Source organism: Paraburkholderia sp. GAS448, from assembly GCF_050435685.1.
GTDB lineage: Bacteria > Pseudomonadota > Gammaproteobacteria > Burkholderiales > Burkholderiaceae > Paraburkholderia.
In genome coordinates, this window is record NZ_JBNDKT010000017.1 from 57,672 (window position 1) to 114,008 (window position 56,337).

A 56,337-nucleotide genomic window follows, 5' to 3' on the forward strand; every position below is an offset into this window, starting at 1 on the left:
GACCTCGAAGAAGTCAGGTGCGAGCGAGACGCGCAAGGGTCCAACAGGTTCAGGATGGGTGTCGGCGGCCTGCTGACCCGCTAGCACCAGTCCTTCGATGTTCTGGGCACATTGTTCATAGAACGCTTGCCCGACAGCAGTGAGAGTCAACTTTCTGGTTGTACGAAGGATCAACCGGCTCTTCAATTCACCTTCCAGTTGCTGAACGCGACGGCTGATCGTAGTCGCAGGCATGCCAAGGCGACGTGCGGCCTCGGCGAAACTTCCGGCCCGGACCACTTCGACGAAAAAGTAGATTTCGTTCAGGTCGAGCATTCATTCCTCACGATTTTGAATGGGATCCCGCCATCCTGGCCGTCTAGTGGCGCAGTGGAAGGCGGTCTAAGCTACCTTCGAAACAGGTTGATTAGACCACTTTTTACGGACATTCGTGATTCCCTGTTATGTCAGTCACTCAAGCCTGCTCTGCAGTACCGCTCGCATCGTTATGTCGAGATGCGCCGCAAGAAACCTCGTTGGGCGTGTGTCGGCGTTTTACAGCGCCAATGTCACGGCCCGCGTCTGAGGTACCCAACCCGCAGCATCAGTTGCTGCCGGGCATGTACGTGTCGCTCGATGTCGATCGTTGCGGCGCGTGCTGGGCGACAAGCTCGATGAAGTCGCGCGCAAACTACCTGATGAGGGAGGCGCCGACACCAGGACCAACGCCTGAAGACGTGATGAAACAAACTGCGGGCCGAGGAAGGTTGTGACGATCGATGCCAGAATTTCGAAGAAAGTACCACCGTGTTGTCCGCCAGGAATCTGCAGAAGCGCGTCGCGCTGCTCCGGGGTGGCGCGCTCATCGATCAGCGGCTGTATCGTCGGCAGCGAGCCGCGGAATCCACTGCCTGCGGTCTGTGACGTATCGGTAACGAACGTTTGCAACGCCGCATGCGACTTCTGCGGGTTCTCGCGCGACAAGAAACTGGCAGGCCCGCGTCGCTATCTCGAGCCTGATGAGTTCGCGCGTGCGCTGCCGATCCTGCGCAGACGCCGGATTCGCTACATGACGCTGCAGGGGGGCGAGCCACTGGTTCACCCAGAGATCGAATCGTTCGTTGCCTCGGCCACGAAAGCCGGCATCCAGTGCGGCCTGATCACGAACGGCTGGTTCCTCCCACGCCACATCAAGCAACTGGCGGCGGCTGGCCTGAAGCGTCTCCTGATATCAATCGATAGCGCGGACGCTTCCGGGTGATGGACCCGAGCGCCGCGCTGGCCGAGGTCGCGCGGTTCGTACGCGGCGAACGGCAACTGATTCCATGTGTCGGCGGCAGCAAGTATTTTACAGGGGCTCAAAGAGCGTTCCCGCACTCACGCCGACCCGGAACGCGCCACGCCGACGGCCTCAAGCTAAAAGACCGCCAGCGCTTTCGCTGCCGTCACTCCGAACGGGCACGAGGATCGTCGTCCCCAGTGGTCTCGAGGCCCGGAAGGACCTGGGTGCCTTCCCGCTTAACGGCCACCAGCTTGTGCGGGTCGAGGCCGAGCGCCTTCAGGATGGTCGGCGCCACTTGCATGTTCGTCACCGGCGTATCGACGACCTTTCTATCCAGCTTCGGATTGGAGACCACCAACAGAGTGTTCGTATCGTCAGCAGCGAGGCCGCCGTGCTCGGCCAGCTTTGCCGCGCTCTTGCTGTAAATCGTCCCCGGTATCGGCTGGATGATGAGATCAGGGACACGGCCCTCCGTGGGATCGCCCCAGATCGACTTCAAGGTTGTGCCGTCATAGAGAGTCTGAATGTGGGTGGAATTGACGCTCGTCTGGTCAGCGCCGAGGATCGAAACTGCCTTCGCCATATCGCCGTGGCTTTTGAGCCATATGAGCGACACGTCGTCGTCGGTCTTCTGTGCGACCGGTACGCCGCCATTGGTGAGCAGGGCGGCGGGGTCGCTCACGTCGTCGGTGGCATAGGCGTTCGTCGAGCCGCTCAGCATGTGAAGCTTCTTGACGTCGATCGGCGATTGGCCATGCTTGGCACCGACGATGAACAGCGTCGAATGCAGGAGATTGCCGGCTTTGAGTGCATCGTACATCTGGCCCAGAGAGGCATCGACGAAGTCTAGCGATTGCTCCAACGGCAGTGTCGGGGTCGCGGCTGCGTCCAGATAGCCGCCACGGGTCGTGGAGGCGCCTTCCATGGCCACCGTGACCTTCTGTCCGACACTGACAGCCTGAAAGTTCATGCCGAAGATCGCTGGTACACCGACGTGCTTCGTCCCGGTCTGATCCAGCCCATGGATCCAGTTCAGGACGACCTTGACCTTGAAGCCGTCGTAGGTCCGGGTATATGTCGGGTCGGTGGTCCAATCGGCGCTCGCGGGCGCGGTCGGATAGCCATTGGCTTGCAGGGAGTTCGAGTTGATCTCGGGTGCGTAGAGTTCGTCCAGCCCCTGCCCGGACGGCCCATTGACGATCTCGTAGGCCGGGTGCTTATCCGACCATGCGGTGCGTAGGCCAGCCTCATGGATGATCTCAAAGATCGTGTTCGTCCCGTTCTTGAGATATAGATGCGGCCAGACCTTCTCGCAGCCGCTGGCGGTCTTGCGCAGCGGGAGCTTCGCGGGATCGATGTGCGGATTTCGTGGATCGAACGCCGCGCCGGCTGGTGGCGATCCGCCGTCCAACTTGCTGAGATCCCAGTCGAGTGCTTCGAAGTTGGTCACTTCCGTGCCGGGCGTGCCGGTGCAATGACTGCCCGGTGGGAACAGGGTAGCGTCGTAAGTATCGTCATAGAAGACGCCGTGGCTAAGGGGGCTACCGCCGGTTGCAAAGGCCAGAAGCCCAGGATACGAGTCCGAGGGCCTGGAGGTTGAAGCATCGGTGTACTCGACGCCATGTTTGACCAGTTTCGCGAAGGTGGATCCCGGATGTGTCTTGACGTAATTGACCAGGTCGGCCTCATGCATCCCGTCGACACTGATCAGCAAGACGTGCCTGTACTGCTGGTGGTGATCGCCATCCTGCGCTGTCGCGGCCATGCTCGCGAACGCCAGCACGCTCGCGCTGAATATTGCGCCGACTCCAACCCACTTCCTGATCTCGTCCATTCTTCACCTCGTAAGTTGATAGGGAGGGACCGTTCCCTAGGAGAGGTAAGTATTAGAATGAGAAAGTACTGTGAAGGGTTGCTTTCGGTTGTCTTCCGGCAGGGACCAGGAGGCCCACGGGGCGTGCGTTTGAGAGAATGCAACAATTTGTATCAGCGGAATGCTTTAAATACATGGCGAAAGACAGAAGTACTTCGCGTCCAAACGGACTGACCTCTCCCCATATCTCCGTAGGATCCTGATCGTGATTTGTCGGAGGTATAGCGTCAATTGTCTCGTTTAAAGTGACGCTCTCTCGCAAGAAGGCACTCCGTTAAAAAGTACTATCGGGCAGGGCCGAACACAGACCCTGGAACAGGATCGTAACGAGAAAAAGTTCGGAATCCGAATATTAGCCATTGGCAGTCAATGGCATCCGCCTCCAGATGCCAGAGAATGTCCGGATTGAGCATAATAGGCCGACTGGTCCGCGGTGATTGGTGACTCGGACTTTCAGTGCTGCTGCGTGAATGTGAGAGAGGGGGCGTAATTCGGATCGCCGCCTTGCGAGGCTCAGGCCGCGTATGCTCATAGCACGAGGCTGCACTCCGGCCATGAACGGCTTCTTGGCCTCATCGCTAAAATCGTCGACACCCTGCAGGAGCGAACGAAATGCTTGTCTATATTTTTAGGGGACCCGGTCGGGTGTTCGGCTTTACGGCAGACGCCACGGGGGCGAATCTGCCCGCAAGGTTCGCTCCTTGGATTTCATTTAAGTCAGTGGACCTGAGCCGTGACAAACCGACTCAGGGCGTTGACTCGGGAGAGTGTCTGGACGACATCGAGAAGCGTGGATTCCACATCACGGATGCTCACGTTCGCATTACGGACCAGATAGTTTGATGCCGTCTTGTGCATACAGAATTTTCTTGTTTCGATCGGAATCAGTACATTTAGCAAATCGCAAGCGTGTCCGCTCCGGCCGGCTAATGGGAGTCCCTTATGGGTCCTACAACAGACCTTCGGGTTCGCGAGGTATCAAGGGCGGCTTACGGGGCGCTTCGGTCATCCGTCTTCGCAGCAAGGATGCTTCATTTCGGCTGATCGACTGACACAAATGCCGATTCATGATGAGTGGCATCACCTCCAGTGAAGTCTGCAGCAGAACTTCACCGAGTACGTCGCGCGGGGATCACCGCTCTACTCTGAGTGATCGATTACGTCGTCACCCGCGTTCGCCTTTCCCGTCGGTGTTTGAGCGCAAATCGCAATCAAACATGTTGTGCGCCCCCTGAGGAGCAGCCCGTCCTACTCCACTTCATGGCTGACAAATGACCGCGCGAGTCTGCGTTGCACAAGCAGCAGTAAAGGCGTTGAGACCATCGAAAGCGCCACGACGAGTGTAACAAGGGACGATTGGCGCTGGTCGATGACGTGTGCCGCCATTGATGCCGCCATCACCACAAAGGCGAATTCGCCGCCTTGTGACAGCAGAATGGCGAAATAGCCACGTTGCGAATCAGGTACGTCGAACCTGTCTGCCAGGAACCACTGCGCGATCGTCTTGATGCCGACTAGCGCCACGACGAGTACTGCGACACGAAGGGGCTCGCGCATCAACACGCCGAAATCGATCGACATGCCCACTGCAATGAAAAATAAGCCGAGCAACAAGCCCTTGAAGGGAGCCATGTCGGCTTCGACCTGGTGGCGATAGTCCGAATCTGCGAGAAGTAGACCCGCGACAAAGGCGCCCAACGACATTGACAGATGGACGCTCTGCATGAGCAACGAGATACCGGTGATCCAGAGCAATGCGAAAGCGGTGAAAATCTCCGGTACTCCAATGCTTGTGATCACACGCAGCACAACGTGCAACAGATAGCGGCCAGCAAGTCCGACCACACCAAGCATGGCAAGCGCTTTCAAGGCTACAAGCCATCCCGGTTCCGCTGCGGGTGTGATCACCGACGGTCCGAGCAACGGCAGCAGCGCAATCAGGGGGATAGCTGCCATGTCCTGAAACAGGAGAATGCCGAACCCGGCGCGGCCGGTCGGCATGTCCATCAACTTGCGCTCCTGAAGTTCGGACATAACCATTGCCGTTGACGACAATGAAAGCGCGAGCCCGCCCGTCAACGCAATGCGCCAAGGCAACCCTAGCATAAGGAAAACCACCGACAAGACCGCGGCGCAGACGGTCATCTGCATCGTGCCGTAGCCGAAGATGGTGCGACGCATCGCCCACAGCTCGTCGATCCGCATTTCCAATCCGATCACGAACATCATCAGCACGATGCCCAACTCGGAAAAATGGAGGATCGCGTCGACGTCGGTCACCAGCTTCATTACCCATGGCCCAATAAAAATGCCTGCCACCAGATAGCCGAGCACGGCGCCGAAGCCAAGGCGTACTGATAGCGGCACGGCAATCAGCGCCGAAGCAAGAAAGATCACCACGTCTATCAGCAACTTCGTCATCCTGCCTCCCTGAAGTGACCTACGACATATCTGCAAGCCGTGCGAAGTAGCTGATCACGAGCCCTGGGCCTCAGGAGAAACGACGGTTTGCCCGATTGATCAAGACTGCCGTTGCGAGCGCTCCGGCCATGAGGTGCCTCCTATAGATGACGTGACCCAAAATCCGCGCCTTTGCCTTCGCACCGAGCCGAAAACGCTGATGGCCAGGAGGCTCATGAATGAGTACGCACGCGCCCGGTCCGGCTTTGCTTTTCACGATCTTCTGTCCGGCCGGATGAGACCGGTGTATTCGCCGCAGCATCGCGTTGTCACTTCATGGCACCAGGCGTCACGCTGATCGCGACGGCCTCAGTGTAGACAACCTCGACCTGATCACCTTTGCGGACACTCTTCATCTGCTCGGGATTCTCCACATACACATCGACGATGTTGCCCTGCGGCCCCTTCAACGTGACAGTCTTCTCCTTTGAATTCACCGAGATAACGTCGGCCATCACAGTGATCTCGCGGCCGATCGTGCCGCCCGGCCTGGCGCCAGGCGCCGCGCGTTTTTCAATGAGGCGTTGCGTCGCCGAACGTGGGCCGCTCGTCTTCGAAAGGCTCAGCGATATCGCTTCCCTGTATTCAGTCGCGACGATATCTCCGACCTTTAGCTGATCGAAATTGCGCGCCTCTTCTCCCACCTCCACTTGCACCACCCTGCCTTTCCCGTCTTTAAGCGTCACGGTACGGCTGTCCGGTTCGATCGCGACGATGGTGGCCGTGACCTTCGCGGTTCCCACAACCGTGGCGCTGCCTGGCGCTCTGGTGACATCGACTGAGGTTTGAGGCTGCGCAAGTGCGGGGCAGCCTGCCATCAGCACAACCATCGCAACAATGACGTGATTTGCTTTCATTTCTGCCCTCCTGGCTATCGGACAGCCGATCTCCGCGCTGAGTCAGTTCTGCCCGAAAAGTACTGGGAACACGGCAATGTCGCCGGCTCGGTGAACTGGGCACGGGGCATCTCGCACACCGGCTCAACGCCTCTGGAAGTGGATCAAAACCAGTCTACGCACAGCCTGCCAGGGAAGGTATTGGACCTTGGTCCCATACGTCGTGCCCGCCTGGCTGGGCTATCCTTTATTTGGAACGGCAGTGCCGCACACTCCAGATTGCGACTCTTTCGATTGCAATCATCCGACAAATGCAATCCGATCGTCCTATTCATGAAGGTGGACAGGCTGCCGTCAGGGCGCCGCGATGGTTGCGTTGGCTGCCGGGCCTGACGATGCTCAAAACGTATCGGGGTAGCTGGCTACCCAACGATCTGGCCGCCGGGCTGGTGCTCACTACGATGCTGGTACCCGTCGGTATCGCTTATGCCGCGGCGTCAGGCGTTTCAGGCGTCTATGGCCTCTACGCGACGATCGTTCCGTTGCTGGCGTATGCCGTTTTCGGTCCCAGCCGGATTCTGGTGCTCGGTCCCGACTCTGCACTTGCCGCGCCGATTCTTGCCGTCGTCATTGCAACCGCGGGCAGCGACCCGTCGCGCGCGATAGCGACGGCCAGCATGATGGCGATCGTTTCCGGGATGTTCTGCATCGTGATGGGGCTTCTGCGGTTCGGCTTCATCACGGAACTGCTCTCCAAGCCCATCCGGTACGGCTATATGAACGGCATTGTGCTGACCGTCCCGATCAGCCAGTTGCCGAAACTCTTTGCCATTTCTGTTGATGATCGGGGACCGCTGCGCGATCTGCTTGCGCCTGGAGCGGCCATCGTTGCGGGCAAAGGCAACTGGTACAGCTTCGCCGTGGGTGCGGGAAGCCTCGTGCTGATTTTGTTGCTCAAGCGCTTCGAGAAAGTACCGGGCATCCTGATCGCCGTGGTTCAGGAGATGGTCGGTTTGGGGGCGGCCAATCTTGCAGCCGGCTTTTTCCACGGTTTTCCGATCAGCAGCAGTTCTTCGCGAACACCCGTGGCGGAAGCAGCGGGTGCCAGAACCCAGGTGACGGGCGTTGTCGGCGATGAGCGATTCCATCCCACCGTGGGCAGTGCAGTCGACGACTACGTGGACCAGCACTGAGCGCGATCGATCGTCCGCTAGCGCACGATCGCAGGGAGACAGCGAACATGGACCGGAATCGCTGGTATAGCTTGAAGAGCCACCTGAGATCGTCGCTTTGGACGGTGCCGCTCATTGCAGTTGCGGTCTATGCCGTGGTCAAACCACTGACTGAAATGATGGGCAGATGGATGATCAGAGAAGGGATGCTTGATCCGAAAACCGGCTTCCTCGGGCTGTCCATGACTGGGGCGAGGTCGCTGGTAGGTGACATCGTTTCCGCAAGCCTGTCGTTCCTCGTGTTCACGTTCGGTTCACTGCTCGTCGCCATCCAGGTCGCTGGCGGGCAGTACACGCCGAGGATCATCGCGACGACACCCGGTTTATGCCTTTTGCATCAGGCTCTGCCCGGCCAGGAAGCGACGTTCGATGCAAGTTTGCTCACCGGCCCCCCCGCTCCAGTGGCTGTTCGCTATCCACGCAGCCCAATCAGTTTCCTCGCGGGCCACGTAGTCTGCACCGCGCAATGCCGAACCACGCCGGCCTCAGATTGGGGACCGGGACCCATTAGGGGTAACCTCAAAAATCGAAATTCACTCTTGCGAACAACGCGCTTAATTATCAGCGACCGCTTTCCTAAACTTGGTATTAGCTGCTACGGACTCGATCCCGCGCTGTCGGCGCACTGTATGTCGTCAATACTGTGCATTACCGGCCTGGGACGTCTTATCGCGCGTCGCTTGAGCTGATTGAGACATAGAGGGCATCGTGGGCCTAACGAGGTGCCGGTCACCTAGGAAGGCCTTAGGCGGGCTCAGATTCTTTCCAGGAATGAAGTACGTGTCTCGTTGCCAGCGCTGAGCTGCGATCTGTGGTTTGCTTCATGTGCACCACTGCGAACGGTCGCGCGAGTTTGATCGCCACGAACCAAGCGCACAACGACCGCTATGGAGAAATACGAATGGATCGTTTGCGTCGAAATTCCAGTCCAATCAAGGAGGAACGGGTCATGAACAAGGCAACCACCACATTAATCGGGGCCGTCGCCGCACTCACGCTGGCGGGCGGCGCTTATGCACAGGGCAACAATACGCTGGCGACCCCGACCACCGTGTCTCCGGCCAATGCGACGAGCGGCTACGGCACGCCTGGCGTCACCAACTCGGACAGCGGCAAGGGCGCCGGGTCGGCGAACTCGGGCCTGCCGAATAGCACGAACAATAGCTCGTCGTCCCTCACCAACGCTCCTGGGAGTCACAACACGCTGGCGACTCCGACTACAGTGTCGCCGGCTGCCCAATAACAGCAATTAAGGATGACAAGCAGGCGCAAACAAGCGCAAAGCGACTAAGCGCTTTAATCGCGTAGGGCGCAGATGTAATTGTGACAGCTGGTACAGTTTCGCGACTAGCAGGAGCTAGTTAATACGATCTATCTACACGGTTCCATGCTGTCGAGCGTCACGGATAGTAACAACTTCGCGACGAAGCGCCGTCATGGACGCGCAAATGCTGACGGGCGCGTGAGCAGTTCAAGCCCCGGCAGCGCGAAACATCGAGACGCTTAGCGTGTGTCGTAACGGACTATCCTCACGAAATCCGCAAATCTGGAGTTCGAGTCCCGCATTCGCCACCCATCGTAAGAAAGACCGCTGCCCTCACGGACAGCGGTCTTTTGTTTCTCCCTGACCTCTTCCTGGCAGCGGCTTGCGGCGCACCGACTGGTTGCATGCCCGTAGGGTGACCGAATAACAGCGACTGGCGACACACCGGATTTCGATTGGCCGTTGTCATGTCCGCTTTCATGCGCGCTCTTATGCTTTCTCCGCAAGGGTGATTTTCGCTGCGACGATCCTCACGCTCCCCCGCCGGCAGCGGAAATATCCTGTGTGCTGAAACGGACGAATAGAGCCGCCGTCTCTCCGCTAGTGAACCTGATGAAGAGGGCGCCGTCGCCGTTTACGCGATCGTCACCGGCGAACGTTCCGCTGTCGCCCTGCATCATGTGAATGTCGTGCACACCTCGCTCGGGCGAAAAGCCGAAGGTCTGATCGGGCGTCGGATCCTGGAACGACTCACCGAAGGCAATTGCGACGGCGCCGGTATCCGCCTTGGCGCGCTCGATCTGGCCATCGAGCAGGTTCTTGAGCGTGACGCCGGCGCCCTCCGGTGGAATGACCGACATCTTGTCGAGCGGAAACAGCTTGTCCCGCAGATAATCCAGGCCAGTTCCGGTGGGCCCCGTAGTCAGTTGGGCAAAGCCTGCTGCGCCACTGGCGAGAGCCGCCGGATCGAGCTTATGCGGATCAGGCGACGTGTAGTCGGGATCGAAATAGGCCATCACCTCACTCCCGTCCTGGGAGATCACGTTGACCGCGACGCGATAGTTCATGCCATTGCCCTGCACCCAGATTTCGTAGTGCGGCGTTCGTCCGCTTGGATCGATCTGGCCGTCCTTCACGCTGCCGACGAGCACACCATAGACGCGTTGTTGTTCAGCATGTCGCATGTCATCGTCTCCTTTACCGGCCTCGGTCTAAAAGTCCCGCACTGTGAGTACATAGACAACGGCGCGCGCAGCACGTTCGGGTCAGGCGGCGCACGCAGGTCAGGAAGTAGTCTGTCTGCACCGTGTGCAGGTGCCGCACAAGTTTGCGCGCCACGTATACGTACCCTCCAGGCGCTTGCCTTTTACCGGGTAACCATTTCCTGTTGCTGCGGAGAAAGCGGATTGCGTGTGGCGTCTTCCAGGCTGACAATCGATTGAGCAATGGCTTCCGTCGTCGCGAGCGTGGTGATTGCACCTGTACGCAACGCTCCCAGAACGGCGGTTGTCTTGGTATTTTCGCTGGCTATCGCAATGACGTTCGGAATCTGTTTCAGGTCTTCCAGACTAAGACCAATGACCCTGTCGCGAACGGGAGTGACAATTGGACGGCCGGCGATGTCGATGAAGTGGTAGCCCATCAAGTCTCCGACTGCTCCGCACTTGCGGAGCTCGGCGATTTCGTCCGGCGAGAACCAGCCGTTGCGGACCATGATGCTATCTTCATTGATGTCGCCGACCCCAACGAGCGCGACGTGTGCTCTACGTGCCTTGTCGAGTGTGGGTTTGACGGCGTCGTTGTGAAGCAGACCCTGACGGACGTCGGGGTCGCCTACCAGGGCGGGCGCGTAAAGCGTTTCGCTGCCACCTCCAAAGCGGGCGGCAAGCCGACGGCTGATGTGGTCGGCATTCATGACCTCGCCACCCCGGTAGAACCCGCCAATCGCACAGACGAAGGTCGGGGAGCGTTGCGTTGACGAGATCGCATGCTCCGAAATCGCGTTGATATTGCGGCCGATACCCACGGCCACGATCATGTCATTGGTGAGAATGCGGTCCAGATGGCTGGCGACCAGGCCGGCGAGTAGCTCGCGCTGCTTGTCCTGGTCCTTGTGATTGACCGACACGATCGCCTTTTCAATCCCGAATCGATCGATCAACTCGCGTTCGAGGTCCCGCGTATCACGTGGGTGATGCCTTACGCGAATTTCAACGATGCCTTCTTCCTGCGCACGCTTCAGAAGACGGCCTATCTTGGCTCGAGAAAGCGAGAACTGCTTCGACAGATCTTCCTGCGTAAGTCCGTCGACATAGTAAAGCGTCGCCAGACGAGTCAGTTCGTCGGTGGTCATATGATTTGTCTCATTCCCATTCGGCTGGATACAACCTGGCTTGCCGCAGAGCCGGAGGGCTATTGACTGATGACCTGGCCAGCCAGTTCACGCAGTCTTGTCATTGCGGGGTAACAGATGGTCATCCTCGTATTCCTTGATGCGGTTCACCTTCGGCACGGAGCGTCCGCCGTCGAAGCTTGCACCAAGCCACGTGTCAACAATCGCTTTCGCGAGTTCGGGGCCGACAACGCGCGCGCCAATTGTAATGATTTGCGCATCGTTGCTCTTGCTCGCCCGCTCCGCCGAATAGGTGTCGTGGCATTGCGCAGCGCGAATGCCATGCACCTTGTTAGCGGCAATCGCCATACCAATCCCTGTTCCGCACATTAGAACAGCACGATCAAACTCGCCTTTCGCAACCTTCTCGGCCACTGCGAACGCGATGTTCGGGTAGTGGACAGGTTCCGCCTCGTAGGTTCCGAAATCGGTGACGTCCAGCCCCTTGCCGGTCAAATGTTGCTTGATCAGTTCCTTCAGGTCAAATGCGGCTTCATCGCATCCGATTGCCAGCTTCATATTTAACTCCAGTTATCCGTGATTGCCCAATGTGTGAGTGAACAAATGTACATCAATGATCAAATTCTCATTCGTGGACGTGCGAATGTCAAGGTCGCAGGTTCGGGTTTTTCTGCTTACGGTTCGGGGCGTGATCGATTGCAATCAGTGCGTTGCAGCAGATCTGAGCGCTGGGTGGCATTAGGGGTAAACCACATGGTCCGAATAATTGACAGGTGGTGGGAGCGAACCTACGATGTCATCCAAGTGCTCAAATGTTCAACGACGAGCAAATGTCAGGAGACAAAGTGGACGACCTTCTTGTGGATGCCACCGGTGTGCAGAAGGCATTCAATGGTGTCAGGGCGTTAGAGGACGGCCGGCTGAAGCTGCGGCGCGGGAGTGTCCACGCGCTGTGCGGTGGAAACGGTGCCGGAAAATCGACCTTCCTTGGCATCGTCATGGGTATCACCCAGCGCGATGCCGGAGAAATCCTGTTTAAGGGGCGGAGCGTCAATTTTCAGACGCCAGCGGAAGCGCTCGACAATCGCATCGCGATCATTACCCAGGAGCTTTCGCCGATTCCCGGCATGACGGTTGCCGAAAACCTGTATCTCGGTCGCGAACCCCGCAGGGCTGGTGTGCTGGTCAAATTTGCGGCACTCGCGAGGCAAGCACAGGAACTCCTGGACCGGCTTGCTTTTCCGGTCGACGCCCGTGCACGAATGTCGTCGCTGAGCCTCGCGCAGATCCAGTTGGTCGAGATCGCGAAGGCATTCAGCCGCGATTGCGACGTGATGATCATGGACGAGCCGACTTCAGCGATCGGCGAGCGCGAGACTGAGGTGCTGTTCGACGCGATTCGTAACCTGACCGCGCAGGGCACCGGAATCATCTACGTCAGCCACCGACTCTCGGAAATATTCCAGATCGCGGACGACTACACGGTCTTTCGCGACGGACGGTATGTCGACAGCGGACGTATCGCCGACATCGACCGCTCCTGTCTGGTGAGCACGATCGTCGGCCGCAAGCTGCATTCCGCCGGGAAGGTTCGCAGGCCTGTGGGCGAGCCCGTACTGGAGTCGACAAGCCTTTCCCGGGAGTCGGAATTCAGCAATATCTCGCTCACTGTCCACCAGGGAGAAATCCTTGGCATCTATGGCCTGATGGGCGCGGGCCGCAGTGAATACCTCAACTGCATGTACGGGCTGACCCGTCCTGATAGCGGTGAAGTCAGGCTCAAGGGCCGCGCATTGCCGGTGGGCCACCCCCGCAAGGCCATTCAGGCAGGGCTGTCGCTCGTGACGGAGGACCGCAAGGAGACGGGACTTGTACTGTCGGCGTCCGTGCGCGACAACATCTCGTTCTCTGCCTACAACCGCCTGTCGCGCCTGTCGCTGATCAACCGTCGAAAGGTGAAGGCCCTCGTCGATACGATGGTTGATCGCATGCGGATCAAGACCAGTTCCGTTTCGCTTCCGGTCTCGTCGATGAGCGGGGGAAACCAGCAGAAGGTGGTGCTCGCGCGTTGCCTTTCAACCGAGCCCACGTGCCTGCTGTGTGACGAACCGACCCGGGGCATTGATGAGGGTGCCAAGCGCGAGGTCTACAAGCTGCTAGACGACTTCGCATCGAAAGGGGGCGCCGCCATGGTGGTGTCTTCCGAGGCACAGGAAATTCTGGATGTCAGCGACCGCATCGCCATTTTCAAGTCGGGGCAGTTGGTCACCGTGATCGACGGCCATACCACCACTCAGGAAGATCTTCTGCACCTCGCATCATGAATACTCATACCACTTCCCTGAAAGTCCCGGCGAGCCAAAGCCGTTCCGCACATATGCGCGATATCTATCGGCGCTACGGCATCGTTGCAGTGCTCATTGTCCTGTGCATCGTGCTGTCTTTTGCAAACCAGTATTTCCTGACGCTTGGCAATATCGCGGACATCCTGAGACAGACCTCGATCAACGGCATCCTGGCGATTGGCATGACCTACGTGGTGCTCACGGCCGGCATCGACCTGTCGGTGGGTTCCACACTCGCGCTTGCCGGCATCGTCAGTGCAAGCCTCGTTACCGGTTCGCATCCGCTCAGCCCGGCGCTGGGCCTGTTTGCGGGGCTGCTCGTGGGCGCTGCGGTAGGGGCGATCAACGGCCTGCTTGTGGCGAGGCTGTCGATTCCGCCGTTCGTCGCGACGCTCGGCATGTTAAGCGCAGCGCGCGGGCTAACCTATATCTATAACGACGGCATGCCCGTCACCGATCTTCCCGATGGGTATCTGAGCATCGGAACGGGTGCGATGGCGGGCGTGCCCGTGCCGATTATCGTGTTCGTCGCAGTCGTCGCGCTGTTCTGGTTCGTGCTGCGCTATACGACCTACGGCCGCTATGTTTATGCGGTCGGCGGCAACGCAAAAAGCGCCAAGACCAGCGGGATTTCCACCGGCAAGATCATCTTCTCCGTATACGTCATCGGCGGACTGCTGGCGGGTCTTGCCGGGATCATCCTTGCCGCCCGCACAACGTCCGCTTTGCCGCAGGCCGGCGTGTCCTACGAGCTCGACGCGATCGCGGCGGTTGTGATCGGTGGCACGAGCCTGTCGGGCGGCACCGGCTCGCTCGGCGGCACGGTGGTCGGCGCGCTGCTCATCGGCGTCATCAATAACGGACTGAATCTGCTGGGCGTGTCGTCTTACTACCAGCAAGTTGTAAAGGGCGTCATTATCGTCGGTGCCGTCCTCCTCGATGCTTCGCGCAGGAAGCAATGACATCAACCCAAAAGCAACAATCTGGAAAAATTCAGGAGACTTCGATGAATTCGTGGAAGAAAACAGTTCTGGCCTGCGCAGTGATCGGCCTGACCTGTACAGCGGCGCAGGCTAAACCTGTCCGTATTGGCGCGGCGGTGTATGGTCTCAAGGGCGAGTTCATGCAGATGTGGACCAATGCGCTGAAGGCAGATCCCTCTGTCAAGGACGGTACGGTTCAGCTCACGGTATTCGACGGCAACTACGACGCGCTAACCCAGAGCAACCAGTTCGACTCGATGATCACGCAGAAATACGACGCGATCATTTTCGTGCCGATCGACAAGGCGGCGGGAGCTGCTGCTGTCGCGAAAGCCGCAGCAGCACACATCCCGGTCATCGGATCGAATACTCTGGTGTCAGGCGACAAGCTCACGTCCTATGTCGGTAGCAATGACGTGGTTGCGGGACAGATGGAAGCGGATGCGATCGTCAAGGAAATCGGCGGCAAGGGAAATGTGGTGATCATCGAGGGGCCGATCGGCCAGTCCGCCCAGATCGACCGTTCGAAGGGCATTCAGGACGTGCTGGCAAGAAATCCGGACGTGAAGGTGCTTGAGCACAAGACGGCGAACTGGTCGCGCGCCGAGTCGCTGGCGCTGGTCGAGAACTGGCTGACCGCGCATCCGGGGCAGATCGCGGGCATCATTGCGGAGAACGACGACATGGCGCTCGGTGCCATCCAGGCCCTGAAATCGAAGGGCATCGATCCAAAGAAGGTTCCGGTTGCCGGCATCGACGGAATTGTTGACGGTATTGCCGCAGTCAAGCGTGGCGAAATGACGACCTTCTTCCAGGACTCGCAGGCACAGGCGCAAGGTGCTCTGGACGTTGCATTGCGGACGGTCATGGGTCCGTCTTACAAGCCGCGCTCGGATATCTGGGCAGGGTACGGCGCGAAGATGCCGTGGGCCGACGGTACGGCGAAATCCTACGCGGTGCCATGGACGCAGGTCACGCCGGCAAATGCCCAGGAGATTCTCAACAAGATTCCCAAGAGTAATTAATCAAGGAGTGGAGCGATGTCGGTCAATTCAACGACCCCTTTTGATATCACGGACCGCGTTGCGGTCGTGACCGGTGCGGCCAGCGGTATCGGGTTCGCCGTTGCCGGGTGCCTTGCCGCCGCGGGTGCGCGCGTCGCACTGCTCGATATCAACCCGGCCGTCGAGGGCGTGGCCCGGTCGCTTCCCGGCGGCCCCGAGCGGCATGTGGGTATCGCAGCGGACATCACCGCCGCTGGGGTACCGGATGCCCTGGTGCGGCGCGTGACCGAAACGTTAGGCCCTGTCGATATACTGGTCAACAATGCCGGCGTCGCTCTGCTTGAGAACGCGGAAGCACTTTCGGAGGAGGCCTGGGACAGGACGATGACGATCAACCTCAAGGCCCCGTTTCTCCTTGCGCAGGCCGTCGGCAAGCAGATGCTAAGCCGTGGTAGTACCGGCCGTATCGTGAATCTGGCTTCTCAGGCGAGTGTCGTCGCACTGGAGCGTCATGTGGCGTACTGCGCGAGCAAGGCGGCACTCGTCGGCATGACAAAGGTACTCGCGCTCGAATGGGCAAAGCACGGAATTACGGTCAACGCGGTTTCGCCCACGGTTGTCGACACTGAGTTGGGCAGGAAAGCCTGGGCGGGTGCGGTGGGCGAGGCGATGAAGGCTAAAATTCCCGCAGGTCGATTCGCACGCCCAGACGAAATCGCCGCGTTGATCCTGTATCTGGTCAGCGACGCGGCCGCGATGGTCAACGGCGAGAATATCGTGATTGATGGCGGCTACACCGCCCAGTAACCATACTCAAGGTGTAAAGGAACGGTATGAATCGCGTCATTAACAATCCTGATCTCGTTGTCGAGGACATGCTCCGCGGCATCCTCGCGGCACACCCGGAGCTGCGCGCCGCACCGGAGAATCCTCGCGTTGTATCGCATGCCCACGCTCGCCAGAAGGGCCGTGTGGGTATTGTGACCGGAGGGGGATCGGGACACGAACCGGCTTTCATCGGCTATGTCGGGCGCAATCTCGTGGACGCCGTGGCCGTCGGCGAAATCTTCTCGTCGCCGACTGCAAAATCATTCTTTGAAGCTTTCAAGGCGGCCGATAGTGGCGCAGGCGTAGCGTGCCTTTACGGCAACTACGCAGGCGACAATATGAACGTGAAGATGGCAATCAAGCTGGCCGAACGCGAAGGCATTCGCGTGCGCACGGTCGTCGCCAACGATGATGCCGCATCGGCGCCCAAAGACGAGATCGACAAGCGGCGCGGCGTTGCTGGTGAAATCGTGATGTGGAAGGTCGGAGGTGCCCGGGCGGCCCAGGGCGCCACGCTCGATGAAGTGATCGCCGCTGCGCGCAAGGCCGTGGATTCGACCCGCTCGATCGGTGTCGGCTTGTCCGCCTGTACGATCCCAGCGGTCGGCAAGCCCAACTTCGTCATCAAGGACGGCGAAATGGAAGTTGGCATCGGCCATCATGGCGAACCCGGTATCCTGGTCCAGCCCATAATTTCCGCGAGAGACATGGCGAGAATGATGCTCGACAAGCTGTTGCCGGATGTGCCTTTTTCCAGCGGCGACAAGGTGTCGGTGCTGCTGTCCGGTCTCGGTGCGACGCCGCTGATGGAGCAATACATCCTGTATGGCGAGGTCGCCGATTATCTGCGCGAAGCGGGAATCGAGATCCAGTTCTCGTTTGTCGGCAATCTTTTTACGTCCCTGGAAATGATGGGGGTAACGCTGACATTGACGAAACTCGACGACGAACTGCGCGCCTGCCTCGCGCATCCGTGTCAAAGCATCGGACTCAATGTGGGAGACGCACGATGACTGAAATCGTTAAATTGGCCGACGCTGGTGGGGTTGTCGTCGATCTTGTTCGTACCATCAATGCGAATCGCCAGTATCTGAGCGAAGTCGACGGCGCGATTGGTGACGGCGATCATGGCATCAACATGAGCAAGGGCTTCACCCAGTGTGGGGAACATCTTGCGACACGCGGAGCAGTACCGTCGCTATCGGTGGCCCTGGGCGATCTGTCCATGGCGCTCATGGAAGGCATCGGTGGTTCGATGGGGCCGCTCTACGGGACTTTCTTTCTCAGTATGAGCGATACGTTTGCAGACCACGCCGAGCTCGACAAATCCCTTTTCTATCAGGCGCTCGCTGCCGGCATCTCTTCTGTGCAGGAGATCGGTGATGCAAAGGTCGGCGACAAGACACTGATCGACACGCTTGTTCCCGCGCGTATGGCGTATGGGACAGCGCTGGAAGAGGGCAAGAGTTTCCGGGAGTGTATCCAGGCGATGGTAGTTGCCGCGGAAACCGGGATGAATTCGACGCGCGACCTGCGGGCCCGAATCGGACGGGCAGCCCGGCTGGGCGACCGTTCGATTGGCGTCCTGGACGCTGGTGCATGTTCCTGCTTCCTGATCCTGCGCAGCATGGGCGAATCCATCACGCATCTGCTGGACAGCACGGCGGTGCCGGCTGCCTGACGTCGCAACCGTACCCGAAGACTGGATGCCGGAGCCCCGTCGAGAAAATGCGCGAGGCTTCAATATATTAATTTAGGTCTACGAAAAAATGGTGATTCATGGTTCACGCTAATCCGACCCGGGCAGAACTCGCCAACGCAGTGCGGTTTCTGGCTATCGATGCCGTTCAGGCCGCGAATTCGGGACATCCCGGCATGCCGATGGGGATGGCGGATATCGCCGAAGTATTGTGGCGCAAGTACCTGAAGCATGATCCGGCAGTTCCGGATTGGGTCAACCGGGATCGATTTGTGCTATCAAACGGTCACGGTTCGATGCTGCTGTATGCCGCGCTGCATTTGAGCGGCTACGGTCTGTCGATCGACGATCTGAAGGCATTCCGGAGATGGCAGTCGATCACGCCCGGGCACCCGGAACGCGGCTTGACACCGGGTGTCGAGACGACCACTGGCCCGTTAGGACAGGGTCTTGCCAACGCCGTCGGTATGGCGCTGGCTGAACGGTTGTTGGCCGCCGAATTCAACGAACCGGGATTCGATATCGTCGATCACCACACGTATGTGTTTCTCGGTGACGGCTGCCTCATGGAGGGCGTCTCGCATGAAGTATGCTCGCTCGCCGGCACATGGCATCTCGGCAAACTGATCGCGTTTTATGACGACAACGGCATTTCGATCGATGGCCAAGTCGAGGGCTGGTTCACCGACCAGACTCCGATGCGCTTCCGCGCGTATGGCTGGCATGTCGTCGAGGGTGTCGACGGCCATGATCCGCTGTCGATCGAGCGCGCGATTGAGGCAGGGCGTGCGGAACGTGAGCGGCCGACCTTGATATGCTGCAAGACGGTAATCGGACATGGGTCGCCCAATCGGGCCGGCACTCACGACGTGCATGGCGCTCCGCTTGGCACCGCTGAAATCGCGGCCACCCGAGAGCATCTTGGCTGGAATCACGCGCCATTCGATATTCCCGCAGCGATTCGCAACGCATGGGATGCACGAGCAGTGGGGCGTGAACGCAACATGGCCTGGCGCACGCTGTTCGAAGCCTATCGTACCCACTTTCCGGAAAAGGCCGGCTACTTCGAATCCCGCATGCACGGCAGTCGCCTCGAGCGCTCAGCTGACGTGATCAAACGCCTGCTGGAGGGCGGTGACTGGTTCGAGCAGAAGATGGCAACCCGCAAGGCGTCGCAGCGATGCCTTGATCTGCTGGTTGGTCGATTGCCTGAACTTCTGGGCGGCTCGGCAGACCTGGCGCCGTCGAATCTCACCATGGTGCCGGCTTCCCGCGCGCTCATACCCGACAGCGCGAACGGAGCAGCAAACTATATCCACTACGGCGTTCGCGAGTTCGGCATGGCAGCGATCATGAACGGCGCCGCGCTTCATGGCGGTTTTCTTCCATATGGCGGGACCTTCCTGGTGTTTTCCGACTACGCGAAGAATGCGCTCCGTATGGCGGCGCTGATGCATTTGCAATGTATCTACGTCTTCACCCACGATTCGATTGGTCTCGGCGAGGATGGGCCTACCCATCAGCCGGTCGAGCACGCGGCGATGCTGCGCCAGATTCCGGGGATGAGCGTATGGCGGCCGGCGGACACGGTCGAAACAGCATTTGCATGGGCGGCAGCACTGGAGACAACTGACGCGCCCACCGCGCTGCTGCTTTCGCGCCAGAATTTGCCACCGCTTTCTCGCAGCGCGCAGGCGAAGGCACAAATCCGGCAAGGCGGCTATGTGTTGTCGGAGGCCGTTGGCGGAGCACCGGACATCGTTCTGATCGCGACGGGTTCCGAAGTGGAACTCGCGCTCAAGGCGCAGACTGCGCTCGCCGAGCAGGGCATTGCCACACGGGTCGTATCGATGCCATCGACCACGACCTTTGATAGCCAACCGCTTGCGTACCAGCTTTCCGTTCTGCCGCCAAGAATCCGGCGCGTTGCAATTGAAGCGGCCGCTGGCGATTTCTGGCGGAAGTACGTCGGCTTGAGTGGCGCTGTGATCGGGTTGTCGCACTTTGGCGAATCGGCTCCAGCCGAGACGTTGTACGAAGAGTTCGGTATTACCGTGGGCGCGATCGTGGACGCGGTTAATCGCACACTCGAGATGGAAGCGGGGATCGTTGATTAGATGTATCGAGGCCTTGAGCCTGCTGATTTACCCAACCTGATCAAGGTGTCCAGACACTGTGAGGACGCGGCAGCGCGTCCTCCAGTTCCGTCTTTTTTGCGCCACCGCTTCGCGCCCGAAAGTGCCGTAACGGTCGACAACGCCAGAACGATGTCGTGATCGTTTGCGATATCAATTTAACGACGTTCGCCGCACGGCGACATTACTTCATGGAAATGACATGGCGCTGATTTCATTGCGGCAGTTGCTGGACCATGCGGCAGAGCACGCGTATGGCGTGCCGGCATTTAACGTCAATAACCTCGAGCAGGTTCAGGCGATCATGCAGGCGGCCGCTGACTGCGATAGTCCGGTCATCATGCAGGCTTCCGCTGGCGCGCGGAAATACGCAGGCGAAGCGTTTCTGCGGCACCTCGTAGAAGCGGCGATCGAGACTTATCCCGACATCCCGGTCGTGATGCATCAGGACCATGGGGCGTCGCCGGCTGTCTGCCAGGCCGCGATCCGCAGCGGTTTCAGCAGCGTGATGATGGACGGTTCACTCATGCCGGATATGAAAACCGTTGCGACCTACGACTACAACGTCGAGGTGACGCGGAACGTGGTGGATAGGGCGCATGTCGTCGGGGTGTCAGTCGAGGGTGAGCTCGGATGTCTGGGTTCGCTCGAATCGGGAAGGGCAGGGGAGGAGGACGGCTCGGGTGCCGAAGGCGTGCTGACCCACGACATGCTGCTGACCGACCCCGAGCAGGCCGCCGACTTCGTGCAACGTACTGGAGTCGACGCGTTGGCAATTGCTATTGGTACGTCTCACGGCGCCTACAAATTCTCCCGCAAACCGTCGGGCGATATTCTCGCGATCGACAGGATCAGGGAAATTCATCGCCGTCTGCCCAATACCCATCTGGTCATGCACGGATCGAGTTCCGTGCCTCAGGAATGGCTTGAGATCATCCGCGAGTTCGGCGGTGAAATCCGGGAAACGTACGGTGTGCCGGTGGAAGAGATCTGCGAGGGCATTCGCCATGGAGTACGCAAGGTCAACATCGATACGGATATCCGCCTCGCGATGACCGGTGCAATTCGACGCTCACTCGCACAGTGTCCTTCAGAGTTCGACGTTCGACGATTCCTCACGGACGCACTCGGCGCGGCCCGGGAACTGTGCCGTTCCCGCTTCGAGGCATTCGGCAGTGCCGGGCAGGCGCACAAGATCAAGCCGGTAGCGCTGTCGGCGATGGCAGGGCGCTATGACCACGCGCATCGCGGGTAATGGATTTCGCTGCCATGGACGCTTGATGCGTCTAACCGACCCATGAATCAGATCACGCATATCTTCTACCTTGCCACTGCGTCGGAACTGTTTATTCCGATATGCACCGAACTGAACCGGGCAGAGCTGGTTTCTGCCACTTCGAAGGTCGTTCTCGAAAAGCCGTTAGGCCATGATCTGCTCTCCGCGCAAGCGCTGGTCCCGATGCAGCCCTCGCACTGGTTGGGCAAGGTAGCGTCGCTCCATGCGATGCGTGATATTCCATCGCTGCTGTATGCATGTCGACGGAGCCTCCCCAGCGCGTTGATTCCAACCGATCGCCAGACAGTTTCTGCCAAGCGGACCCAACATGAACCACATAGCTACCACTGAGCACATTGCGCTTTCCTTGTTTCTCACGAACGCCGCACATGAGGAACGAATCCCGGTGGGACTGATTGCACTAATCGAGGCCGTTGCCGATGCCTGTTCATCGATCGCAACGGCGGTGGAGCGAGGCGTCTTCGACGGTGCATCCGGAAATGCCCATTCCGATAACGTTCATGGTGAGGCGCAAAAGAAACTCGACGTCGTGTCGAACGACATCATGATCGGTGCGGTCGAGTCGGTTAGCTGTCTCCGCGGACTGGCGTCGGAAGAGCTCGAGTCGGTTCAGGTAACCGGGCGTGAGCATTCCGCGGATACCCCAGGCTATCTGCTCCTTTTTGATCCGCTCGATGGATCCTCCAATCTTGAGATCAACGGCATTGTCGGAAGTATCTTTTCCGTGCTGGCTACTCCAGCGTCTGGCGCCCCAATCGACGAGAGGCATTTTCTGCAGCCGGGCGTCAAGCAGGTCTGCGCGGGGTATGCGATCTACGGTGCGACGACGATGTTCGTGCTGACCACGGGGCACGGCGTCGACGGGTTCACGTTCGATGGGGAGTCGGCATCATTCGTGCTGACTCATCCACAGCTCCAGATTCCCGAGAATACCTGCGAATTCGCGATCAACATGTCCAACGAGCGCTACTGGGAAGCACCTGTGCGCCGTTATGTCCGTGAGTGTGTCGCGGGCGCGTCGGGGCCACGGCAGACGAATTTCAACATGCGATGGATTGCATCCATGGTCGCGGAGGTGCATCGAATCCTGATGCGCGGGGGCGTTTTCCTCTATCCGCGAGACACCAGGAATCCTCAGCTTGCTGGGCGGCTGCGGCTGACCTATGAGGCCAATCCGATGTCGTTCATTGTCGAACAGGCCGGCGGGATGAGCACGACGGGCGAGACCCCGATCATGGAAATCAAGCCGGCTCATGTCCATCAGCGCGTTCCCGTCATCCTCGGGTCAAGGCGTGAAGTGGAGCGGCTGCTTCGATACCACGACGAGGCCGCGGCCGCTTGAGCCTGCGTTTTGGGCGAGACGCCATTGCGCGGCGGTTTGAGTACCGTTGTTGACATTACGTCAGATGCGACGTTGCCGTTCCCGGCACCGCACGACATTGGATGGCTGTTCGAATCTCGTGCCTGATCATGCGCCTGCAACAAGATCCTGTTTATTGAGGATGGCAGATTAAAGCTGGAGGGTCCCCACGGCCAGTGGGTGATGCTTCCTGCACACATGGTTTTCATTCCGCATAGCCGGCCCTATCGCATCTGCATGCTATTTCACGTCGAACGCGTAATCACCGTGAGTGCGATGCCCGTCGGAGGCGACCGCCACCCAATGCACGGTGTAGCGCCCGGCTCCCAGAGCCGGTAACGGGACGGAAACCACAGCCGGCTGATGTTCATCGACCGTGGATTTAGCGGTGTTGACCTGCTTTCCGGTTGAGTCGGTGACGGTGAGCGTCGTAAATGCAGGCTCCAGTGGCCCGTCGAATGTGATCTTCACCTGGGCGGGCGTCGCGACCGTCGCGCCGGCTCCCGGCTCCTGTTTCTGCGGAAACACATGCGCGAACGCAGCGCCGGCGAAGGCGAGTCCGGCAACCAGCAACGGCCATTTCGCCAATGCATGCCGCCCGCCACTTCCGTGCTTTTTCATCGTCTTCTCCCTCATCACTGGAATAGCGGTTTGCCGATCGTCGTTGGTGCGATGTCATCGAAGAAAATATGGGCCTGCACCAGAATGCCCACGTGTGAACCGCTCGCGTGGTTAATCGGGATTTGAGCTTCGACGCCAAACTGACCGTAGCGGTTGATCCAGATGAAGCCGGGGTTGACCGTACCGGTTGTCTGTCCCTGGCTTCTCGACAGCGGAATCTCGACGATGGGGATGAGGTTCGACAGCGGCTGCGGCAAACCGAGGTCATGCACGTGCTGCTGCAGATACGGCAAGCTGTACTGGACTGTGAAGCCATAGTTGAACGCGTTGGGTTGTCCCGCCCCAGTGGTCAAAGCCGGGGCGGCTTCACCCGTGATCGCGATCGGGCGCAGATAAGCCAGCGAATCCGGCAGGTCGCCCATGCCCTTGCCGGCGAAGATCGTCGGTGAGATGGTCGAAAAGCTGTTGGCGATTGCCTGGCTTCCCGTCCCGCCGAGCTGGGCATTGACGCCGACGGAGGTCATGAACTCGTGCGCGTCGTTGACGTACAGCAGATACTTCAGGCCGACGCCGAAGTTGTCGAAGCCGCGGGCCGTCGGGTTGTTTTGCATCACATAGGCGCCGGTGACCGAGAAAGCCAGCCTTGGTGTGATCAGTTTGTCGTACTCGAAGCTAAAGGTGTTAATGCTTTGATCGCCGTTGTCACCGGTAATGCGCTGATGGCCATATAGGAAGTTGGCTTCGTCACCTACGCCGGGATCGTCGACGGCCATGGTCGCCGGAAAAACACGGTCACCCGCAATCGCGTGAGCGCTGGCGAGCGAGGGTGTGAAGAGAAGAGCGCTTGCGGCGGCCGAAATGAGTGATGCCGCGAGCAGCGGTTTCCCTAAGCCCGTTGAAATGTTGTGCATGATTCATCCTTTGTGAATGGTCGCGTTGCTGTAGTCACGCGTCGGCCAGAAGACGCGCGACGACGCAGCGATGCAATGGCGCACGCGTCGCTGCCTTGTTGACTCAGTCAGGATGAAAGCGGAGGAGCACGCGGCTGTGCCGCGGTAAAAAGAAAGACGTGCCGGACTTCCGGCAGCTGGAGAGCTGCTGCACGCTGTGTCGCCCGGGCAACCGGCACAAGATTGGACTTCCCGCTCGGCAACACGGGCATGTGCGCAAGCAGGCCACAATACGCGCACGCTTGCCAGTGGAGTGCAGGCTGGTGGTCGGGCGCTTGCTCAGTTGCTCCATCGTCCGGTGTTGCGTGCGCAGAGCAATAGGTGGCCAGCAGCCGGTCAACGCGTTCGTGCCCTGCCAGGACGTGCGACACCGTTGGCGCGAGCGTGGCCATCAGGATTGCAAGCAATCCCAGAATGCTGCCGAGCTTTCGGTGGAACAGGCTAACCATGACCGTGACGGAGTTGCGGCGTGGCGTCAATATTGCGGCGAATTATGCCACGCACCTTCGACAGTTCCTATGGGGAGACGCCCCACGAAGGCGTGGGAGGGACCCGATATGCCTTTTCGTTGAGGCGTCCGGTCATTTGAGCGGCGGATTCAGGCCATTCCCGGAGGGTCGGCTTCACTGCCCTGCGGCAGTTGGCTCGGGGGCCGAAAACGGCCTTTCGCGAGCGACTGCTTTCCCGAAAGCTGAGTGACAGGGTCGATCGGACATTGCATAGACATCACGCAATGTCCGCTTGCGGGCCATACCCAGACGATGCAACCCCGTGACGACAACGTCATCCCTCGCTCTTCCGCCCAGGCCGTGCGATTAGACACACCAGCTCAAGACAGCCAACCCTTGATTGCTTCGGACATCGTCGAGGTCGAGATGCCATAGCGATCGTGAAGTGTCGGCAGCGCGCCGGCGTCGAGGAACGCATCGGGAAGTCCCACTTGCCGGAACGGACAGGACACACCAGCGCGCATCAGTTCCGCAGCAATCGCTTCTCCCAGGCCGCCGATTACCGTGTGGTTCTCTGCGACGACGACGAGGCGTCCAGAACGTTTTGCTTCACGGACGATAGTCTCGGTATCGAGCGGCTTGATCGTCGGCACGTGCAGCACCCCAACGCCGATGCGATCTTTTTCAAGCGCTTTTGCTACTTCGAGCGCACGCATCGTCATGATGCCCGACGAGATCACCAGCACTTCGGCGCCATCGCGCAGCATTTTGGCCTTGCCGAGTTCGAAGGTGTAATCGTACTCGTCCAGCACGGCGGGGACATTGCCGCGCAACAGCCGGGCATAGACCGGCCCCCGGTGCGCCGCGATCGCGGGCACCATCTGCTCGATGTCGAGCGCATCGCATGGATCGATGACCGTCATGTTCGGCATGGCACGCATCAAGGCAAGGTCCTCCGCCGCCTGGTGGCTCGGACCGTAGCCTGTCGTGAGGCCTGGCAATGCGCAGACGATCTTCACGTCGAGGTTGTCCTCTGCGATCGTTTGATGCATGAAGTCGTACGCCCGGCGGGTGGCGAAGACAGCATACGTCGTGACGAACGGCTGCGCGCCTTCATGAGCAAATCCCGCAGCAGCGCCCATCAGCAACTGCTCCGCCATGCCCATCTGATAGTAACGCTCAGGGAATTCCTTGCCGAAGATGTGCAGATCCGTATATTTCCCAAGATCGGCCGTCATGCCGATCACATTCGTCTTCTGCCGCGCCAGTTGCACGAGGGCGTGACCGAAAGGGGCTGACCGCGTAACCTGGCCTTCACCGGCTATCGAAGCAATCATTGCCGAGGTCTTCAGGCGCGGTTTGTTCATCGTCGCGTTGCTCATGCTTGTCTCCCTGCTTCGAGTGCCTGAAGCGCCAGCTGCCACTCATGTGCATCGACGCGGATAAAGTGGTTCTTCTCGCGCTGTTCGAGGAACGGCACGCCGCAACCCATGCGCGTGTCGCATACGATCATGCGAGGCTGCGCGTCGCGATGCGAGCGGGCCGCATCGAACGCTGCAGCGACGGCGTCAATGTCGTTTCCGTCCACGCGTTGCGTGAACCATCCGAAAGCTTCCAGCTTTTCGACGAGCGGCTCGAAGGCCATGATCTGCGTGGAGGGGCCGTCGGCCTGCTGGTTGTTCACGTCGACAATGGCGATCAGGTTGTCGAGCTTCCAGTGGCTTGCCGACATGATGCCTTCCCAGATCGCGCCTTCGTCCAGCTCGCCATCGGAGAAGAGCGTGTACACGAACGCATCCGATCCTTTGCGTTTGAGTCCCAGACAGCGGCCGACCGCGATGGTCAAACCTTGCCCGAGCGAGCCGCCGGACATCTCCATGCCGGGGGTGTAACTGGCCATGCCGGACATGGGCAGGCGGCTATCATCGCTGCCGTAGGTTTCGAGTTCTTCGGCCGGCAGAATGCCCGCCTCGAGAAGCGCCGCATACAGCGCAATCGCGTAGTGACCATTGGAGAGCAGGAAACGGTCACGGCCTTCCCACCTGGGGTCTTCCGGGCGATATCGCATTGCGCCGAAGTAGGCGACAGCCAGGACGTCGGCAATGTCGAGCGCCTGCCCGATATAGCCTTGCCCCTGAACTTCGCCCATCAGAAGGGCGTTTCTCCGGATACGGTAAGCGTGTTCGGCAAGTGACACCGTGGACGCGGTTGACCTGGTTGATGGACTGTTTGATGGACTGTTCATGTCGTCTCCTGTGATCAGTCGGTGTGATTGGAAAGCGATTCAGCGGTTGACGGACTTTGCCGGCACCAGAAACACAAGGAAGGCGCCCAGTGTCACTGCCACGGAAATAAAGACCAGCCCGGCTGTCGACCTGCCCGTGAGGTCGTTCAGCCAGCCCACGATCGCTGGGGAGAAGAAGCCCGCGAGGTTCGCGAAGCAGTTCACGGCGGCAATCCCGGCGGCGGCAGACATGCCACCCAGCAAAGCGGTAGGCAACGACCAGAACTGTGACGAGGATGCGAGGATGCCTGCCGCGGCAATGCTCAGACAGATGATCGAGGCGGTCACACTACCCAGCACAGGCAGAGTGGCGAAACCTGCGGCAGCCACTAGCATCGGGATCGCCAGGTGGAAGCGGCGCTCGCGACTGCGGTCCGCGCTCATGCCGACCAGCGGAAGCGCCGCGATCGCGCACAGATACGGAATGGCGGTGAATACCCCCACCCACAATGGATCGGCGACGCCTGACTTGCGAATGAGCGTTGGAAGCCAGAAAGTCAGTCCGTACTGGCCGAGCACGACACAGAAGTAGATCGACGCCATCAGCCACAACCGGCGGTCGCCGATGAATTCCTTGACCGACAGGTGCGCAGTCTTGTGCGCGTCATCTCCGGCGACATTGCGTGCGAGCAGCGCCTTTTCGGTGTCCGTGAGCCACTTCGCTCTGGCAATGCCATCGTCCAGGTACAGCAGGATCGCGACGCCGAGCACCAGCGACGGCACTGCTTCGAGCAGGAAGAGCCATTTCCAGCCTGCCATTGCCATCACGCCATGAAGCGAGTGCAGGATCGCGCCCGACAATGGGCCGCCGATGATGCCGGCCAGCGGGATTGCCATGAAGAAGAGCGACAATGCCTTGGCCCGTCGCGCCGACGGAAACCAGTACGTCAGATATAAGATGACGCCGGGCGCAAAGCCAGCCTCCGCCACGCCGAGAAGAAAACGCAGTACGTAAAATGCAGTGGGGGACTTGACGAAAACGAAGCTCGCGGAGATGACCGCCCACGTGAGCATGATCCGCGCAAGCCATCGGCGCGCACCCACACGGTGAAGGATAAGGTTGCTCGGCACTTCAAAGAGGAAATAGCCGAGAAAGAAAATGCCAGCACCCATGCCATAGACGGTTTCGCTGAAGTGCAGGTCGTTGAGCATCTGCAGCTTGGCGAAGCCGACATTCACGCGATCGAGGTAAGCACCGAGATAGCACAGCATCAGGAATGGGATCAGCCGGCGCCCGACTTTCGCGTAGGTCTTCGACTCGAAACTTTTCGAGTCGGCGCGCGGCAACACATCGCCCGTGCCGGGCGAAGCGGGGTACTTCGATTTCATGTCTGTCTCCTGCCATGGCCCCGGGTTCGCCCGGGTGCGTGGAATGCAACACCGCCCATGAGGCGGGCGCTGTCGTCAATATCAATGAATGAGCATTCCGCCGTTCACGTCGAGCGTGATGCCCGTGAGATACGCGGATAGATCGCTCACGAGGAAGAGACACGCATTGGCAACGTCGACTGCGTCTCCGAGCCGGCTGAGCGGAATGCCCTTGATGATGTCTGCACGCATTTCCGGGGTGAGCTTGCCGCCGGTAATGTCGGTCTGGATCAGCCCCGGCGTGATCGAGTTGATGCGGATGTTGTCCGGACCGAACTCGCGGGCCATCGCCCGCGCGAGACCGAGAACACCCGCTTTCGCGGCGCTGTAATGCGGTCCGCCGAAAATGCCGCCGCCACGTTGCGCCGAGACCGACGACATGCAAACGATGCTGCCGCGCTTCTGTTCCTTCATCACCGGGATCACTGCCTGCGACATATACAGCGTGCCGCGCAGGTTGACGTCGACGATTGCGTCGAAGTTCTCGGCGGTGATGTCCAGGGTGCGCACAGGCTGCGTGATGCCTGCGTTGTTGATCAGGCCGTCGATCTGGCCGTATTTTTCGAGGGTCGCACGTGCGGCTGACAGACAGGCGGCCTTGTCGGTCACGTCGCAGGCGAGGCCGAGGTGACCTTCGCCAAGGTCGGCGGCAGCGCTTTTTGCGTCTTCCTCGCGCAGATCGAGGATCACCACGCGCGCGCCTTGTGCAGCCAGTGCTTTTGCGGTCGCCTTGCCAATACCGCGCGGCGATGCCGCACCCGTTACCATGACGACCTTGTTTTCGAGCAACATCTTTGTCTCCTGAGTGTTGAAGTGATGGCTCGAGTGTCTACTGTGCCCCCGGTCGGATCAACGCAGTACCGCTCAACTATGGTTGAGAAATTTTCAGGTGATGGGGGTGGGTCGATGCAATACGCGTGAAACGTTCCCCTGAAGCAGCGGTTGTGCTGTCATGCTTCGGCTCGCCTGCTGAAAAACCCTGGTGTCGATCTTCTCTGTGGCTACTGTGCCCTGCGATTTGCGCTACCGACTTCCCGCTCGATCCACGCGATGAACCGTGCGACACGCGGCAGATCGGCATTTTGCGGCGGGTACACCAGATGATGCGCCCCGACCTCGACAGCGTGCGTATCGTCAAATACCGGCACGAGCACCCCTTCCCTGATCCTGACAGAGGCGAGCATCAGGCTTTCGAGTGCGATACCCAGGCCGAGCGCCGCCGTTTCCAGCGACATATAAGAGCGGTCAAACGAAAAGTCGAAGCTCTTATGGGCCCCGGACACGCCGGTACGCCCGAACCACTGTTTCCACTGGACAAGCGGCGTCTCCGAATAGATCAGGCGGTGCTCAAGCAGGTCTTCGGGCGTCTTTACCGGATTGCTCGCCAGGTATTTAGGGGAGGCCAGCGGCGCGATGAACTCATTGCGCAGCGTCTTCACCTCCAGATCGCGCCAGTTGGCATAGCCGTGGCGCACATCGATGTCGTAGTAGCCGCTCGTGAACGATACGTCTTCATATGAACACGCTAGGTTCAGCTGGATATCCCCGTTTGCTTCCTGAAACGACGCGAGTCGCGGCAGCAGCCACATGAGCCCGAAGCTCGGACTCGAATGCACGCGGAGAATTTCAACGTCGGTACGGCTCGATGCACGCTCGGTCGCGCGGCTGAGATCCGCCAGCGACCCTGTCACGTCAGACAGATAACGCTCGCCCGTCGGTGTTAGCACGAGTCCCCTGCCGGAGCGGTAGAAGAGCGGCTGACCGATGATCGATTCGAGGTTGCTGATCTGATGGCTCACTGCCGATGCTGTCAGCCCCAGCTCTTCAGATGCACGGTTGACGCTCTTCGTCCGGGCAACGCTCTCGAAAGCGAGGATCGCCTTCAATGGTGGGATACGCATAGTGAAATTTTTTGCAGTTGCAATTGAATGAAACCGGCTTGTTCCGAGGCTACGGTCACTGCCATTCTGTCGACAAGCCGTGCAGCAACGAGCCTTGAAACGAGGCCGATGATGACGCGGCAGGCTGAGACGCCGTCAGGCTCCAGCCCACACACCTGAATTGCGCAGCGCAACAACTGCGTAGGAGACAGGAATGGATTATCCGACTTTCCTGCTGGAAGCACGATCGATCACGAAAGGCTTCGGGCCGACGAGCGTGCTCAAGGGCTTCGATCTTTCGATTGCTCCGTCGCCGAAGGCAGTTGCGTTGCAATCGCGCATGAAACCCGGCATTCCCGTGTGTCGCTGACGCTGCCGGCCTTGCTCGCAAACCGTTGGTGAACTAGATTTTGATTGGGACATGCATCAGGCGGGAGGGACTGCCATGGAACTGAGCATAGAACGCGTCGATGTTTGGGCGGCGACCATCGAGGACAAACCGGGCGGGCTTGCGCAAGTATTAAGCGCTTTGCGGGATGCTGGCGTTGACTTGCAGTTCGTCGTCGCACGTCGAACGCCGGAAGCTTCCGGAAAAGGGGTCGTGTTTGTCGCGCCGCTGCAGGGGGAGAGGGAGATCCGTGCCGCGACACAGGTGGGGTTTGCCGTCACACCGAGCCTTCACTCCGTCCGTGTTATGGGTCTGGACCAACTGGGGATCATCGCGCAATTGACCCAGATGTTGGCAGAGGGAGGGATCAACCTCCGCGGCGTTTCCGCTGCTGTACTTGGCACACAATTCATTGCCTATCTCGCGGTCGACTCGTCGGACGATGCCGAAAAGGCGGTGGACATTCTGCAGAGGGCTTGAAGGGCCCGCGCCGGGCCGCGCACTGGCCTGGTTTTCCTTCACCTGGATTTCGCCGCCCGACCCGCTGCCGCCGTTCGATCAGATGGCGTTTCGACGACGGCTTTCGAGGGACGGGGGGCGTTGTTGATCAGCGCCGCCCTTTGCACGTGGGAGTTCGCTCGTCCGGTAAGTGCGCTGACCTCGCTCTCGGCGCCCACCTGCCGTCAAGGTCAGTTTCCAACCCCGCAAGGAACGTCACAGGGGGATTGCGAAGCCGCTGAGGTATTGACGCGAGAACAACGGATGCGTTTCAGTCGAATGCGGCGGTCACGGACTGGTGGCGTGGCGCGCTCGGTGCCCGCGGGTCAGATTCGAAGTACTTCAGTGGTCCGCTGATTTTCCCCACATGAGAGATTCGGGATGCTGTTCCAGGTGATCCGAAAGTGCATGCAGGGTTGCAAGCGTCCGGCGCAATTCAGTCAACGCCTCGTGAATATCGGACTGCATCGGAGAGTCCTGCCGCAGCGTGGCGTTCGCAGCATTGAACGACTGCTCCGCAGCCGCGAGCGTTGTGCGTGCCTGTGGGGCCAGTTCCGTGTCGATTCGCCGGAACAGGGAATTGGCGTTCACGAGACTCTGGTTGAGGTTGATGGCGATCTCCTCGAAGGGGACACGGTCGAGCCGGTTCACTATGTCGGCGAGTTTGTCCTGAAGCTCCTCGAGTGTATTGGGCACGGTCGGCAGCTCGACCGGCGTGCGACGGGTGTCAATACTGGCCGCCGGCGCGTGCGGGAAAAAGTCCAGCGCCACATATCGCTGGCCGGTCAGGACGCTCCCCATGCGCAACTGCCCACGCAGACCTTGAGCAACCAGCTCATGCAGAAGCACCTTGCCGGCCTCGCTTGAGCCTTTTCCGAGTGCTTCCCTGTAACGTCGCCCGAGACGATAGGGGTACAGGTTGAGTGTCACAACCATATCAAAGCGAACACCTGTTGGATTGAAGTCGACGTCGATTGCGGTGACCTCGCCCAGTTCGACGCCATCGAAGTCGACCGGTGCGCCGACTGATAATCCGCGCACTGACCCGTCGAACCTCATACGCACAGATGCGGCAGGTCCATCGTCGGTACGGTGCATGGCCTCGGTCCTGCTTGCTGCAAGAGCGAACACGGTGCCGTCGGTGGCGCGGCGCTCGGGAACCGATGATTCAGGCAAGTCGAAAGCAACGCCTCCGGAGAGGAGCGTAGCGATGGACTGGGTGTCCAGATTAAATCCGCTGGAATCGAATCGCAGGTCGATTCCGCTCGCGTGCCACCACCGCGTGCCCGAAGTGACGTAACGGTCGTATGGTGTTTTCACGAACACATCGACGTCCACCGCGGCGCCACCTCTGGCTAACGAATAGTTGAGCACCTGCCCCACCTGTACGCGCCGAAAATAGATTGGCGAACCCACATTGAGCGATTCGAGGGAGTCGGCGTGCAGAACGAATCTCCCGCCGTTCTGGTCGCTGATAACCGAAGGCGGCGTCTCCAGACCGACAAACTCTCCGCATCTCGTGGAAAAGCGTCCAGCATCCACTGCGATGTATGGACCCGAGATGACCGTGGCCAGCCCGGAGACACCCGTCATGTCGACCCGGGGACGGACTACCCAGAATCGCGTCCCGCACATCGCGAACCGTTCGGCGGACGCCTCGAGTTGCACGACGGCGAGCACGCGTGTCCGGTCGTCCGACAGCCGCAGTCCTGCCAGCCTGCCTATTTCAACATCCTTGTAGCGCACGCGGGTTTTGCCGCTCTCGAGCCCTTCTGCGGTGACAAAGCTGACGGCGACCTCAGGACCCGATTGTGTGAGCAGAGAAGCGAGGAATGCAAGACAGATCAAGGCGGCAGCGAGAGGGATAAACCACATGGCTGACGTTGGCGGGCGAATTCGCATTTACAGTCTTCCGCAGGCCACGTCGCATACATCTCTCGCAAGCCGGCAAACTTGCAGGTAGCCCATACCCAGATAGCGCAGCAGGCGTGTCATCCAGCGCACGACGCCACCGTCGATCGAGTCCGGACGCGCGACGACCTCGTACTTCAGACTTTGCGGGCTGGAAGCCTTGGTCTGGCCTCGGGTATGCAGGCTTCTCTGATGCTGCGGGCGCATTGTCCGAACCTCTTGGAGAGACGTGCGGCGCTAGCGCGGAGCGGTGTGAACATCCGGATAGAGGCCCACGACTAGCGTGATATAGACAAGTGCGGCGAAGACCCCGGCCAGGGTACCGAACACGTCCCTTGCGGCTGTGCCGCGCATGAAATGGACCGGAATCCCCACCAGCAGGTATGCGACCGAGAACACGATGACGACCATCAAAGGCGGGGGCGCGAATGAGACGACGACGTCGGTAAATGCGTGCATGCACAGACCTCACAGTAGTCCGGAACAGCCGCCTTATCGCTGTGTCGAGTTCCGGAGACCGGTACGTTGCAACGGTTGTACTCCAGGCATCACCTTCGGGTCGCGCGCGATGCAACGGAAAGCAATCCCGTCAATGAAGCTGTGACACAAGGGCATCGGCTCCCTTGTCGAGGCCGGTCTTTGCGGCACTCAGGGAACTGAAGGCTGCCGGCAGGTTCATGGCGTTCGGATACTGCTTCGAAACGTATGCCTTCAGCAGTTGGCCACTGTCGCTGTCATAGACTTCCACGGCGTAGGAAACCGAGCCGCTGAATGCACCCTGGCCCCCGCGGATCGACTGCACACCGTTGTAGAGATTGCCCGCGAGGTCGAAATGCATGAACTGTCCGACAAGCGGGGTTGTCTTTTCGGCGCCGGTCAGCGTCAGCTTGACCCGCAGGGTGTTGGGGCCGGCATGCTTCGCAACGTCGAACCGTTTCGCCAGTTTCTTCGAGAACGTCTCTCCCATGTAATCGGCAAGCGCGGCCCGGTCGGCGTCCTTCATGGCGCCGAACTGGTTGTCGCTGCCCTGATACACGACGACCGGATCCAGCATGACCTGCGTGTATCGGGACCAGACCACGGGGGCGGCGTACTTGTAGGGCACCTTGCCCGAATCGTCATCCCGGTTCTGCTTCAGCTGCGACGACGATGAGATGTCCGTGTAGGCGACGGGCTGCACACCGGCGCACGCCGATAGGGTCAACACAGCTGCGGTGATGAAAAGACGCGGGACGAGTTTGTTCGTGAACATTTTGTGTTCCTTGAAAGGCAAATTGAGTGCCGGGCGGCGTCCAGTTCAGTCGAGAACCAATGAGGCCGAACAGTAGCATTGCCGAATTAAAATGTAAACCGTCTATCCGGATTGTTTATGGAGCACCCGGAGCGGTTCAAGCGGTACAATTCGAACCTTTAGAGCAAATGCCTCTTGCGCCGACGGGTTGCGGGGCCGCTCGGTGAAGCTGATTCACTGCACCGGATTGCTTGCCGAACACCATAACGACGCGGCAGCCATGGGGCCAGCACCGCAATCGTCGCGACTTCATCAATATCGATAATGGATAACCAGACCCGTTCGGAAATTTCCCGCAGGAAGGCAATTGATGCCGCTCTCACCATCCTGACCCGGGAGGGAGTCGGTGGACTTACGTTCGATTCGTTGTCGCGCGAAAGTGGCATCAGCAAGGGAGGACTGCTACATCAATTCCGCACCAGGCACGGGGTGCTTTGCGCTCTGCTGGAATATCAGCAGCAGCAGTTTGAGCAGATTGCCCGTGACTATATGGCGAAGGAAGGCGCATCGAAGGCCGAACCGAGCCTCGCGGCCCAGATTGCAATTTATCGGGAATCCATCAATCAGCCGCATTCGGTGGCACGGGCAGTTCTCGCAGCGCTTGTCGAGAGTCCAACCTTGCTTGAAGACATGAAGACGTCTGACGCAGCGAAGATGAAGGCGTTGCAAGATGAAGCGACCGACCTGGATTTGTCGTTGTTGCGATACTTTGCTGCCAGCGGTCTTGCCTTTCACTCTCTGTTGGGACTGTCGCCGTTGGGTGATTCGGCTCGCAACAGGCTGTTCGACCGTCTTCTCGACGAAGAGAGCTGGCAGGGGCAGAAGTTGCAGCCAAAACGTCGTAAGCGGTCTGGGGGCTGACCGCCGCGGTGGCTTCCTAGTGCACCGCCGCCCGTTCCCCGAACACCGCCTGCAGCGCTTCCTGAAACTTCCCGGCGATCTTCCCGAATCCGTCGCGTGTCGGATGCAATTCGTTGGCCCAATCGGTATCTGGATTCAAGGTCCCCTGCGTTTTCACAACCACGACTTTATTCGTCGCAGTACACAAGCCATCGAGCATCTTCGCAAAATAACCAAGAATCTCCGCGACGACGCTACGCCCGTTCGCGAGGAACTGCGCGTCGACGGGAGGGGACGCCCAGCCTCGATCGACGAACGAGGGTTGCAGCCATGGTCCGACGAGTCCGTCGCAAATGGATGCGTTCGTCGGCGTAGCGTAGTCGTATTGATGAAAGAAGAGGTAGCACCCGTTACCGTACGCATCGCGCACGGCGATCAAGTCTAGATACGCGCGCCGAACGATATCAGCAATATCCGACAGCGCGTCATAGTTCACGGCATGCGTGAAATCTCCGCCGACGGACGCGGCGTCGTTCAACCAGAACCTGAATGCATCGCCGACGAGATCGTTGCCTCCGCCTGAAAACAGAATCGCGTCGAAGGGAGCGTGCGCTGGATCCTTGAGTGTGGAAATCAAAACGTCGCGCTTCGACGTACCGAGCAACGCGGTTGTAGCATCAGCGTAATGCGCCAACTTAAGTGGCTTTGGATTGAGGTTCAACAGGTCTGTCAGCGATACGATTACATCGGTAGGAAGGTGCCCGAGCGAGGGCACGGGATAGTCGAACCACGAATCGCCATCCGCCAGCAGGTTTAGCGGCTGTACGAGCGCCCCTTCAACGCTTTTTCGCGCGTCTTTCAACTGGCGCCTGTGCTCGTCCTTGCGCGCACTTATATCCGATTTAATCTGCTGTTGTAACTGGCGATAAGCGTCTAGCGTGGCGGTAGTCATGTGCTGCTCCTAAGTGCGAAGTTGCAGAGCTAGCGCCACTCCGCAACACATTAAGAGCGCTGAGCGCTCGAACTGGATCGGCATTGACATTAGGATATGCAACGAAGATCACTTCCGCCGAATCCGAAAAGTCTTTTCCGACGCCAGCCAGACATCGGCGCCGTTCCATACGATGTATCGGCGATGAGTCTTTCGGGCCTGAGATTGAACCGTTCATCGACCCGGTCGACCATGACCTTCGTTGATTCAACTTCCGCGATCCGGTGTGCGGGTGTCGCCACACAAGGAGCCAATCGCCACCCCGAACTGAACGGCAGCTGCCCAGACCTTGCTTGTCATTCCGCATTGGTGAGAACGCCGTCTACCCAGTCATGGTAGTTCATGTCGCGCTCACAGCGAATGCAAACTGTCACAACCAGGCGAACACGCAAACGCCAATTGGCAAACTGATCAAAGTTCTGGGCCTGACCGGTTACGTTCGGACACACTTCGTTGCGAATCAGAATACGTCCGCCATCTAAAATCCGCGCACGGAGAAAAAACATGATCAAACTTTTGTGTGTCGTTGCGCTGGCGGCTAGCCTGTCAGGCTGCATCGTCGCTCCACCGTACGGCTATGCGCCCGCGCCGGCCTATGGATATGCGCCAGCGTACTACGCAGCGCCTTCCGTCGATGTCGGCATCGGCTTCGGCGGTTACGGGCACGGCTGGCGCAGATAGCCTCGTTGCGGCACCGACACCGGCATCGTTCACGAACGTGTCGCTCGAGCCGAATACTGGCATGGTAGTCTTCAAAACGGTTCAATAACCCCGACCGGGGCACCTACTGTCGAGAACCGAAAGATCGGCGCCGCAATGAACAGTTTCGATACAGCAGTCCAGATCTTCCTGACGCACAACGCTTTCCGCTCGGCGGCAATGAATCACGCGATAAGGGTGATAGCTGGCCAGGTCATATTCAAAGGCCTCGTCCTTATACCTGTGTTGTGGTGGATGTGGTTCAAACCGGGTCCGCGTGTTGAATGGAAGCGTGAGATGATCATCGCGACCGTCGCAAGTGGTCTTCTATCACTTGCGAGCGGCAGGCTTCTCGCCTATTGCTTGCCGTTCCGGCAGCGGCCGCTCTACAACCCGGAGCTGCGCCTGGACTTTCCCTCTGTCGGCCTGCACGATGCCGTTGTGCGCACGTGGAGTTCCTTTCCTAGCGATCATGCGATGCTATGGATGTCGATTGCGACGGGCATCTTTCTTGTCTCACGACGCGTCGGCACGCTCGCGCTGTTGTACACAGCTATCTTCATATGCTTGCCACGGGTGTACCTTGGTTTGCATTATCCGACTGATGTTCTCGGGGGAGCGGCCATCGGCGTAGCCATCACGTGTATCGCGACGCGGGATTTCGTGAGAACACGTCTTGCAGGACCGGTCCTGCGATGGATGAACGGTTATCCGGGGCCTGCCTATATGCTGGCGTTTCTTTTGTCGTTTGAACTGGTCACCCAGTTCGATGAACTGTTCCTGATCTTCAGGACGGGTTGGAAGGCGTTTTGACGTCCCCCGGCCTCAGCTTTCGGCTGCCGCTTGCGGGGAAACGGTGAGGATTCCTCCTTTGAGACGGCCACGTTCGGCCGCGAGAGCAACGACACGCAAAGCCCCTTCTCGAAGGATCAAGCAACGGGATGCTGCAAGGCGTTTTGTTTTCTCTCCCTTCCTGCCTATCCAGGTCGCCCACATAAATAATCTGTGTGCTGTCGGCAGTCGCCTTTCTTAGCCGGGTTCAGGCGGACAAAAAGGATTATCAGTTCACGACGCTTAGCCACGTCCTTGCCGAACGGCCAGGCTGGTTCTGGGTGAATACGATGGGCGATGTTGCCTGCCGTTGTCGAACGACGACTCCGTCAGGAAGCCTCGACGGCTAAGCGGCGACTCTGGCCAGGCAGGCGATTCGAAAAGGCGAACGAAAAAGCGCCCGGTCACTGAAGGCCAGGCGAAGCCACCGGGAGCCCGGGGGCGGAGGTTCTGATATGAACCGGACCCGCGATTGCAGCAAGGCAGCAATCGCGGGCCAGTGATGTATAGCGACCAGGCGCGGCGAGGTCTCGCGCTCTGGCAAAGAAACAGCTTGTTGGCCTGAAGGCTTACTGGGCAGCTGCTGCCTGACCCCGCTGCGACGAACCACCGACTACGCCACCCATTGCGCTGTTCTGGGCAGCAACGCGGGCTTCAGCAGCCTGGATGTTCGCCGGGTAATCGTAGGGGTTGGACCTGGCCGGGTTGTAGCCAGCTTTTTCGATTTGAACCAGTTCTTCGCGAACTTGCGCACGGGTCAAGGGTTGGTTCGATTGGGCGAAAACAGCGACCGGAGCAGCAAGGGTAGCGGCAACAACAACGGCTTGGATGAGCGACTTCATGATTATTACCTCCAGAGATTGTCTTGTTTGGGCTGCAAGTTGGTTTTTTTGCAGCGGTACGGACAGTCTAGGAGTGTGAGGAGCTAGGGTAAATACCTAATTTCCGAATTCACTGTTTCCGAAAACCTAACAATAGGGATGGGAATGCGGCATGTCGCGCCCGTCTGATCCGGCGATCCCGCTGTTGCTCACCTGGCCGCTGTCGCTTCGCTGGATATTGCGACAGGAGGCGATACGAGAAGCATTGCGCAAAGCAGACTCCCGATGCTCATCAGCGCAATCACGCCACCCATCGGCCAGGGCGTACCGTCGGCGAAGAAACCGACCAGTGCCGATCCAAAGATGCCGGTGCCGTACTGGATCGCGCCGATCAGTGCCGACATGGCGCCGGCGCGCGCAGGAAAGGTGCCGAGCGCACCGGCAATCGAGTTGGCGACAATGAAGCCGGTCGCGGAGATGAACAGGAAGAGAGGGATCACAAGGCCCGGCAGTCCGCCCCAGTCGGTCCACGCATTGATTGCCAGCAGCACGCCCGCGATTGCCGCGCCGAGTGCGCCGGCGCGCATTAACCGGTCGCTGCCGAACCGTGGTACCAGTCTGGCGTTGATCTGATTCGTGATCATGATGCCGACGATGCCCGCAGCGAAGAGCACGCCGTAAAACTGCGGCGAGACGTGGTGATACGTAATGTAGGCGAATGGCGTGCCGGCGATATAGGCGTATATGCCGCCGTAGAAAAATCCTCCGGCACCCGCGTAGCCGAGTACCCGGCGATGCTGCAACAACCCGGCGTATGCGGCGAGAGCCCGACCGGGCGGTTCATGATTGCGGCGCGATGCAGGCAGGGTTTCGGGCAGGGCGCGCAGTGCTGCGAGCGTTAGCAGTCCGACACCGACCAGCGTCCAGAAAATCGCGCGCCACGACGCTACGTGGAGGATCAGTCCGCCCACGCTCGGCCCCAAGAGCGGCGCGATCGCCATGACGGTCATCAAGGTCGACATCATCTGGGCCGCGCGGTGACCGGTGTAGAGATCGCGCACCATCGCACGGGCGAGCACGACGCTTGCGCACGCGCCCACGGCTTGTACGGCTCGCCATCCGACCAGCATCGGCGCGTCGGTCGAGAGCGCGCAGCCGGCTGAGCCGATGACAAACAGCACCAGCCCGATTGCGATCGGCAGACGGCGGCCGTACCGGTCGCCGACAGGTCCCCACAACAGCTGGCCCAGACTGAAGCCAATCAGATACCCGGAAATCGTCAACTCGACCGCGCCTGCGTCGGCGTGCAGCGCAAGCGCCATCGCGGGGAGCGCGGGCAGGTACAGGTCCGTCGATATCGAGGCAAAGGCCATCAGGAGGCTCAGGATCGCCAGGATCCGCAGACCGTGCTGATCGGCGCTGTGACGCACGTCCGCGCCGGAGTTACTCACGCTTTCGGTCGCAGCGCCGGGAAACGTTCCCGCCATTCCCGTTTGCGCGGATGATCGATCGTTCAGCGACATGGACTGGATTTTCGGTTCGGCATTTCTTTTCACGCCAATAGCGCGCCCCGGTACCAGCAGCTGGTGATAACGGAGGCGCAGTGGTTGGGTGCAGCAGGAGCGTTAGCGATCGACGCGCTGCTGCAGGTGGGCCGGATAGCGATCGCCCACGATCTTGATCTGCTTCAGTGCTGCTGTGATCGCGGACAGATCGTCAGCCGACAATTCGACTGCGGCCGCGCCGACGTTTTCTTCCAGCCGATGCAGCTTGGTGGTGCCCGGAATCGGCACGATCCATGGGTGTTGCGCCAGCAGCCAGGCAAGGGCAATCTGCGCGCGCGTGGCGCCTTTACCATCGGCGATCTTGCCGAGCACTTCGACGAGGCCCGCATTGGCCTTACGGTTCTCTTCGGAGAAGCGCGGCACGATGTTGCGGAAATCGGTCTTGTCGAACGAAGTGTTCGCGTCGATTGCGCCGGTCAGGAAGCCCTTGCCGAGCGGGCTGAACGGCACGAAGCCGATACCCAGTTCTTTCAGAACAGGCAGCACCGTCTCTTCCGGCTCGCGCCACCACATCGAATACTCGCTCTGCAACGCAGCCACCGGCTGCACGGCGTGGGCGCGCCGGATCGACTGCGCGCCTGCTTCGGACATGCCGAAGTGCTTGACCTTGCCTTCTGCGATCAGATCCTTGACGGTGCCGGCCACGTCTTCGAGCGGCACGTTCGGATCGACGCGATGTTGATAGAACAGGTCGATACGATCGGTCTTCAGACGCTTCAGCGACGCCTCGGCGACCGCTCGAATGCGTTCGGGCCGGCTGTCGAGCGGGTTCTTCGCGTCGCCGTCCTGAAAGCCGAACTTGGTCGCGATCACGATCTGGTCGCGAAACGGCGCGACCGCCTCGCCGACCAGCTCCTCGTTGGCGAATGGGCCATAGCACTCGGCTGTGTCGAAGAACGTGACGCCCTGGTCGAAAGCGGCCCGAATCAGCTTGATGCCTTCGGTTTTTTCCGTGGCCGGGCCGTAGCCGAAGCTCAAACCCATGCAGCCAAGACCGATCGCCGACACTTCGAGACCGCCGTTTCCAAGTTTGCGCTTTTGCATGTCCGTGCTCCTTTCGAAAAGTGACGGGCGTGGCGCCCGGATCAACGCCACTCGACGTTCAATAAGGGTAAAGCTTAGGCTGTTGTGAACCGCTCAACAATACGGCTACAATTTCATGGGGTTATGAGGAAAATTCAACTATGCTGCGTGCTGGTCTGTCCGAACTCACTGCGTTTGTCGCGATCGCGCACCAGCGAAGCTTCAGCGCGGCGGCGCGCACGCTCGGCGTGTCGCCCTCGGCGCTCAGCCATGCCATGCGAGGTCTCGAAGCGAGACTCGACGTGCGGCTGTTCAACCGGACGACCCGCTCAGTCGCGCTGACCGAAGCAGGCGAACAACTGCTGCGGCGTGTCGGGCCTGCTATCGCCGACCTCGAGGATGCGGTGAACGAGGTCGCTTCCGCACGCGATCGCCCGTCGGGCTCGATCCGCATCAGCGCGTCCGAATCTGCCGCGAAATCCATCGTTCGGCACGTGCTGCCCGGGTTTCTCGCGACCTACCCGGATATTCACGTCGAATTCGTCGTGGATACGCGACTCGTGGATATCGTGGCCGAAGGTTTCGATGCCGGTATCCGGGTCCTGGAGGATGTGCCACGTGACATGGTCGCCATCAGGTTCGGCGCCGACATGCGGTTTGCCGCAGTGGCATCACCCGACTATCTCGCACGCCATGAAGCGCCAAAGGCGCCGCACGACCTGGCGAAACACCGGTGTATCCGTTTCCGTTTCGAAAGCGGTGCGCTCTATCGTTGGGACCTCGAGTACCACGGCAAAAGCGCCAGTGTCGATGTCGATGGTCCCATGACGCTCGGCAATCTGAACCTGATGGTCGAGGCGGCGCTAGCCGGAATCGGCATCGCCTGGGTGCCTGACTATCTGGTTGCAGAGCACATCGCGGCAAAGACGCTGGTGCAGGTGCTTCCCGAGTGGAGCCCTTCGTTTCCGGGCTTGTGCCTCTATTACCCCGCCAATCGCCATCCTCCGACCGCACTCAGGCTTTTCGTACAGGCCGTGCGGGAGTGGGCCAACACCCCTGACCCCCGCTAATTGGCGGCCCTAAGGAAGCGATGTCGCGCGCAGTCGAGTGCCTCGGTAAGCACGTCGACTTCCATCTGTTTTGCTGCCAGCGCTCTTTTAAGGCTTTCGATCTGATCGATCGCGTCCAACAGGGTTGTCACATCTTGCTGCTTCGTCAGCGCAAATGTACCCAAGGTTGGCGCGTTTTTATATGTCGGCACGCCGCATGTCCTTATGAGGTGGTTTCATGAATGCCGGGCAGTGGCTTGCGCGCCCGGGTAGGCGTGCAATCAATCATCTGCGCTGTAACCATTCAGTGAATCTCGTTTCCGGCGAGCCGCCAGTGGAGGTCCGAGGCCAACGGTGCAATTATTTGGCTGAGAAGCCCTCTCGACGCCGGCCGTTCGGGCGATCGCTTCTTTCGCGGTGGCGTTCAATGCGCCTCGACAAACTGTACGATCTCGCCGCTATCGCGCTTGAGGTACAGGTCGTCGCCCTTCATGCGCACGTCGTTGCAAGAGTAGGGCATCTTGCTGCCCTTGCTGCAGATCCGTGAGACGCGGAAACATCCGCATTATTGGTTTGGACGAGAGCAACGGAATGTGTGTTAGCCATAGAGAGCAAAGGCTGTCGAACAAACACACATCTGACGCATCATTAGCTGACGGGACGCGGACGCGTCGGTTCATAATCGGAACGCGTTCGGCGATTTGCGGTCAGCGGCTCACGCCAATGCACGGTCGTTCGAACGGCGCTTTCTGCCGATGAGGCCTTGCCTATCCGGGTGGGCAGGTCGGCGCTTTAACATGCATGTTCTGGCAAGGATATGATTGAGGTAGCTGCGGGCTCTGCGCCGCACTCAAATTCGAATCGTCGCTACTCACAGAGCAGCCGGCAAGCATTACTACCAGCCCCGATATTACGGCGACTTTATTCCACACGAGAAATCGCATAGGTACCCGGCACAAAGATTATGGGTTGCCGTACGGAAATCCACGTCACAAACGCTGTCAGGCGTTGAGCAGCAACACCAATCGACGCAATGTTGACGCGCAGATCACACGTTATCGGTCGTCAAGGCCTGATTACCGAAAGGTAAGCTGCAGCCTCTTCGATCTGCGCGTCGTTCAGCGTCGCCGCGACGGCCGTCATCGTTCCCGGCGCCGGCGCTTTCCCCTTCGCGCGCGCCTGAAATTCGTGTAAGCGAGCGACGACAAATGCCGCGGGTTCGCCTGCGATGCCCGGAAAGCGCGCGCCATTGCCTTTGCCGCCGGCCGCGTGGCAACTGAAACAGGCAGGAACGTCGGATCCAGCACCGATCTCGGCGAGCTGCTTTCCGGCGATCACGAGGTCCTGCGGCGGAGGCGCACCTTCCGCAAGCGGCGGGTTCTGCTTTGAAAAATAGGTTGCGAGCTCACGTATCTCGCTATCGGAAAGATTGTGTGCGACCGTCTGCATGACAGCGTTTGCGCGCGTGCCTGCCTTGAACATTGATAATGCATGCGCGAGATAATCTGGATCTTTGCCAGCAAGCCGTGGCCCACCGGTTACGGTGCCGGCGCCCAATGCGCCGTGGCACGCGATACAGGTTGCGATGGACGGCGTGTTCGCGCCCCCGGCAGTGTCCGGCGCATTCACGGCAGATTGTGCATGACAGACACTTACGAAACCGACGAGCGCCGCGACCGAAAGCGAACGCAAGCCGTCGCGCAGCATGTTGGTAGAACGTGAACCGATCATCGTGGTCTTCCCGATATCCTTTGGACAGACGTCCGGCGAACGACGCTATGAGGCGATTCTGCCGGAACGATTCTGACCGGCGAGCGTCGAGCGGATTACGGATTTGTTATCCAACGCGAGCACAGACCTGTTTGCGGGCGAGGCCTGCAAGGTCATTGCGACGATGTGTTGTCCTGACGGCGTCGCTCGCTGCGAACAAGGTGCCAGGTGAAAGGCTCCAGCTGTCAGCCTGCAACAGGACATTTTCGGATCCGGATCGAATCGCCGGAGTTGGACCCTTCTCTGCCGCTCGTCGCCAATTACGGCAGACGGCAGACCGGTCAATTTATTAGTTGTAGTATTAGCAATAATATTGCTCAAGCGCAGGCCAAACGCGTTGCTTGCACCAATATCTGGGCGCAATCGCTCGATCCGTTTATGCAGACATAAGGGATTATCCCGAGACGGAGAAGCGATATTATTGACTAATATTATTACCTTGCGAGGCTGTCGTACCGCCGCGCGTCATCGGATGGTCGACCAAACGATCAACCTCATTTCCGAGCGTAGCGAGGGTGAGAGCATCGTTTCCGGCCACGAGCCGCGCCTGTGCGGAATCGCGATCGACTGGCGTCCGATCAAGGCGCAGCATGGCCGAGGCGGCGCGTTGCGTCACTTGGGAGCACATTTTTTAACCCGCCGGGAGTGAGTGACAGTTCCGAGGAATACCTGCTTGACCAGTGACGATTCTTTGTAACTCAGTTTGCATAACTAAGTTGTATGGGTCTAATCGGGAGCGTGGTTTCATAGGAGGAGGTCATGATGTCCAGAGGAATTGGATTAATTGCTGTTGTGTTGGCGATGACCGTCGGGCTTGCCGCATGTAATGGAGATAGTAGCGGCACGTCCGCATCTCAAGCGACAGGTGTGTCGAACGCAATTTCGTCACCGACGAATGCCGCAGCCCAGTCGAATTACAGTGCATCAGCGGAAGAGACAACGGCGGTTCCTCTACCTTGCGACGTCGCCGCAACTGCCAACACGCCGTGCTCCGCGGCTCACAGCGTGACACGCTTGCTAACAAAGAACTACAGGGGCCCGTTATTCCAGGTTCAACGGGCGTCTGACAATGCAACTCAGGACATCTATCCCTATACGTCGAGTACCTTGCCGAACGGCGCTGACCACACGCTGATCGGCTCAGCCAATGTCAAAAGCGCAAACGCGTTCTGCAACAATACAACCTGTTCCGTCACTTACATTTACGATCAGATCGATCTGGTTGCGCCCCTCAAGGGAGGCGCGTTTGGCAATGTGTCGGCCACCCTCACACTCAACCAGGACGGAACGGAGTCACTGACCGTTCCGAATAGCGGATCAGGGTCGCAAAAAACGACGACTGTTCCGGTCCTCAACGGCTTTGCGACGATCACGCTTCCTGGAACCGGTGGAGCACTGACCGTTCAACTGCTCCAGCCCCCCACTGCGTTGACGACCCAGTCACCGACCCTCCAGTTATCGATCGGGAACGATTTGCCGGCGCTCTCTGGCACACCGGCGAAGCTGGGCTTCGTGCCGCTACAAGGCGCCCAGATTCCGGCTCTGGGTACTTTGGCGGGACAAGCGTACCGCAACCGGTTCGGCACGGTGAACCAGTCGATCGGTGATAGCGATATCGCCGAATATATGGTGGCGGGAGCGCACTATAGCCAGTCCTCTACTTGCTGCGGGACTTATGGAAATATGGAAAGCAGTGCTAACTCCAGCACCTATGCCCATGGAGAAGTCGAAGGCGAAATGTTCGCGCTGGCGTTCTCAAACGGCAACGCGGCTGTTTTTGGCTATTGTGATGGCGACTCGAACCAGGCACCCAACGTAAAAGACCCCGTATGCAACGCACTCGACATTAACTGGCCGGGCGTCGACGCAGAGGCAGGCGTCTATCTCTACGGCCCGCAGCAGCCGCCAAGAGAAAAGTTCGTCACGGTGCTCTCCAAATACTCACCGGTGACCGCGTCAAATATCTTCGCGGTCAAAGGCGGCTCTGCCTCGCAGAGCGTACTTACGGCACTCTACGACCGGGCGCCCCCAGAAGCCCTGAACTTTGGCAACGACGCGGGTCATGCATTTAACGGGCAATGGCAAGGCGGTCTGTCGCTTGGCGAAGGCGGCGACGGTAGCGCTGCTCCCGTTCAATTCTTCGAAGGAGCGGTGATCACCAAGGCGACATCCGACACGACCGATAACGCAATCCAGGCGAGCATTGCAAGCTTTTATGGACCGCCGGCCGATAGGGCCGTGGCCGCCTGCTATGCAAACAATCTGATCAATTCGCCATTGAGTCTCGCCACACCCGATGCATGGTCGCAACAAAATGGCGGCACCGCCGTGCCTGCGCCCGATATATCGGGCGTGGACAAGGGGGCCGCAACGGTTACCAGCACGAACGGCTCGTCAGTCTCAAATGTCCACGAAATCATCAGGGTTCAGGGCGGTCAATCGTATAGTTTCACTGACTACGTTCTCGCTACCACCAACGCGACGGTCTTTCCTGGCGGATCAATCCAGACCGATGACCCGAGCGGTACCGAATTTGGCTGGGTCCTCAATACGAATACGGGCACCGTAGTGCGAGGGACATGGGGCGCCGGACAGGCAACCTCGCTGAGCGCGGTGAAATCGGGCAACTGGTGGAAAGTGACGATGACCCTCACCGCTCCCGCGGGATCGAACAATGCGTCAGTTTTTATCGATCCACCCACGTCTAGCGCTGCTGGAGTCCGCTCACAGCAAGCGCCATACTTGAGCGCAACGCATTATTGCCCAAGCCTCGCAATCGTGACCGGTTCCTGAACGTAGGCATGAAACCGCGCCCGGTTTTCCGCAGACTCCAGTTCTTGAGTGAATGGAGTCTCCGGAAAACACAAAGAAGAAGTCAGCACGGTGCTTGCCAGATGTTTGTGAGCACGCGGTTCGATGGTGCTCCAGCACCATCCGAACATGAATCGTAATGGAAGATGCCCAGTTCGATAGGGCGTTACCGGGCGGAATGCCGGCGAGTGGCAACACCGCCCCTTTGCCTTTCTCGAAACCAGCCATTCGCAACAAGTCGAGCGTAACCGGCCAGTACACACTCCCGCCAGCGCCTCCCGACTACCCGTCGTCGGCAGCCTTCAGGTACGCTACGATCGCCTTATGTAATCCTTCAGCCCTGCGGCGATCGCCGCGAACGTCACCGCACAACGCGCGCTCTCGCGCAGGTCCTCGTGCATGGCGACCCAGGTGTCCATCGCCAGCGAGAAACTGGCCGGTAACACTCGTACAAGCGCCTTGTTCCGCGCGGCCAACGCCGATTGGCACACGCCAATGCCGAAGCCCGCGCGGATGGCGCCTAGCTGGGCCAGGTCGCTGTCGGCACGAAAGGCAAGGGCAGCGCGCGAGAACACGGGGAATTGATCCTGGAACCGGCGGATGTACGCGTTCTCGCGATCAAAGCCGACGATCGCGTGACGGAACAACTCATCCATCGAATTGGGCGTGCCATGCGCTGCCAGATAGTCTTCGTGAGCATGCAAACCGACTTCGATGGCGCCTACGCGTCTGGCCACCAATGCGTCCTGCGTAGGCCGGAGCATGCGCACCGCGATGTCCGCCTCGCGGTGCAGTAAATCATCCATCTTGTTCGACAACACCAGTTCGATGACCAGTTCCGGGTGCTCGTTGCGCAACGCAGCGAGGATAGGCGGGAGCACCTCGACGCCCATGACCTCGCTTGCAGTCAATCGCACCGTACCGCGAACGCCTGCCCCGTGGCTGCTGGCCACCCGCAGCAGTGCCGCGGAGGTCGCGGCCACGCCGGCGGCATAGGGCCTCAGTTCGAGCGCGGCGTCGGTGGGCGCGAAGCCATCGAACGAGCGCGTGAAGAGCTTTAACGCCAGTGCCGATTCAAGACCGTCGATGTGACGGCCGATCGTCGGTTGGGTCATACCCATCGCGCGTGCGGCCGCTGACAGTGAACCTGTCTCCAGGACCGTCAGAAAGGAGCGGTACCACTCCCAGTTCGGTTCGCGTTGAATCATGGTATGCATTTTTGTATAGAAGCAATACAAGTCTAGGCAATTTTCGTTTGGCTGTCCATTGAGCAAACTACAGTCTCCAGCAGCAAGATCAATCGAAGTCCACGGAGCTAAAAATGAACATCGCAGCCATCGACGCCCGAACATCTTCCCGCCAGGGTACCTGCGTCACAGCCGTGTGGACCCGGCAGGTCATCGACGTAGTGTTCGCTGCTTCCGTCGCAGCACTTGAAGCCTGGCTGCGGGCACCAGTTCAACCCGTTTTCGACGCCTGTCTGCGGACTGTGCTCTCTCGTGCCTCATCGATCTCTGTTGCGATCTTTCGCCACCTCTCTTCCTGAGCTTGCACCCCCAAGGAGAATCATCATGTCCAAAGTAGCCCTGTTCGGCGCCGCTGGCGTCATCGGTCAAAGCATTGCCTCCGCCCTGCGCAGCAAGGGCCGTCCCTATCGCGTCGTCGGTCGTAACGAAGCAAGCCTGCAAAAGGCATTCGGCGTCGACCCGCTTGCTGAGATCGTCACCTGGAACCCGGACTTGCCCGCCTCGGTGCTGGCAGCAGCTAAGGGCGTCGAGACGCTGATTTATATGGTCGGCGTGAACTACTGGCAGTTCGAACTGCATCCCGAGTTGATGCGCAAGACGATTGCGGGCGCGGTCGCCGCCGGGGTCAAAAACATCATCCTGATCGGCACCGTATACCCGTACGGCATGGCAGAAGCCAGCCCGGTGCGCGAAGACCACCCGCGTGAGCCGCACACGTTCAAGGGCCGCATGCGCAAGGCGCAGGAGGATCTGCTGATGCAAGCGCATGGCGACGGCCGCGTCAACGCAACGGTCCTGCGCTTGCCGGACTTCTATGGTCCGGGCGTGGAAGCCAGTCTGCTGCACCGCGCGGCGCAGGCCGCGGTGAACGGCGGCACCGCAGATATGGTCGGGCCGATCGACCGCCCACACGAGTTCGTCTTCGTACCGGACGTGGGTCCGGTGGTCACGCGGCTGCTCGATACCCCCGCCGCGTTCGGGAAGATCTGGAACTTCGCCGGCGCGGGTGTCACGACGCAGCGCGAACTGGTGTCCGAGATGGAGCGCCAGACTGGCAACAAGCTCAAGTTACGCGTGGCAGGCAAGATGACGCTGCGCCTGATGGGCCTGTTCAACCCTTTCATGCGCGAGATGGTCGAGATGAACTACCTGATGACCGACCCGCTGATCATGGACGATTCGGCGCTGCAGCACCTGATCGGAGCGATCCGTAAAACATCTTATGCGGAAGGTATCCGGCAGACGCTCATCGCTGCGGCGAACACCCGTGCGCCGGCCGCCGCAGCGTGAGGATCGCCATGAACAACTCCACTTCCAGCGCAGCCGCGCGCCTCATCGCCCGTGTGTCTGTTGTGACGGCCGGCGCACCTCACGGCATGTGCACGACGGAAGCGGATCGCATCAATGCCGATCTTCTTGCATTCATTGAGTCGCAAACTTGAGGCGGCGTGAAGCCGATCAAGGCTAAGGCGATTGAGGCTGCCGGCGTTCTGAACCGGCAGCATTGCTATATTCGCTGCCTGTTTGCGGCATCGCCTTCTGCCCGCCAGCCGCCGCCCAACGCTTTGTAAAGCGCAACGAGTTCGAGCGCCGTGTCACGCTCGCTCTGCGCCAGTCTGTCGTCGGCGGCGTACAGCGAGCGTTCGGCATCGAGCACCGAGAGGAAGTCATTGAGGCCTTGCCGATAGAGACGCGTCGCGATGGTCACGGCTTCCCGATCGGCAGTGACCTCGGCCGCAAGCCTCTCGTGCCGCACCTGTGACTGCGCATAAGACACGAGCGCGGTCTCGACATCTCGTAGCGCACCGAGAACCGTCCGCTGGTACGCGGCGGCGGCTTGATCGGTCCGCGCTTCTTCAGCGTGCATTTCGAAGCGAACCTTGCCGGCATCGAAGATCAGCCAGTTGATGCTCGGGCCGATCGAGAAATAGCGGCTCGGCGCGGTTAGAAAAGTCGACGCGTTCAGGCTCTGCAGACCCGCAACCCCGGTCAGCGAAAAGTGCGGATAAAGATCGGCCTGAGCGACGCCGATGCGGGCGTTCGCGGCGGCAATCTGGCGTTCGGCAGCGCGGATATCCGGCCGGCGGCGCAGAAGGTCGGAGGGCAGACCCACCGGCACATCCGCGATCGCCGAAGGAATCGCTTGTGGGGCATCCAGCTGGGCAAGCAGTTGTTCCGGCGGTTGACCGATCAGCGCACCGATTCGATAAATGGACGCCCGTTCATTCGCCTCGAATGTCGGAATGGCGGCTTCTGTATCCGAGACTTGAGCCTGCGCACGCAGCACATCGAGACGCGAGGCTAACCCCGCATCGAATTGCGAGCGGGTCAGCGATAGCGAGTCCTGCTGGATCGAAAGATTACTGCGGGCGACGGCGAGTTGCCGCTGCACGCCGCGCAACTCGATGTAGTTGCGCGCGACCTCCGCGAGCAGCGTCAACTCGACATCCCCGCGTTCGGCCACGATAGCCTGATACGACGCGTCAGCAGCCTCGACGCCGCGCCGCTTGCCGCCGAACACATCGATTTCCCACGATGCGTCGAAGCCCGTCTGCCATAGATTGCCGTTGACGCCCGGACCGAGACCGCCAGGCGGCACGCCGACCGGCACATTGGCGCTGCCATGGGTCCGATCGTATTCGGCGCCGACGTCAGCGCTGGGGTATTGATCTGCTCCGGCGATACCGCGCAAGGCCCGCGCTTCGCGTATGCGTGCTTTGGCAACAGCCAGGTCGGGAGCGGAGCGCAGCGCGTCTGCCATGAGCGAGTTGAGCGTAGGGTCGCCAAAGCCTTGCCACCAGGTATCGTTCGATGTGGGCGACCCTTGCGCGGCGCTCGTCGCCGAGCCGGTATGTTCCGTAAAACTGGCGGGCATGTCCGGTTTCGGCGGCACATAGTCGGGACCCACGGTGCAACCCGCGAGGAGTCCGGTCCATGCCGCGACGATAGCGGCGGCACGCCTTCGCCCGCAAGGAGGAAGCCGCGCCAGCCTCGCTGCCGCTAGTTCCAGAAACCAGGCCATGCCGGGCGCTCCCTGATGAAGATTTCCGTCTCGACCGACATGCCCGGCGAGATCAATTTAAGTGCTTCCCCAGGGTTGTCGAGTTCGATTTTCACCGGCACCCGCTGCACCACCTTCACAAAATTGCCCGTTGCATTCTCCGGCGGCAGGAGCGCGAAGTGCGAGCCGGTCCCGCGTTGAATGCTGTCGACGTGACCGCTAAGCCGAAGGTCCGGAAACGCATCGACGAGTACCGTGACTTTCTGGCCCGGTCTGACGTGGGTCAATTGCGTCTCCTTGTAGTTCGCGGTGACATAGAGCTTGTCCGGGACAACTGAGAATAGTGTCTGCCCGGGCTGTACAAAGTTGCCCTGCTCGACGGACTTGTTCGCGACGCTGCCCGATTCCGATGCGTAGATCTTTGTGTACGACAGGTTGAGCGTTGCCTGTTCCAGCATGGCGCGAGCCTGGGCGACGGCCGCCTCCGCCGTTTTGACCTGAGCGCGCGCAAGCCTCGCCTGCGCCTGTGACGCGTCGACCTTGACCTGGGCCGCGGTCGTCGATGCGCGTGTACCGTCGGCGGCCGACTTCGCCTCATCGACCCGCTCCGACGACACAGCGCGCACGTCGGCCACGGATTGCAGCCGTGCCAGGTTGATGGTCGCAAGCTTCGCATTGGCTCGGGCCACTTCAAGCTCCGCCTGCTGCTGGCCGGTATTGGCGTCCGCCACCGCGACCTGATTGCGCGCCTCTTCCAGCTTGCCAACGGCCGCCGCGACATTGGCGCGCGCCTGATCCACCTGAACGACGTAGTCGCGCGGATCGAGTTCGACGAGGAGATCGCCGGCCGTCACCTTGCTGTTGTCGTTGACATGAAGTGTCTGCACGTAAGCCGGGACCTTGGGAATGACCGAGACGAGATGCGCGTCGATATAGGCGTCGTCCGTTTGCTTCTCGTACAGGTCCGGCACCAGGAAATACGCGGCGATCGCCAGCAGCACGATCAGCACCAGTATGCCGAGGATCAGCCCGCGTCGATTGTCAGGCGGCGGAAGCGCCGCAGGTGCAATGGCGGGCGGCGGCGTAGTTGCCGGTTTTTGAACCGGTGGTGCTTCGCTCATCGCTGCCTCCGGCCGCGCGGATGGATGGGGGTTGGAAGAGACACTGTTTTCATCGCCTTATTTTTTGGCCACCGGGGTCGGCGGAATGATGGGAACGAGGCACAGCGCGATCACCCCGACGACCGCCATGAAGGCGAACGCGTCCGCGTACGCGAGCGTGGCAGCCTGGTGTGCGCCTGCTTCGGCGAGAACGCGTACCGCCGCGCGCTGGCTTTCGAACGGGGTATAGCCACCGCGCGCGACCAGCGTTGCGCTCACCGAAGAAAGCCAGTCTCGCGTCACCGGATTGTCGTGGCGAAGGTGTTCGAACAGGCGCGACGAATGCAGCGTCTCACGGTGCCCGATGAGAATGGTCAGCAGCGCGACCCCGAGCGAAGCGCCGAACTGGCGGAAGGTCATGTAAAGAGAGACGCCGTCGAGCAGCTTGTTCTGCTCGATCCGTGCCACCGTGCCGCTGCCCACCGCAGGCAACAACGGGGACAGGCAGCAGGCGTAAAGAATCAGCGGAGCCACATAGTAATAACCAGGCGTATCCGTCGTCAGCAGGCGATTGAACAGAACCATCGACGCGATCAGCATGAGCAGGGCGATCAGGATCGTCTTGCGTTGGCCGATTCGCGCGATGAGACCGACCACGAGCGGCCGCATGGCGGCCGCGGACAACGCATAGATGGATATGATCTGCCCGGTCTGGGTCGCGCTATGCGTATGGGTCGACAGATTGCGCAGGAACTCGGGCAGAACGAAGAGGCTGCCCGACAGAATCATGCCGGTGAAGACACCGATCAACGCTGACGACAACACGTACCGGTCACGCAGCAGGCCGAGCCAGAGCAGCGGCGTTCGATTCGCCGGGCTCGCCTGCCAGACGACGAACAGAAGCAGGGCCGCGCCGCCTGTCCAGGCGAGCACGCGAATATGTTGCGATCCGAACCAGTCGTCGATTTCGCCGCGATTGAGGATGATCTGCAGGGAAATCAGCGCCGTCGCGAGAAGAACAATGCCGGGCCAGTCGGTGCTGACCACGCGCTCGGAGGCGGGCGGCGGGAGTGTCGGGAAGTAGCGGACCAGGAGCCATATCGCGGCGGCTGCATAGAGCAGATTCGGCAGGAAGATCAGGCGCCAGTTGAAATGGTCCGTGATATAGCCGCTGACCAGAAGTCCTGCCGCGCTCGACAGATAGAGCAGCGTGGAAGCCTTCATCAGCGATGGGCTGCGCTGGGGTTTGGGCATCAGCACGTAGATGCTCGCGCGCCACCATACGACGAGGCCCGCCCCGGCCAGCCCCTGGATGGCGCGCCAGACCAGCATCGAACTGAGATCGGGAGAGATCGCGCAACCCATCGAGGCGATCGCGAACACGACGATGGTACAAAGCAGGAAGCGCTTGTAGCCGTAGTGTCCGGCCATCCAGATCGAGACCGGTACGCCGAGAAACAGCGCGCAGCTATAGACGGTCAGCAGCCAGCTTGCTTCGTCCGCGGACACGCCCAGCGTGCCGGTCAGATCCGCCAGCACCAGATTCATGCTGTCGAACGTATAGAACTCCATCCCGGTGGCGAGGCCAAGGCCCACGAGCAGCAGGCGCGTATGCGCCGGCGACATCATGAGTGCCGGCGCGGTTGGAGGCGAGGCGGGCATTGCCGCCGGCAGGGCAGTGTCACTCATGGCAGGGGTGAATCCGAATTCGACAGGTGACGATCACGCGACGAGCCGCAGGACGGCGTGCATCGCCGCGGTGACGAGAACCAGCGTGCCGACGGCCGCCAGATAGAGGCCGCCGAACCAGCTCAGACGCCGGACGCGCGGGCTCATGCCTCCCATCCGGTCTCGGGCGTCTTGCCGCGAAAGGTGCGGTACGCGAAGGCAGAATACGCGAGTACGACCGGCGTGACAATCAACGCGCCGATCAACAGGAAGACATGGCTTAGGGTCGACGATGCCGCAGCCCAGAGCGAGAGTCGGAACGGCACAATGTCCGGGAAAATGCCGAAGCCAAGGCCCGCCACGCCCAGCACGAACAGGGCTAGCGCCAGAAAGAAGGGACGTCCGTCAGCACGGCCGCCTATCGCGCGCAGCAAGGCGGCGGTCACACCGAGAAACAGAGCCGTAATCACGACGAGCGCGATCGTATGAGCGGCCCATGCGGCGCGAATGCCGGGTTGAACCCACGCCGCGGCGGCACAGGTTGCTGCGGCGAGACAGACGAATCCCGGAACCGCCAGATGCAGGTGGCGCTCCGCGAATTCACGCAGCGCCGCCGTCGCTTTCAGATGGAGCCAGCCGGCGCCGAGGACGACATAGCCGGCGAGCACCGTGATCGCGGTCAGCGCGGGGAACGGCCGGAAAACATCGAAGACGCTGCCGCCGAAGGCATCACCATCGACGGTCACCCCCTGGATGAGCCCGCCGACGATCAGCCCCTGCATGAGCGCGGCCACGATCGAGCCGACACCGAACGCCGCGTCCCAGAAGGTTCGCCCCTTCTCGATCTGGTAGCGAAATTCGAACGAGACGCCGCGCAGCCCCAGCGCCAGCAACATGACGATCAGCGGTATATAGAACGCAGGAAGCAACACGCCGTATGCGATGGGGAAGGCGGCTAGCAGCGCGACACCGGCCATGATCAGCCAGGTTTCGTTGCCGTCCCAGGTGGGCATGATCGAATCGACCATGCGGTCGCGCATCCGTTCGTCGGATTGCACGAGCAGCAGGGCGCCCACACCCAGATCGAAGCCGTCCAGCAGCACGTAAAGCGACAAAGCGAAGGCGGTGAACAGCGCGGAGAGCAGCGGCAGAGTCATGACGGGCTACTCCACTGGAGCCGGGTTACGGCCTGCAGGATCATTCATCACCGTGGGCTTCAGCGCATGCTTGAGCGAGCCGGTGGCCATCGGTTCAGGCCGTACCGCCTGTGGACCGCGGCGAATCATGCGGAAAGTAAAGATCAGGAACGCGGTCATGAAAAGCGTATAGATGCAGACGAACGCAATCAGCGTCGAAAGCAGGACGCCCGCGGGGACAGGCGAGACGGCGTCGGCCGTGCGCAGGATGTTGTAGATCACCCAGGGCTGGCGACCCGTCTCGGCCAGGTACCACCCGCCGAGCGTCGCGATCACGCCGGATGGCGTCATCACGACGAGCGTTCGCAGGAACCAGCGCGTGGTGAAGAGCCGGCCCTGCCAGCGCAACCACAGCGATGCAATACATACACCGAACATGATGATGGCGAGGCCGTACATCGTCCGGAAGCCGTAGAAGACCCAACCCATGACAGGCTGCCGGTCGCGCGGCGTGTTCTTCAATCCTTCGACCCGGCCGTTCAGGCTATGGGTTAGCCAGATGCTTCCGAGGTAAGGGGTGCCAAGCGCGAAACGATTGCGCTGGTTCTCCTGATCCGGGACGATGAACCAGTAATAGGGCGCGGGTGATTGCGACTGTTTCTCCCAGAAGCCTTCGGCAGCCTGCATCTTGGCAGGCTGATGCTCGAGCATTTTCCCGTACAGCATGTCGCCGACGAAAACCTGGCAGCCGATCAATATAGTGGCGAAGGTGAGGCCGATCGAGACCGTCCGGCGTCCGAACGCCTCATGTTCACCGCGCAGGAGATACCACGCGCCGACGCCGGCAACGAGGAACGATCCGGTGATGTAGGCCGCCAACAGCATGTGCGGCAGGCGATAGGGCCAGGAAGGATTGACGATCACCTTCAGCCAGTCGGTCACCACGACCCGGCCGTGTTCGACCACCACGCCGTCAGGGGTCTGCATCCAGCTGTTGGCCGAGAGGATCCACGATGCCGATAGCACCGTGCCGAGCGCAACCATGCAGGTGGCGAGGAAGTGAAGCTTCGGTCCGACCCGGTTGAAGCCGAACAGCATGATGCCGAGGAACCCGGCTTCCAGGAAAAAGGAAGTCAGGACCTCCAGTCCGATCATCGGGCCGATGGCCGGGCCGGCCGTCTGTCCGAATCTGGCGAAGCCGAGGCCGAATTCGAA

56 protein-coding genes and 2 pseudogenes (2 of these 58 running past the window's edge) are annotated in these 56,337 nt (G+C 60.0%); 25 read left to right on the plus strand and 33 right to left on the minus strand.

Annotated elements, in window-relative coordinates:
- Positions 1-315, minus strand: the start of a protein-coding gene (locus P3T23_RS27335; RefSeq protein WP_429319217.1) for a LysR family transcriptional regulator. It extends 582 nt beyond the left edge of the window; only the first 315 of its 897 coding nucleotides appear in the window; the start codon lies at positions 313-315; the stop codon falls past the left edge of the window.
- 219 nt (positions 316-534) lie between these two features.
- A complete protein-coding gene (locus tag P3T23_RS27340) occupies positions 535-963 on the minus strand; it encodes a DUF1326 domain-containing protein (protein WP_429319218.1) in 429 nt (142 codons plus the stop codon).
- Between P3T23_RS27340 and P3T23_RS27345 the strand changes: the two genes are divergently transcribed.
- Complete coding sequence (locus P3T23_RS27345) at positions 887-1,240, plus strand: radical SAM protein (RefSeq protein WP_429319324.1); 354 nt, start codon at positions 887-889, stop codon at positions 1,238-1,240. The genes P3T23_RS27340 and P3T23_RS27345 overlap by 77 nt on opposite strands.
- 184 nt (positions 1,241-1,424) lie before the next feature.
- Here P3T23_RS27345 and P3T23_RS27350 read toward each other — a convergent pair whose 3' ends face one another.
- The 3 genes from P3T23_RS27350 to P3T23_RS27360 form a co-directional block, all read right to left on the minus strand.
- Positions 1,425-3,095, minus strand: a complete 1,671-nt coding sequence (locus tag P3T23_RS27350) for an alkaline phosphatase family protein (protein WP_429319219.1) — start codon at positions 3,093-3,095, stop codon at positions 1,425-1,427.
- A 1,287-nt stretch (positions 3,096-4,382) separates the two neighbouring features.
- Entirely contained in the window at positions 4,383-5,555 is a 1,173-nt protein-coding gene (locus P3T23_RS27355) for a monovalent cation:proton antiporter-2 (CPA2) family protein (RefSeq protein WP_429319220.1), read from the minus strand.
- A 308-nt stretch (positions 5,556-5,863) separates the two neighbouring features.
- Entirely contained in the window at positions 5,864-6,451 is a 588-nt protein-coding gene (locus tag P3T23_RS27360) for a hypothetical protein (protein ID WP_429319221.1), read from the minus strand.
- A 290-nt stretch (positions 6,452-6,741) separates the two neighbouring features.
- Here P3T23_RS27360 and P3T23_RS27365 point away from each other — a divergent pair.
- From P3T23_RS27365 to P3T23_RS27375, 3 genes and pseudogenes are all read left to right on the plus strand, one after another.
- A pseudogene (locus P3T23_RS27365) lies at positions 6,742-7,563 on the plus strand (SulP family inorganic anion transporter); the annotation flags it as partial.
- 107 nt (positions 7,564-7,670) lie between these two features.
- The gene (locus P3T23_RS27370; RefSeq protein ID WP_429319222.1) at positions 7,671-8,351 is read left to right on the plus strand and encodes a DUF2254 family protein; all 681 of its coding nucleotides are present in this window, start codon (positions 7,671-7,673) and stop codon (positions 8,349-8,351) included.
- Positions 8,352-8,611: 260 nt separating this feature from the next.
- Positions 8,612-8,905, plus strand: a complete 294-nt coding sequence (locus tag P3T23_RS27375; protein ID WP_429319223.1) for a hypothetical protein — start codon at positions 8,612-8,614, stop codon at positions 8,903-8,905.
- A gap of 551 nt (positions 8,906-9,456) precedes the next feature.
- Here P3T23_RS27375 and P3T23_RS27380 read toward each other — a convergent pair.
- The 3 genes from P3T23_RS27380 to rpiB form a co-directional block, all read right to left on the minus strand.
- Positions 9,457-10,110 (minus strand): DUF2278 family protein, encoded by a 654-nt coding sequence (locus P3T23_RS27380; protein WP_429319224.1) that lies wholly within the window; start codon positions 10,108-10,110, stop codon positions 9,457-9,459.
- A gap of 182 nt (positions 10,111-10,292) precedes the next feature.
- Complete coding sequence (locus tag P3T23_RS27385; RefSeq protein WP_429319225.1) at positions 10,293-11,279, minus strand: sugar-binding transcriptional regulator; 987 nt, start codon at positions 11,277-11,279, stop codon at positions 10,293-10,295.
- Positions 11,280-11,366: 87 nt separating this feature from the next.
- Complete coding sequence (gene rpiB / locus P3T23_RS27390) at positions 11,367-11,837, minus strand: ribose 5-phosphate isomerase B (RefSeq protein WP_429319226.1); 471 nt, start codon at positions 11,835-11,837, stop codon at positions 11,367-11,369.
- Between the two features lie 254 nt (positions 11,838-12,091).
- Between rpiB and P3T23_RS27395 the strand changes: the two genes are divergently transcribed.
- The 10 genes and pseudogenes from P3T23_RS27395 (at position 12,092) to P3T23_RS27440 (ending at position 22,912) form a co-directional block, all read left to right on the plus strand.
- Positions 12,092-13,603, plus strand: coding sequence for a sugar ABC transporter ATP-binding protein (locus tag P3T23_RS27395; RefSeq protein WP_429319227.1), 1,512 nt, complete (start codon positions 12,092-12,094; stop codon positions 13,601-13,603).
- Positions 13,600-14,586 carry an ABC transporter permease gene (locus P3T23_RS27400; RefSeq protein WP_429319228.1) on the plus strand — a complete coding sequence of 329 codons (987 nt, stop codon included), beginning with the start codon at positions 13,600-13,602 and terminating at the stop codon, positions 14,584-14,586. Before P3T23_RS27395 ends, P3T23_RS27400 begins: the two co-directional genes overlap by 4 nt.
- 44 nt (positions 14,587-14,630) lie before the next feature.
- On the plus strand, positions 14,631-15,632 hold the full coding sequence (locus P3T23_RS27405; RefSeq protein ID WP_429319229.1) for a substrate-binding domain-containing protein: 1,002 nt from the start codon (positions 14,631-14,633) through the stop codon (positions 15,630-15,632).
- A 15-nt stretch (positions 15,633-15,647) separates the two neighbouring features.
- Complete coding sequence (locus P3T23_RS27410) at positions 15,648-16,418, plus strand: GolD/DthD family dehydrogenase (RefSeq protein WP_429319230.1); 771 nt, start codon at positions 15,648-15,650, stop codon at positions 16,416-16,418.
- 26 nt (positions 16,419-16,444) lie between these two features.
- Entirely contained in the window at positions 16,445-17,452 is a 1,008-nt protein-coding gene (locus tag P3T23_RS27415) for a dihydroxyacetone kinase subunit DhaK (protein WP_429319231.1), read from the plus strand.
- The gene (gene dhaL / locus P3T23_RS27420) at positions 17,449-18,120 is read left to right on the plus strand and encodes a dihydroxyacetone kinase subunit DhaL (protein ID WP_429319232.1); all 672 of its coding nucleotides are present in this window, start codon (positions 17,449-17,451) and stop codon (positions 18,118-18,120) included. The genes P3T23_RS27415 and dhaL overlap by 4 nt, the downstream gene beginning before the upstream one ends.
- A gap of 98 nt (positions 18,121-18,218) precedes the next feature.
- A complete protein-coding gene (tkt, locus tag P3T23_RS27425; RefSeq protein ID WP_429319233.1) occupies positions 18,219-20,255 on the plus strand; it encodes a transketolase in 2,037 nt (678 codons plus the stop codon).
- 220 nt (positions 20,256-20,475) lie between these two features.
- Entirely contained in the window at positions 20,476-21,528 is a 1,053-nt protein-coding gene (fba, locus tag P3T23_RS27430) for a class II fructose-bisphosphate aldolase (RefSeq protein ID WP_429319234.1), read from the plus strand.
- Positions 21,529-21,570: 42 nt separating this feature from the next.
- A pseudogene (locus P3T23_RS27435) lies at positions 21,571-21,726 on the plus strand (glucose-6-phosphate dehydrogenase); the annotation flags it as partial.
- A 160-nt stretch (positions 21,727-21,886) separates the two neighbouring features.
- The gene (locus tag P3T23_RS27440; RefSeq protein WP_429319325.1) at positions 21,887-22,912 is read left to right on the plus strand and encodes a class 1 fructose-bisphosphatase; all 1,026 of its coding nucleotides are present in this window, start codon (positions 21,887-21,889) and stop codon (positions 22,910-22,912) included.
- Positions 22,913-23,170: 258 nt separating this feature from the next.
- Here P3T23_RS27440 and P3T23_RS27445 read toward each other — a convergent pair whose 3' ends face one another.
- From P3T23_RS27445 to P3T23_RS27480, 8 genes are all read right to left on the minus strand, one after another.
- Positions 23,171-23,551, minus strand: coding sequence for a copper resistance CopC family protein (locus tag P3T23_RS27445; protein WP_429319235.1), 381 nt, complete (start codon positions 23,549-23,551; stop codon positions 23,171-23,173).
- A gap of 14 nt (positions 23,552-23,565) precedes the next feature.
- Positions 23,566-24,462: a hypothetical protein gene (locus tag P3T23_RS27450; RefSeq protein ID WP_429319236.1), complete on the minus strand. Its 897-nt coding sequence runs from the start codon at positions 24,460-24,462 to the stop codon at positions 23,566-23,568.
- A gap of 107 nt (positions 24,463-24,569) precedes the next feature.
- Positions 24,570-24,950, minus strand: a complete 381-nt coding sequence (locus P3T23_RS27455) for a DUF2946 domain-containing protein (protein ID WP_429319237.1) — start codon at positions 24,948-24,950, stop codon at positions 24,570-24,572.
- A gap of 380 nt (positions 24,951-25,330) precedes the next feature.
- Entirely contained in the window at positions 25,331-26,332 is a 1,002-nt protein-coding gene (locus P3T23_RS27460; protein ID WP_429319238.1) for a transketolase family protein, read from the minus strand.
- Positions 26,329-27,195: a transketolase gene (locus P3T23_RS27465; RefSeq protein WP_429319239.1), complete on the minus strand. Its 867-nt coding sequence runs from the start codon at positions 27,193-27,195 to the stop codon at positions 26,329-26,331. The genes P3T23_RS27460 and P3T23_RS27465 overlap by 4 nt, the downstream gene beginning before the upstream one ends.
- Positions 27,196-27,234: 39 nt before the next feature.
- Positions 27,235-28,563: an MFS transporter gene (locus P3T23_RS27470; protein ID WP_429319240.1), complete on the minus strand. Its 1,329-nt coding sequence runs from the start codon at positions 28,561-28,563 to the stop codon at positions 27,235-27,237.
- A gap of 81 nt (positions 28,564-28,644) precedes the next feature.
- The gene (locus tag P3T23_RS27475) at positions 28,645-29,394 is read right to left on the minus strand and encodes an SDR family NAD(P)-dependent oxidoreductase (RefSeq protein ID WP_429319241.1); all 750 of its coding nucleotides are present in this window, start codon (positions 29,392-29,394) and stop codon (positions 28,645-28,647) included.
- A gap of 209 nt (positions 29,395-29,603) precedes the next feature.
- On the minus strand, positions 29,604-30,503 hold the full coding sequence (locus P3T23_RS27480) for a LysR substrate-binding domain-containing protein (RefSeq protein ID WP_429319242.1): 900 nt from the start codon (positions 30,501-30,503) through the stop codon (positions 29,604-29,606).
- 193 nt (positions 30,504-30,696) lie between these two features.
- Between P3T23_RS27480 and P3T23_RS27485 the strand changes: the two genes are divergently transcribed.
- Positions 30,697-30,852, plus strand: a complete 156-nt coding sequence (locus P3T23_RS27485; protein WP_429319243.1) for a hypothetical protein — start codon at positions 30,697-30,699, stop codon at positions 30,850-30,852.
- A 75-nt stretch (positions 30,853-30,927) separates the two neighbouring features.
- On the plus strand, positions 30,928-31,350 hold the full coding sequence (locus tag P3T23_RS27490) for an ACT domain-containing protein (RefSeq protein WP_429319244.1): 423 nt from the start codon (positions 30,928-30,930) through the stop codon (positions 31,348-31,350).
- A 360-nt stretch (positions 31,351-31,710) separates the two neighbouring features.
- Here the strand turns inward: P3T23_RS27490 and P3T23_RS27495 are convergent, their stop codons facing one another.
- From P3T23_RS27495 to P3T23_RS27510, 4 genes are all read right to left on the minus strand, one after another.
- A complete protein-coding gene (locus tag P3T23_RS27495) occupies positions 31,711-33,270 on the minus strand; it encodes an intermembrane transport protein PqiB (protein ID WP_429319245.1) in 1,560 nt (519 codons plus the stop codon).
- Positions 33,271-33,486, minus strand: a complete 216-nt coding sequence (locus P3T23_RS27500; protein ID WP_429319246.1) for a hypothetical protein — start codon at positions 33,484-33,486, stop codon at positions 33,271-33,273.
- A 30-nt stretch (positions 33,487-33,516) separates the two neighbouring features.
- Positions 33,517-33,738, minus strand: a complete 222-nt coding sequence (locus tag P3T23_RS27505) for a hypothetical protein (protein ID WP_429319247.1) — start codon at positions 33,736-33,738, stop codon at positions 33,517-33,519.
- 130 nt (positions 33,739-33,868) lie between these two features.
- A complete protein-coding gene (locus P3T23_RS27510; protein ID WP_429319248.1) occupies positions 33,869-34,531 on the minus strand; it encodes a DUF3313 domain-containing protein in 663 nt (220 codons plus the stop codon).
- Positions 34,532-34,834: 303 nt separating this feature from the next.
- Between P3T23_RS27510 and P3T23_RS27515 the strand changes: the two genes are divergently transcribed.
- Complete coding sequence (locus P3T23_RS27515) at positions 34,835-35,431, plus strand: TetR family transcriptional regulator (RefSeq protein ID WP_429319249.1); 597 nt, start codon at positions 34,835-34,837, stop codon at positions 35,429-35,431.
- A gap of 16 nt (positions 35,432-35,447) precedes the next feature.
- Here P3T23_RS27515 and P3T23_RS27520 read toward each other — a convergent pair whose 3' ends face one another.
- Positions 35,448-36,362, minus strand: a complete 915-nt coding sequence (locus tag P3T23_RS27520; protein WP_429319250.1) for a hypothetical protein — start codon at positions 36,360-36,362, stop codon at positions 35,448-35,450.
- 335 nt (positions 36,363-36,697) lie between these two features.
- Positions 36,698-36,907, minus strand: coding sequence for a hypothetical protein (locus P3T23_RS27525; RefSeq protein ID WP_429319251.1), 210 nt, complete (start codon positions 36,905-36,907; stop codon positions 36,698-36,700).
- Here P3T23_RS27525 and P3T23_RS27530 point away from each other — a divergent pair.
- Both P3T23_RS27530 and P3T23_RS27535 read left to right on the plus strand, forming a co-directional pair.
- Entirely contained in the window at positions 36,906-37,082 is a 177-nt protein-coding gene (locus P3T23_RS27530; RefSeq protein ID WP_429319252.1) for a hypothetical protein, read from the plus strand. The two genes, P3T23_RS27525 and P3T23_RS27530, sit on opposite strands and share 2 nt — an antisense overlap.
- A gap of 135 nt (positions 37,083-37,217) precedes the next feature.
- Positions 37,218-37,913, plus strand: a complete 696-nt coding sequence (locus tag P3T23_RS27535) for a phosphatase PAP2 family protein (RefSeq protein ID WP_429319253.1) — start codon at positions 37,218-37,220, stop codon at positions 37,911-37,913.
- A gap of 587 nt (positions 37,914-38,500) precedes the next feature.
- On the opposite strand, the gene P3T23_RS27540 is transcribed toward P3T23_RS27535, so the two are convergent.
- The 3 genes from P3T23_RS27540 to P3T23_RS27550 form a co-directional block, all read right to left on the minus strand.
- The gene (locus P3T23_RS27540; RefSeq protein ID WP_429319254.1) at positions 38,501-38,773 is read right to left on the minus strand and encodes a DUF4148 domain-containing protein; all 273 of its coding nucleotides are present in this window, start codon (positions 38,771-38,773) and stop codon (positions 38,501-38,503) included.
- A gap of 188 nt (positions 38,774-38,961) precedes the next feature.
- Entirely contained in the window at positions 38,962-40,149 is a 1,188-nt protein-coding gene (locus P3T23_RS27545; RefSeq protein ID WP_429319326.1) for a multidrug effflux MFS transporter, read from the minus strand.
- A gap of 228 nt (positions 40,150-40,377) precedes the next feature.
- A complete protein-coding gene (locus tag P3T23_RS27550; protein WP_429319255.1) occupies positions 40,378-41,361 on the minus strand; it encodes an aldo/keto reductase in 984 nt (327 codons plus the stop codon).
- 140 nt (positions 41,362-41,501) lie between these two features.
- Here P3T23_RS27550 and P3T23_RS27555 point away from each other — a divergent pair, with 140 nt between their 5' ends.
- A complete protein-coding gene (locus P3T23_RS27555) occupies positions 41,502-42,410 on the plus strand; it encodes a LysR family transcriptional regulator (RefSeq protein ID WP_429319256.1) in 909 nt (302 codons plus the stop codon).
- Here the strand turns inward: P3T23_RS27555 and P3T23_RS27560 are convergent.
- Complete coding sequence (locus tag P3T23_RS27560) at positions 42,407-42,601, minus strand: hypothetical protein (RefSeq protein WP_429319257.1); 195 nt, start codon at positions 42,599-42,601, stop codon at positions 42,407-42,409. The two genes, P3T23_RS27555 and P3T23_RS27560, sit on opposite strands and share 4 nt — an antisense overlap.
- An 853-nt stretch (positions 42,602-43,454) precedes the next feature.
- Positions 43,455-44,120, minus strand: coding sequence for a c-type cytochrome (locus P3T23_RS27565; RefSeq protein WP_429319258.1), 666 nt, complete (start codon positions 44,118-44,120; stop codon positions 43,455-43,457).
- Between the two features lie 511 nt (positions 44,121-44,631).
- Here P3T23_RS27565 and P3T23_RS27570 point away from each other — a divergent pair.
- Both P3T23_RS27570 and P3T23_RS27575 read left to right on the plus strand, forming a co-directional pair.
- Entirely contained in the window at positions 44,632-44,808 is a 177-nt protein-coding gene (locus P3T23_RS27570) for a hypothetical protein (protein ID WP_429319259.1), read from the plus strand.
- 110 nt (positions 44,809-44,918) lie between these two features.
- Positions 44,919-46,952, plus strand: a complete 2,034-nt coding sequence (locus P3T23_RS27575) for an arabinofuranosidase catalytic domain-containing protein (RefSeq protein WP_429319260.1) — start codon at positions 44,919-44,921, stop codon at positions 46,950-46,952.
- 329 nt (positions 46,953-47,281) lie between these two features.
- On the opposite strand, the gene P3T23_RS27580 is transcribed toward P3T23_RS27575, so the two are convergent.
- Positions 47,282-48,178, minus strand: a complete 897-nt coding sequence (locus tag P3T23_RS27580) for a LysR family transcriptional regulator (protein WP_429319261.1) — start codon at positions 48,176-48,178, stop codon at positions 47,282-47,284.
- A gap of 113 nt (positions 48,179-48,291) precedes the next feature.
- Between P3T23_RS27580 and P3T23_RS27585 the strand changes: the two genes are divergently transcribed.
- Genes P3T23_RS27585 through P3T23_RS27595 form a run of 3 tightly spaced genes read left to right on the plus strand, consistent with a single transcriptional unit; the run spans position 48,292 to position 49,659 of the window.
- Positions 48,292-48,516, plus strand: coding sequence for a hypothetical protein (locus P3T23_RS27585; protein ID WP_429319262.1), 225 nt, complete (start codon positions 48,292-48,294; stop codon positions 48,514-48,516).
- A gap of 25 nt (positions 48,517-48,541) precedes the next feature.
- The gene (locus P3T23_RS27590; RefSeq protein WP_429319327.1) at positions 48,542-49,507 is read left to right on the plus strand and encodes an NAD-dependent epimerase/dehydratase family protein; all 966 of its coding nucleotides are present in this window, start codon (positions 48,542-48,544) and stop codon (positions 49,505-49,507) included.
- Between the two features lie 8 nt (positions 49,508-49,515).
- The gene (locus tag P3T23_RS27595) at positions 49,516-49,659 is read left to right on the plus strand and encodes a hypothetical protein (RefSeq protein WP_429319335.1); all 144 of its coding nucleotides are present in this window, start codon (positions 49,516-49,518) and stop codon (positions 49,657-49,659) included.
- A gap of 65 nt (positions 49,660-49,724) precedes the next feature.
- On the opposite strand, the gene P3T23_RS27600 is transcribed toward P3T23_RS27595, so the two are convergent.
- The 5 genes from P3T23_RS27600 to P3T23_RS27620 form a co-directional block, all read right to left on the minus strand.
- Positions 49,725-51,239 (minus strand): efflux transporter outer membrane subunit, encoded by a 1,515-nt coding sequence (locus P3T23_RS27600; protein ID WP_429319263.1) that lies wholly within the window; start codon positions 51,237-51,239, stop codon positions 49,725-49,727.
- Positions 51,218-52,339, minus strand: coding sequence for an HlyD family secretion protein (locus P3T23_RS27605; protein WP_429319264.1), 1,122 nt, complete (start codon positions 52,337-52,339; stop codon positions 51,218-51,220). The genes P3T23_RS27600 and P3T23_RS27605 overlap by 22 nt, the downstream gene beginning before the upstream one ends.
- A gap of 57 nt (positions 52,340-52,396) precedes the next feature.
- Positions 52,397-54,007, minus strand: a complete 1,611-nt coding sequence (locus tag P3T23_RS27610) for an MFS transporter (RefSeq protein ID WP_429319265.1) — start codon at positions 54,005-54,007, stop codon at positions 52,397-52,399.
- A 143-nt stretch (positions 54,008-54,150) separates the two neighbouring features.
- Entirely contained in the window at positions 54,151-55,143 is a 993-nt protein-coding gene (gene cydB / locus P3T23_RS27615; RefSeq protein WP_429319266.1) for a cytochrome d ubiquinol oxidase subunit II, read from the minus strand.
- A 6-nt stretch (positions 55,144-55,149) separates the two neighbouring features.
- Positions 55,150-56,337: the 3' portion of a cytochrome ubiquinol oxidase subunit I gene (locus P3T23_RS27620; RefSeq protein WP_429319267.1), read on the minus strand. The gene runs 225 nt beyond the window's last position; only the last 1,188 of its 1,413 coding nucleotides appear in the window; its start codon lies off the right edge, out of view — the gene reads right to left on this strand; its stop codon occupies positions 55,150-55,152.

Bases quoted from the DNA above. Each gene is read 5' to 3' on its own strand.
- P3T23_RS27600 (WP_429319263.1), bottom strand. From the start codon at position 51,239: ATGGCCTGGTTTCTGGAACTAGCGGCAGCGAGGCTGGCGCGGCTTCCT.
- P3T23_RS27410 (WP_429319230.1), top strand. From the start codon at position 15,648: ATGTCGGTCAATTCAACGACCCCTTTTGATATCACGGACCGCGTTGCG.
- cydB (WP_429319266.1), bottom strand. From the start codon at position 55,143: ATGACTCTGCCGCTGCTCTCCGCGCTGTTCACCGCCTTCGCTTTGTCG.
- P3T23_RS27505 (WP_429319247.1), bottom strand. From the start codon at position 33,738: ATGCACGCATTTACCGACGTCGTCGTCTCATTCGCGCCCCCGCCTTTG.
- P3T23_RS27355 (WP_429319220.1), bottom strand. From the start codon at position 5,555: ATGACGAAGTTGCTGATAGACGTGGTGATCTTTCTTGCTTCGGCGCTG.
- P3T23_RS27555 (WP_429319256.1), top strand. From the start codon at position 41,502: ATGCTGCGTGCTGGTCTGTCCGAACTCACTGCGTTTGTCGCGATCGCG.
- dhaL (WP_429319232.1), top strand. From the start codon at position 17,449: ATGACTGAAATCGTTAAATTGGCCGACGCTGGTGGGGTTGTCGTCGAT.
- P3T23_RS27370 (WP_429319222.1), top strand. From the start codon at position 7,671: ATGGACCGGAATCGCTGGTATAGCTTGAAGAGCCACCTGAGATCGTCG.
- P3T23_RS27530 (WP_429319252.1), top strand. From the start codon at position 36,906: ATGATCAAACTTTTGTGTGTCGTTGCGCTGGCGGCTAGCCTGTCAGGC.
- P3T23_RS27585 (WP_429319262.1), top strand. From the start codon at position 48,292: ATGAACATCGCAGCCATCGACGCCCGAACATCTTCCCGCCAGGGTACC.
- P3T23_RS27580 (WP_429319261.1), bottom strand. From the start codon at position 48,178: ATGATTCAACGCGAACCGAACTGGGAGTGGTACCGCTCCTTTCTGACG.
- P3T23_RS27475 (WP_429319241.1), bottom strand. From the start codon at position 29,394: ATGTTGCTCGAAAACAAGGTCGTCATGGTAACGGGTGCGGCATCGCCG.
- P3T23_RS27550 (WP_429319255.1), bottom strand. From the start codon at position 41,361: ATGCAAAAGCGCAAACTTGGAAACGGCGGTCTCGAAGTGTCGGCGATC.
- P3T23_RS27385 (WP_429319225.1), bottom strand. From the start codon at position 11,279: ATGACCACCGACGAACTGACTCGTCTGGCGACGCTTTACTATGTCGAC.
- P3T23_RS27490 (WP_429319244.1), top strand. From the start codon at position 30,928: ATGGAACTGAGCATAGAACGCGTCGATGTTTGGGCGGCGACCATCGAG.
- P3T23_RS27595 (WP_429319335.1), top strand. From the start codon at position 49,516: ATGAACAACTCCACTTCCAGCGCAGCCGCGCGCCTCATCGCCCGTGTG.
- P3T23_RS27610 (WP_429319265.1), bottom strand. From the start codon at position 54,007: ATGAGTGACACTGCCCTGCCGGCGGCAATGCCCGCCTCGCCTCCAACC.
- P3T23_RS27525 (WP_429319251.1), bottom strand. From the start codon at position 36,907: ATGTTTTTTCTCCGTGCGCGGATTTTAGATGGCGGACGTATTCTGATT.
- P3T23_RS27500 (WP_429319246.1), bottom strand. From the start codon at position 33,486: ATGCGCCCGCAGCATCAGAGAAGCCTGCATACCCGAGGCCAGACCAAG.
- P3T23_RS27565 (WP_429319258.1), bottom strand. From the start codon at position 44,120: ATGATCGGTTCACGTTCTACCAACATGCTGCGCGACGGCTTGCGTTCG.
- P3T23_RS27400 (WP_429319228.1), top strand. From the start codon at position 13,600: ATGAATACTCATACCACTTCCCTGAAAGTCCCGGCGAGCCAAAGCCGT.
- P3T23_RS27360 (WP_429319221.1), bottom strand. From the start codon at position 6,451: ATGAAAGCAAATCACGTCATTGTTGCGATGGTTGTGCTGATGGCAGGC.
- P3T23_RS27575 (WP_429319260.1), top strand. From the start codon at position 44,919: ATGATGTCCAGAGGAATTGGATTAATTGCTGTTGTGTTGGCGATGACC.
- P3T23_RS27605 (WP_429319264.1), bottom strand. From the start codon at position 52,339: ATGAGCGAAGCACCACCGGTTCAAAAACCGGCAACTACGCCGCCGCCC.
- P3T23_RS27480 (WP_429319242.1), bottom strand. From the start codon at position 30,503: ATGCGTATCCCACCATTGAAGGCGATCCTCGCTTTCGAGAGCGTTGCC.
- fba (WP_429319234.1), top strand. From the start codon at position 20,476: ATGGCGCTGATTTCATTGCGGCAGTTGCTGGACCATGCGGCAGAGCAC.
- P3T23_RS27535 (WP_429319253.1), top strand. From the start codon at position 37,218: ATGAACAGTTTCGATACAGCAGTCCAGATCTTCCTGACGCACAACGCT.
- P3T23_RS27405 (WP_429319229.1), top strand. From the start codon at position 14,631: ATGAATTCGTGGAAGAAAACAGTTCTGGCCTGCGCAGTGATCGGCCTG.
- P3T23_RS27395 (WP_429319227.1), top strand. From the start codon at position 12,092: ATGTTCAACGACGAGCAAATGTCAGGAGACAAAGTGGACGACCTTCTT.
- tkt (WP_429319233.1), top strand. From the start codon at position 18,219: ATGGTTCACGCTAATCCGACCCGGGCAGAACTCGCCAACGCAGTGCGG.
- P3T23_RS27415 (WP_429319231.1), top strand. From the start codon at position 16,445: ATGAATCGCGTCATTAACAATCCTGATCTCGTTGTCGAGGACATGCTC.
- P3T23_RS27450 (WP_429319236.1), bottom strand. From the start codon at position 24,462: ATGCACAACATTTCAACGGGCTTAGGGAAACCGCTGCTCGCGGCATCA.
- P3T23_RS27465 (WP_429319239.1), bottom strand. From the start codon at position 27,195: ATGAACAGTCCATCAAACAGTCCATCAACCAGGTCAACCGCGTCCACG.
- P3T23_RS27350 (WP_429319219.1), bottom strand. From the start codon at position 3,095: ATGGACGAGATCAGGAAGTGGGTTGGAGTCGGCGCAATATTCAGCGCG.
- P3T23_RS27470 (WP_429319240.1), bottom strand. From the start codon at position 28,563: ATGAAATCGAAGTACCCCGCTTCGCCCGGCACGGGCGATGTGTTGCCG.
- P3T23_RS27460 (WP_429319238.1), bottom strand. From the start codon at position 26,332: ATGAGCAACGCGACGATGAACAAACCGCGCCTGAAGACCTCGGCAATG.
- P3T23_RS27445 (WP_429319235.1), bottom strand. From the start codon at position 23,551: ATGAAAAAGCACGGAAGTGGCGGGCGGCATGCATTGGCGAAATGGCCG.
- P3T23_RS27455 (WP_429319237.1), bottom strand. From the start codon at position 24,950: ATGGTTAGCCTGTTCCACCGAAAGCTCGGCAGCATTCTGGGATTGCTT.
- P3T23_RS27570 (WP_429319259.1), top strand. From the start codon at position 44,632: ATGGTCGACCAAACGATCAACCTCATTTCCGAGCGTAGCGAGGGTGAG.
- P3T23_RS27515 (WP_429319249.1), top strand. From the start codon at position 34,835: ATGGATAACCAGACCCGTTCGGAAATTTCCCGCAGGAAGGCAATTGAT.
- rpiB (WP_429319226.1), bottom strand. From the start codon at position 11,837: ATGAAGCTGGCAATCGGATGCGATGAAGCCGCATTTGACCTGAAGGAA.
- P3T23_RS27590 (WP_429319327.1), top strand. From the start codon at position 48,542: ATGTCCAAAGTAGCCCTGTTCGGCGCCGCTGGCGTCATCGGTCAAAGC.
- P3T23_RS27485 (WP_429319243.1), top strand. From the start codon at position 30,697: ATGGATTATCCGACTTTCCTGCTGGAAGCACGATCGATCACGAAAGGC.
- P3T23_RS27520 (WP_429319250.1), bottom strand. From the start codon at position 36,362: ATGACTACCGCCACGCTAGACGCTTATCGCCAGTTACAACAGCAGATT.
- P3T23_RS27540 (WP_429319254.1), bottom strand. From the start codon at position 38,773: ATGAAGTCGCTCATCCAAGCCGTTGTTGTTGCCGCTACCCTTGCTGCT.
- P3T23_RS27375 (WP_429319223.1), top strand. From the start codon at position 8,612: ATGAACAAGGCAACCACCACATTAATCGGGGCCGTCGCCGCACTCACG.
- P3T23_RS27380 (WP_429319224.1), bottom strand. From the start codon at position 10,110: ATGCGACATGCTGAACAACAACGCGTCTATGGTGTGCTCGTCGGCAGC.
- P3T23_RS27495 (WP_429319245.1), bottom strand. From the start codon at position 33,270: ATGCGAATTCGCCCGCCAACGTCAGCCATGTGGTTTATCCCTCTCGCT.
- P3T23_RS27510 (WP_429319248.1), bottom strand. From the start codon at position 34,531: ATGTTCACGAACAAACTCGTCCCGCGTCTTTTCATCACCGCAGCTGTG.